Genomic DNA, 57,257 nt, shown 5'->3' with positions numbered 1-57,257 from the left:
GCGGCGCAGCGGCCGGCACGTCGCCCTCTTCAGCCTTGGCGGCCTTGATCGACAGACGCATGCGGCCCTTCTCGTCGGTGCTCAGCAGCTTCACGCGCACAGCCTGGCCTTCCTTCACGTAGTCGGAAACCTGGTTCACGCGCTCGTTGGCGATTTCCGAGATGTGCAGCAGACCGTCCTTGCCCGGCAGGATGTTCACGATCGCGCCGAAATCCAGCAGCTTGAGCACGGTGCCGTTGTAGATCTTGCCCACTTCAGCTTCGGCCGTGATGCCTTCGATGCGACGCTTGGCTTCTGCCATGCCTTCCGACGAGGTCGACGCGATGGTGATCGTGCCGTCTTCGCCGATATCGATCGTGCAGCCGGTTTCCTTGGTCAGTGCCTGGATGGTCGAACCGCCCTTGCCGATCACGTCGCGGATCTTCTCCGGATTGATCTTGACCGTGATCATGCGCGGAGCGTGCTCCGACAGTTCGGCGCGGGCGCCGCCCATCGCAGCCTGCATCTTGCCCAGGATGTGCAGACGGCCTTCCTTGGCTTGCGCCAGAGCGACCTGCATGATTTCCTTGGTGATGCCCTGCACCTTGATGTCCATCTGCAGCGCGGTGATACCAGCGTCGGTACCCGCCACCTTGAAGTCCATGTCACCCAGGTGATCTTCGTCACCCAGAATGTCGGTCAGCACGGCGAACTTGTTGTCTTCCAGGATCAGACCCATGGCCACGCCAGCCACGTGCGCCTTGAGGGGCACGCCAGCGTCCATCAGTGCCAACGAGCCGCCGCACACCGAAGCCATCGACGACGAACCGTTCGACTCGGTGATTTCCGACACCAGGCGGATCGTGTAACCGAATTCGTCAGCAGCCGGCAGCACCGGAATCAGTGCGCGCTTAGCCAGGCGGCCGTGGCCGATTTCGCGACGCTTCGGGCTGCCCACACGGCCGGTTTCGCCCGTGGCGAACGGCGGCATGTTGTAGTGGAGCATGAAGCGATCACGGTACTCGCCTTGCAGCGCGTCGATGATCTGCTCGTCGCTCTTGGTGCCCAGGGCGGCCACCACCAGCGCTTGCGTTTCACCACGCGTGAACAGTGCCGACCCGTGCGCACGCGGCAGCACCGACGAGCGGATCTCGATCGGGCGCACCGTGCGGGTGTCGCGGCCGTCGATACGCGGTTCGCCATTCAAGATCTGGCCGCGCACGATCTTCGATTCGAGCTCGAACAGAATGTTGTCGACTTCCACGCCGTCGGCTTCCACGCCGGCTGCAGCCAGCTTCTCGGCGACCGACTTGTAGACTTCCTTCAGCTTCTGGCTGCGCGCCGACTTCTGGCGCAGCTGGTAAGCGGCTTGCAGATCGGCCAGGCCCAGCTCGGACACCTTGGCGGTCAGCACTTCGTTCTTCGGAGCTGCTTGCCAGTCCCACTCCGGCTTGCCACCTTCGCGCACCAGATCGTGGATCGCGTTAATGGCGATCTGCGACTGCTCATGGCCGTAAACCACAGCACCCAGCATGATCTCTTCCGACAGCTGGTTGGCTTCGGACTCGACCATCAGCACGGCACGCTCGGTACCGGCCATGACCAGGTCCAGCTCCGAATGCGCCAGTTGTGCGCGATTCGGGTTCAGCAGGTACTGGCCATCCTTGTAACCCACGCGGGCTGCGCCCACCGGGCCGTTGAACGGCAGGCCCGACACGGCCAGTGCAGCCGAAGCGGCCACCAGCGCCGGGATATCAGCCGGCACTTCCGGGTTGATCGACAGCACGTGGATGACGACCTGGACTTCGTTGTAGAAGCCTTCCGGGAACAGCGGGCGCAGCGGACGATCGATCAGGCGCGACGTCAGCGTTTCGTTTTCCGACGGACGACCCTCACGCTTGAAGAAGCCACCCGGGATCTTGCCGGCGGCGTAGGTCTTCTCGAGGTAATCGACCGTCAGCGGGAAGAAGTCTTGACCCGGCTTCGGGTTCTTGGCGCCCACCACGGTGGCGAGCACAACGGTGTCTTCCATGTCGAGCAGCACGGCGCCGCTCGCTTGACGGGCGATCTCACCCGTTTCCATGCGGACCTTGTGGCCGCCCCATTGGAATTCTTTGACGACCTTATTGAACATGGTCATAGCATCTCCTGTTCGGTATTCGCGGCGCGCTTCATTACGCTTCGCCGCGACAAACACGTTCCGGAAGACGGTGCGGTTGCAGAGGTGTGTTTATGCCATTCCAGCGCAACGCTTGCAGGCAACGCCGCGTTGGAATGACACAAGATTCTGCTTCCTGCCGCCCCCGGTCCTAACAATCAGCGATATCACCGACTGCCATCATTGCCGGTTGCCCGGCGCAGCCGCAAATGCGGCCGCCAAAAACAAAATGCCTGCATCAGCATGCTGACGCAGGCACTTGTTCATCACGCGCAGTGCGTGAGACCCACCATTACTTACGCAGACCCAGCTTGGCAACCAGCGCGGTGTAACGGTCAGCATCCTTGCTCTTGAGGTAGTCCAGCAGACGGCGGCGGCGGCTCACCATCTTGAGCAGGCCACGACGGCTGTGGTGATCCTTCATGTGCGCCTTGAAGTGCGGCTGCAGTTCGTTGATGCGGGCGGTCAGCAGTGCAACTTGCACTTCCGGGCTACCCGTGTCGTTGGCGCTGCGGCCGTTATCCTTGACGATGTCTTGCTTCTTGATGTCAGCGACGGACATTTTGATTCCTTTGACTTGCGGACACTGCAGCGAAGGCCGCCGCGGGTGCCGTGTTGAACAATAATCTTGCCAGCCATTCCGAACCCGGTTTGGGCAGCAAGACCGCGATTATAGCCGAGAACCCCGCCCTGACGACAGTTCTGTGTCACGCGCGCTCAATAGCGCACCATCTTGCATGTCGTCGGCAGCGCTGTTTGCGCTGCAGGAATCACTTTCAGCGTGCGAAAACCATAGCCGGAACCCTCGATGTCGAACGGCACGCCGGGCGTACCGGCGCGCTCCATCTGCGTGACGATCAGCGGTTGAATGGCTTGATGGTCCTCCGCGCGCAGTGTGATGCGGTGGAATCCGTTATCGAGCGAAGCGCCTTGCAGCGCACGCGCCACGGCACCTGCCTCTGTGGTGCCGGCACGCTCGATGGCGGCGGCCAGCATGTCGATCATCATCTGGTCACGCAGCAGCGGGTAGTCGTCGGCCGGCAACGGATAGCGCGCGCGGAAAGCCTTGTAGAACGCGTCGGACTTGGCGCCGCCCAGATTTGGATGCCACTCTGCCACTGCGACCACGCGGCCGACGCCCGCCTCACCCATCGCGCCCGGTGCACCCAGCGAGTTGCCGTAGAACGTGAAGAAACGCGCCTTGAGCCCCACATCGCGCGCCGCCTTGACCAACAGCGTCAGGTCATTCCCCCAGTTTCCGGTGATAACCGTGTCCGCGCCCGATGCGGCAATGCGCGCCACGTACGGCGCGAAGTCCTTCACTTTGCCGATGGGGTGCAGCACCTCGCCGACGATGGCCACGTCCGGGCGCTTCTCGCCCAATTGCTGGTGTGCGAGTTGCGCCACCTGGCGGCCGAAGGTGTAGTCCTGGCCGATCAAATAAACCTTCTTGACGGCCTTGTCCGCACGGATGACTTCGGTGAGCGCATGCATGCGCATGTCCGCCGACGCGTCGAAGCGGAAATGCCAGAAGCTGCACGCCTCGTTGGTCAACGCCGGGTCAACGGCGGCGTAATTGAGGAACAGTACGCGCGCGTCCGGATGACGCTCGTTGTAGCGTGAAATCGACGTTGACAATGCCGCGGCAGCCGCCGAACTGTTGCCCTGCAGGACGAAGCGCATACCGGCATCGGTGGCGGCCTGCAGTTGCAACAATGATTCATCGACGGTGTTCTTACTATCCAAGCGCACGAGCGCGAGGGGATGGCGGCCATCAGGCAGTTTCACGCCTCCGCGCGCGTTCACACCTTCGATGGCGATGCGCAGATTGCGGTCCACCGCTTCCCCCGCATTGGCGAACGGCCCCGAAAGACCTTCGATCAACGCCAGCCGGATCGGCGCAGCTTCAGGCTGGGCACTTGCCGCGCCACACAACCCCACGGCCGCCAGTGCGGCCACGAACCAACGAAACACCATGGCAAATCTCCGTGAAGCGCGGATGGTAAAGCGGCTGCGCACGCCAACACAAGGCACGCGCAGCCGCACTTGACGCATGGGATCGTTTCAACGGCAACATCCACGCGAGGCGCATCACCTGGCGTGGATGTTCGGGTCGGCCATGTCGTGGATCGCACGAACATCGCTCTCAAAGCCAATCAGCATGGCGCACGCTCCTGGCGTGCCCGGTGCTGCTGCACCCGCTTCGCGTCCCGGTGGGTAACCGGCAGCGCGCTCTGTGGTGATCGTGTGGGGGTCTGGGCTGACTCCTGCGTGTGTTGGTGAAACCCGCGATCAGATCTGCGGGTTGAGTTTTTCGCTGCTCTTGTCCTGCAGCTTGTTCAGCGCCGCCAGGTAGGCCTTGGCGGATGCCGCCACGATGTCCGGATCGGTGCCGACGCCATTGACGATGCGGCCCGACTTGGACAGACGCACGGTCACCTCGCCCTGCGCCTGCGTGCCGGTGGTGATCGCATTGACCGAATACAGAAGCTGCTCGGCTCCGCTGCCGACCTTGCTTTCGATGGCGTTGAGCGTGGCGTCGACCGGGCCATTGCCCTCCGCCTCGCCCGTCACTTCCTTGCCATCGGCAACGAAGACGATACGTGCGTGCGGGCGCTCACCGGTTTCCGAGCGCTGCGCCAGCGACACGAAGCGGAAGTGCTCGCCTTCGCTCTGCTGCGCTTCGTTCGAGACGATGGCGACGATGTCCTCATCGAAAATCTCGGCCTTCTGGTCGGCCAGTTCCTTGAAGCGCGTAAAGGCAGCGTTCAATTCGGCTTCCGAGTCCAGCTCAATGCCCAATTCCTGCAGGCGCTGCTTGAATGCGTTGCGGCCCGAAAGCTTGCCGAGAACGATCTTGTTGGCCGTCCAGCCCACGTCTTCGGCACGCATGATTTCGTAGGTGTCACGCGCCTTGAGCACGCCATCCTGGTGGATGCCCGACGCGTGTGCGAAGGCGTTGGCGCCCACCACAGCCTTGTTCGGCTGCACGACGAAACCGGTGATCTGCGAGACCAGCTTGGAGGCCGGCACGATCTGCGAGGTATCAACACCGACGTCGAGGTTGAAGTAGTCGCGGCGCGTCTTGACGGCCATCACCACCTCTTCAAGGCTGGTGTTGCCGGCGCGCTCGCCCAGGCCGTTGATCGTGCATTCGATCTGGCGCGCGCCACCCAACTGGACAGCGGTCAGCGAGTTGGCAACGGCCATGCCCAGATCGTCATGGCAATGCACGGACCAGATCGCCTTGTCGGAATTCGGAATGCGCTCGCGCACCGAGCGGATCAGCGCGGCATAGCCTTCCGGCACCGCGTAGCCCACCGTATCGGGCAGGTTGATGGTGGTCGCGCCTTCGGCGATCACGCCTTCCAGCACGCGGCAGAGGAAATCCATGTCCGAGCGGCTGCCGTCTTCCGGCGAGAACTCGATGTCGTCCGTGAACTGGCGGGCGAAGCGCACAGCCAGGCGGGCTTGTTCGTACACCTGATCCGGCGACATGCGCAGCTTCTTCTCCATGTGCAGCGCCGACGTGGCGATGAACGTGTGGATACGGAACTGGCCGGCCGGCTTGAGCGCCTCGGCAGCGCGGGAGATGTCGCGGTCGTTCGCTCGCGCCAGCGAGCAAATGCGCGAATCCTTGACCGACTGCGCAATCGCACGGATTGCCTCGAAGTCACCATTGGAGCTGGCCGCAAAGCCGGCTTCGATCACGTCCACCTTGAGCCGCTCGAGCTGCTTGGCGATGCGGATCTTCTCTTCCTTGGTCATCGATGCCCCGGGGGACTGCTCGCCGTCGCGCAAGGTGGTATCGAAAATGATGAGTTTGTCGCTCATGGCGGCTCCTAGAGGGGGTGACGTTTTTGACGTCGGTCTTAGTGGGTGTCTCGAATGTTTTTTGCGGCGCAGAATGCAAAACGCCCCGGCGTGCATGGTTGCAGGCCGGGGCGCTGTGAATTCTGGTTCGCGAAAACTTGGCGGTTTCTGCTTGCCTTGTCTTGCGATTTCCTATGCGCGTGTCCCGACCTGACGACCTAGTAGGTCATCAATCGAGACTAGCGTAATCAGAATGGAAATCGGGCGCGAAAGCATGCGGACGACTATAGACGAATTCAAAAATTGACGCAAGCGCACAAGGGTGCAGCGCATTGATCACTCATGCGCATCGTCGGAAGTGGGCTTCGGCACCCGCGGGCTGCCCTGCTGACCATGCAGCGTACGCCAGCCCCAGAGCAGATAGCCCGACACCGCATAGCCGACGAACAGGCCAAACAGCGCCACCGGCGGATCGCTCGACACGACCACGAACAACACGAGCACCAACACCATCACGCCGAACGGCACGCGGTGACGCACATCGAGCGCCTTGCCGCTATAGAACGGCGCGTTCGACACCATCGACAGACCCGCATACAACGTCAGCCCGAAAGCGACCCACGGCATCCACAGCTCTTTCACCGGCAGCTTGTTGTCGATTGCCAGCCAGACGAAACCGGCAATCAACGCTGCAGCAGCCGGGCTCGGCATGCCCTGGAAGAAACGCTTATCGACCGAGCCGATGTTGGTGTTGAAGCGTGCCAGACGCAGTGCAGCCCCCGCGCAGTAGACGAACGCCGCGAGCCAGCCCCACTTGCCCAGGTCACGCAGAATCCACTCGTACATGACCAGCGCAGGCGCGACACCGAACGACACCATGTCCGACAGCGAGTCGAATTGCTCGCCGAACGCACTTTGCGTATTGGTGATACGAGCTACGCGGCCGTCCATGCCATCAAGCACCATCGCCGCAAAGATGGCGATCGCCGCCGTCTCGAAGTTCAGGTTCATCGCCTGCACGATGGCGAAAAACCCCGCGAACAGCGCCGCCGTCGTGAAGGCGTTGGGCAGCAAGTAAATGCCGCGGCGGCGCGGGCGGATGACTTCGAGATCATCGTCCTCCGAGCGCGGTTGGTTGTGACGCAGCGGACGCAAATGCGTGACGTTGCTGGCGGTAAAACGCTTCTTGCGTCGGTTGAACGCGGGCATGGCGGCCTCCGGATCAGTCCAGCTCGGCGAGCACCGTCAGCGTGGCGGACACCTTCTCGCCGATCGTCACGCGTGGGCGTGCCGTCAGCGGCAGGTACACGTCGACGCGCGAGCCGAAGCGGATGAAACCGTAACGCTGGCCGCGGGTAAGCGCCTCGCCTGCCTTGGTGTAGCAAAGGATACGTCGCGCGATCAACCCGGCCACCTGCACCGAGGTGACGATCTGGCCATCAGCGCGACGCAGCACGATGGCATTGCGCTCGTTCTCGAGCGACGCCTTGTCCAGGTCGGCATTGACGAACTTGCCCGGGAAGTATTGCACTTGCTGCACCGTGCCATCGACCGGCGCGCGATTCGAGTGCACGTTGAACACGTTCATGAACACGCTGATCTTCAGCGCATCACGATCGGCGTACGGGTCACGCACTTGTTCGACGGCTACGATGCGGCCGTCTGCCGGCGAGAGGATCGCGTTGGCTTGCGTCGGCACGGCACGCGCCGGATCGCGGAAAAACTGCAGCACAAACAGCGTCAGCACCCAGAACGGCCACGCCCAGCCGAAGCCGGCGGCCATCTGCACGATAAGCGAGACGATGAAAATCCCGCCCAGATACGGCCAGCCCTCGCGGGCGATGATGGGATGCGGATACGTGTTGTTCAAATCAGACCTCGACAGCGTCTTGAAGGAAATGCGGCATTCTAGCCGACACGGGGCCGCGCCAGCACTTGAAACGGTGCCGAATTCCGTCGATTCAGTATAAAAAAAGCCAGCCCGGAGGCTGGCTTCTTCTCGCACAAGGCTTGATCGATCAGTTCTTCGACTGGTCGACCAGCTTGTTCTTGGCGATCCACGGCATCATCGCGCGCAGCTTGGCGCCAACTTGCTCGATCTGGTGCTCTTCGGTCAGGCGGCGGCGCGAGATCAGCGTCGGTTGGCCTGCCTTGTACTCCAGCAGGAAGCTCTTGGCGTACTCGCCGGTCTGGATGTCCTTCAGGCACTGCTTCATGGCCTTCTTGGTCTCGTCCGTCACGACGCGCGGGCCGGTGACGTATTCGCCGTATTCGGCGTTGTTCGAGATCGAGTAGTTCATGTTGGCGATGCCGCCTTCATAGATCAGGTCGACGATCAGCTTCAGCTCGTGCAGGCACTCGAAGTACGCCATTTCCGGAGCGTAGCCAGCTTCCACCAGCGTCTCGAAGCCAGCCTTGATCAGCTCGACCGTACCGCCGCACAGCACGGCTTGTTCGCCGAACAGGTCGGTTTCGGTTTCTTCGCGGAAGTTGGTTTCGATGATGCCGGCGCGGCCGCCGCCGTTGGCGGTGGCATACGACAGGGCGATGTCACGCGCTGCGCCCGACTTGTCCTGGTGCACGGCGATCAGGTGCGGCACGCCGCCACCTTGGCTGTACGTGCCACGCACGGTGTGGCCCGGGGCCTTCGGGGCGATCATGATGACGTCCAGATCAGCACGCGGGATCACGGCACCGTAGTGCACGTTGAAGCCGTGGGCGAATGCCAGTGCGGCGCCTTGCTTGATGTTGTTATGCACTTCGTTCTTGTACACGTCGGCGATCTGCTCGTCCGGCAGCAGGATCATGACAACGTCGGCTTCCTTCACAGCCTCGGCCACTTCCTTCACTTGCAGGCCGGCGTTGACCGCCTTGTTCCACGACGCGCCGCCCTTGCGCAGACCGACCGTGACCTTCACGCCCGAGTCATTCAGGTTCAGGGCGTGGGCATGGCCTTGCGAGCCGTAGCCGATGATGGTGACGTTCTTGCCCTTGATCAGGGAGAGGTCGGCGTCCTTGTCGTAAAACACTTTCATGGTGATGTCCTAATTTTCAAATACTTCAATATCGATGGGGGCCGGCAGCATGCACGCGCCGGTTCAAACCTTCAGAATGCGCTCGCCGCGGCCGATACCCGAGCCGCCCGTACGGACGGTCTCAAGAATGGCAGCGCGATCGATGGCATCGAGAAACGCGTCAAGCTTGCTGCCGTTGCCGGTCAGCTCGATCGTGTAAGTCTTCTCGGTGACGTCGATGACGCGGCCGCGGAAGATATCCGCCGTACGCTTCATCTCCTCACGTTCCTTGCCGACGGCACGCACCTTCACGAGCATCAGCTCGCGCTCGATGTGCGCACCTTCGGTCAGGTCGACGACCTTGACGACTTCCACCAGGCGGTTCAAGTGCTTGGTGATCTGCTCGATGATGTCGTCCGAACCGGTCGTGACGATCGTCATGCGCGACAGCGAGGCATCTTCGGTCGGGGCGACCGTCAGCGTCTCGATGTTGTAGCCGCGCGCCGAGAACAGGCCCACCACGCGCGACAGCGCGCCCGGTTCGTTTTCCAGCAGGACAGAAATGATATGGCGCATTACAGGTCCTCCGCGCCGAGCAGCATCTCAGAGATGCCCTTGCCTGCCTGGACCATCGGCCAGACGTTTTCGGTCGGGTCGGTCTGGAAGTCGAGGAACACGGTACGATCCTTGAGTCGGAAGGCTTCGCGCAGCGCGGGCTCCACGTCGGACGTCTTTTCGACGCGCATGCCCACGTGGCCATACGCTTCTGCCAGCTTCACGAAGTCGGGCAATGCCTGCATGTAGGAGTGCGAGTAACGGTTGTCGTACTCGATTTCCTGCCACTGGCGGACCATGCCCAGGTAACCGTTGTTGAGCGAGCAGATCTTCACCGGGGTGTCGTACTGCAGGCAGGTCAACAGTTCCTGGATGCACATCTGGATCGAGCCCTCACCGGTGATGGTGACGACTTCCTTATCCGGGAACGCCTTCTTGATGCCCATCGCGTACGGCAGGCCCACGCCCATCGTGCCCAGGCCACCGGAGTTAATCCAGCGACGCGGCTCGTTGAACTTGTAGAACTGTGCAGCCCACATCTGGTGCTGACCGACGTCGGAGCAGACGAAGGCATCGCCGTTCGTCAGTTCCCAGATCTTTTCGACCACGTATTGCGGCTTGATGATCTCGGAAGTGCGGTCGTACTTCAGGCAATCGACGCTGCGCCACTGCTCGATCTGTTCCCACCACTTGGCCAGCGCCGTCTTGTTCGGCTTGGCTTCGCCCGATTGGATCTGGCTGATCATCTCCTGCAGCACGTCCTTGACGTTGCCGACGATGGGGATGTCAACCTTCACCCGCTTGGAGATGGAGGACGGATCGATGTCGATGTGGATGATCTTGCGCGGCTGCGACGAGAAGTGCGCCGGGCTGCCGATCACGCGGTCATCAAAACGCGCGCCGATGGCAATCAGCACGTCGCAGTTCTGCATCGCCATGTTGGCTTCGTACGTACCGTGCATGCCCAGCATGCCCACGAACTGCTTGCTGGTGCCCGGGAATGCGCCCAGGCCCATCAGCGTGTTCGTAACCGGGTAACCCGTCAGCGCAGCCAGCTGGCGCAGCTCTTCGCTGGCCTCGGCAAGCACCACGCCGCCACCCGAATAGATGTACGGACGCTCAGCCTGCAGCAGCAGGCTCACCGCCTTGCGGATCTGGCCCGAGTGCCCTTTGTTGACGGGGTTGTACGAGCGCATCTCGATGGTCTTCGGATACTCGTACTTGCACATCTCGCGCGAGACATCCTTGGGGATGTCCACCACCACCGGGCCCGGACGGCCGGTCGCGGCGATGTAGAACGCCTTCTTGATGGTCGAAGCGAGGTTGCGCACGTCCTTCACAAGGAAGTTGTGCTTGACGATCGGACGGGTGATACCGACGGTGTCGCATTCCTGGAAGGCGTCCTGGCCGATGGCGTGCGTCGGCACGTTGCCGGTGATGATCACCATCGGGATCGAATCCAGATAGGCGGTGGCGATGCCGGTCACGGCATTGGTCACGCCCGGGCCGGACGTCACGAGGGCGACACCGACCTTGCCCGTGGCGCGCGCATAGCCGTCAGCCGCATGGACTGCCGCCTGTTCATGGCGCACCAGGATGTGCTCGATCTTGTTTTGCTTGTAGAACGCGTCGTAGATATAGAGCACCGCGCCGCCGGGGTAACCCCAGACGAACTCGACGCCCTCTGCCGCGAGCGCATTGACGAGGATGTCAGACCCCATCATGTCGGCAGATGAACCGCTATTGGCGTGGGAAAATTCCGCGCTTGGCATATTCATGTCAGTCCTTTGCAATTTTCGGCAAAAAATTGTTTGGATGCTCTCTACCGGGCTTGTGGCGCGGATTTGAGCGGTGCGCGTCTGCATGGATGGTCCGCCTGATGGGCGGCCAGATGAGACAAACCACAGATATTGTGAACCGTCGATGATACTGCAATGCCGCATGCCGGTCCAGCGACGGCACGATTCGCCCCGGAACGCACCCGCCAGACAGTTAGACTGTCCGCCGACCCGCATTTTTGCTAGCATCGCAACATTTTTGACGGTTCACGCCGTCGTTGCCGTGCGGCGTCATATTCACATTGCGTCACACCGTGACATTCTGAAATTTCGCCAGACCGCCCCCTTAGGATTCGCTCCGCCGTTGTATGGCCTCTGAACAGGAACTGTCGGCCTTCCTCATAAGCGTCGAAAAACGCGCCTTCAAGCAGGCAGTATTCGCAGTCCGCGATGACGACGCCGCGCTCGACATCGTGCAGGACGCGATGATCAAGCTGGCCGAGAAATACGGCGATAAGCCCGGGGCCGAACTGCCGTTGTTGTTCCAGCGCATTCTTCAAAACACGATCCACGACTGGTTTCGCCGCACCAAGGTACGCAATACGTGGGTCAGCCTGTTCTCCAGCTTCCGCACGGATGCCGAGGGCGACGACACCGACCCCCTGGAGCTGATCGAAAGTGAAGCCGGCTCCACCGCCGCCGAAAGCAGCGCCGACAAGGTGGAGCGCGCCCAAATGCTGGAAATTCTGGAACGCGAGATCGAGAAGCTCCCGACACGTCAACGGGAGGCCTTCCTGATGCGTTACTGGGAGGACATGGATGTTGCTGAAACAGCCCAGGCAATGGGCTGTTCCGAGGGGAGCGTGAAGACGCACTGCTCGCGGGCAACGCACGCCCTGGCCCAAGCGCTGAGGGCGCGAGGGATCCGACTATGAACAAGGTAGAACTCCGAGAACGCCGTTTTGCGCATGCCGTCCGTACCGCTCTGAATGAGTCGGCCGGGCAGTTGCCGCCCGATGTGCGCGACCGCCTCGCTGCGGCGCGCCGGACAGCGCTCGCACATAAGAAAGCGGAAGCACCGCGCACGGTGCACTCGCCCGCCTTGGCCATGCCGGGGGGCGGCTCCGTTTCCTTCGACGCGGAGGAAGGCTCGTCCTCGCCGCTCCACCGTGTTGGCGCCTTCCTGCGCCGCTTTGGGCTGCTGTGGCCGACCATCGCACTGGTGGCGGGGTTGGCCGGCATCTATCAGTGGCAACAGCAGCAACGCGTGGACGAACTCGCCGAGGTCGACGCCGCCATGCTGCTCGACGATCTGCCGCTGGCCGCCTACGCCGATCAAGGCTTCCATCAGTATCTCGACAAACGCGATCAGTGAAAGGCTGATCGATGAGCAATTTGCACCGCACCCACGGCCAACCACCGCGAGGCGATCGGCTCCTGCGCTTGCGCGTCGGCTTCCTTGCGCTCGTTGGCGCGACGGGGCTGCTCACGGCTGAGCTGGCGATGGGGCAAATGCCTGCAGCATCGGCACCCGCGTCCGCGCCGAGCGTGACGACCAACGCGCTGGCATTGCCGACGCCGCCCGCGACGAATCCGCAACCGTCCATCCACCCGAACTGGTCCGAGTTGACCATCGTGCAGCAGCGCATCCTCGCGCCGCTGGCACCGGAATGGAACGGCATGCCGGAACTCTCGCGCAAGAAGTGGCTGCAAATCACGCAGGCGTACCCGAAGTACACGCCCGCGCAGCAGCAGCGACTACAGACACGCATGGCTGACTGGGTCAAGTTGACGCCAGAACAGCGTCACCGCGCCCGCGAAAACTTCCAGACCAGCAAGTCCGTTCCGCTGCAGAAGAAGAGCGAGGCTTGGCAACGCTATCAGGAACTCCCGGAAGAGCAAAAGAAGGCGCTCGCCGCTGCGGCAAAGGCGCAGAAACGCCCGTCTGCAGTGACTGCCTTGCCGGGCAACGCAGTCCTCGCCAAGGATGCCGCCAAGGCGCTGCATCACGGCGCACGCACCAAGCCGGGCACGACCAAATCAGCGCCGAATCCGCTTGCGCCTGCCAAGGCGACGGGTACGGCTTCGGCCTCCGCGCCGGCTGCAACACCAGCACAGGCACCGGCGGTTTCCGCGCCACAGACGCCGGTCACGCCGATTGCGCCTGCGCATCCGACGACTTCACCGACCAACACTGACGGGGACTCCGGCAACCCACCGCCGTCCACCGTGCTGGGCGGCTGAGCCCGGCACACCGTTTGGCATAATCCGAGCACGCGTCGCGCACCTTCCGCCGACGCATGATCGACAGCGCGACGCTTGCGCTCACCCGGTTCGATGCCCAATACCGCTCTCCCCGCTTCGCCCGTTGGGGCGCATGACTCACTTGTCGCTCCCACGCTGCGCCGCCGCTTGGCTGCGATGCTCTATGAGGGGCTGCTGCTGTTTGGCGTGATGTTCGGCGCAACGGCGATCTTTCTACTGCTGCGCGCGATCTTGCCGCCGTTGGCGCGTACGGGCGATGTCGGCCTGCAAGTGTGGGGCTTCTTCGCGCTGGGTCTGTACTTCGTGGGGTTTTGGCGCAAGCGTGGTCAGACGCTCGCCATGCAGACGTGGCGGATGCGCGTAGTGAATGCGGATGGCTCGCGCATCTCGCTCGGGCGTGCCGTGGTGCGCTATGCGCTGGCGTGGATCTGGGTGGCAGCCGCTGTCGCCATCATTCACGTGAGCGGGGTTTCGCGCTGGGCGGGCGCTGGCGTTGCGCTGGGTTGCGTGCTGGCGTGGGGCGCATTGGCCTGGCTGGACCCGCAACGCCAGTTCTTGCACGACCGCCTGGCCGGTACGCGGCTGGTGCGCGACTGACGCCATCCTCATCGGCGACGGCCCAACCATGACCCGCGCCGATCTTTCCGCTTCATCCGTGCCCTTCGCTTCGCTGACGGCCGCCAACGCGCGACGCGTGGCGGTGGCGCTGCAATGTGCGGCAACGCTTGCCGTGGGGTGGGCGGCGCATCGCTGGGGCGGCTTGGGATGGGCGGGTGCGGCCACCGTTGCTGCGGTGGCACTGGTGCTCGGCTATCTCATCTCCGTGGGCTGGGCCTTCGTCGTAACGCGAACTACGCTCGGTACGGCTATCCCAGATGACCCTGCATGGGACCGCATGCCCGTACCGCACGAATTCCGGATCAGCGCAGCGGGCTTCATTGCCTGCTGGTTGCGCGAATGTGTGTCGGTGGCGTGGATGTTCAACGTGCTGCAGCCGTTTCGGGCGCAAGCCGCGTTCGATGTGCCAGCCGACGGCGGCAAGCGCGTGCCGGTACTGATGATCCATGGCTATGGATGCAATCGCGCGGTGTGGTTGCCGCTGCAGAAACACCTGGCTGCCGCCGGCCACCCGATCGACGCCATCGACCTGATGCCGCTGCTGGGCGACATCGACGACTATGCGCGCGACATCGCGGGTGCAGTTGCACGTATGACGCGCGCGCACGGCCGCGCGCCAGTCCTGCTCTGCCACAGCATGGGTGGGCTCGCAGCGCGTGCGCTGCTGCAGCATGCGCCGGACGGCTGCCAAGTCGCGCATGTCATCACATTGGGAACGCCGCATCGCGGTACGGCGATGGCGTGCTCGGGGCGCGGTCACAACGTGCGCCAGATGGCATGGGCAAGTCCATGGCTACGCCAGCTTGCGGCCTCTGAAACGCCCGCGGTACGCGCACGCATCACGTCGATTTTTTCGTGGCACGACTCCATCGTCGGGCCTGCAGGCGCGTCTTGGCTGGAGGGCGCGCAGCATATCGACTTTGCCGCGATCGGCCATGTGTCGTTGCTATGCGACGCCCGCGTGCGCGGCGCCGTGCTAGCCGAACTCGCACGCATCGACGGTAGCCAGCCGGCCGCATCCGCTTAAAACGCGCGCCCGGCTTCGCTCTCGGCCGCAGGCCTTCTCCTCTTGCGGCAACCACGTCATGTGACGGTCATGTTTCTGACATGGCTTGTTCACGCAGTAGTGGCGAAATCCGTCCAACGCAGCCACCGTTGCCGACATGGTCTTGCCCAAACTGCCATCGCGCCCCGCTTTCCTCCGCCGCCTCGCGCAACGCTTTCGCGCCGCTCCCCTCACCGGTTCCGACTGGAACGCCTCACCGCCTCTGATGCAAATGGCTGCCGGATTTGCCGCGGCCGGCGCGCTGGGCTCGGCCGTACCGGCTGGTCGCGGCGATGTGCGTGAACATGAGGCCGCGGCCGTCGCACCGAGTACCACACTCACGCCCGACTTGAACGCGGACAAGGACAGCCAGGACACCGACCCGCCCGCCGAGAAAATCCACCGCTACCGCACGATCTGGCTGTCGGACATCCACCTGGGCACGCCCGGTTGCCAGGCGGAGTACCTGCTGGACTTCCTCAAGCACCACGAATCCGACACGCTGTACCTCGTTGGCGACATCGTCGACGGCTGGCAACTGCGCAAGGGCTGGTACTGGCCGCAGGCCCACAACGATGTGGTGCAGAAGGTGCTGCGCCGCGCGCGCAAGGGCACGCGTGTGGTGTTCATCCCCGGCAACCATGATGAGATGGCGCGCCAGTTCCACGGTCTGAATTTCGGCGACATCGAAGTCGCGGAAGACGCAGTGCACGTGACTGCTACCGGCAAGCGCCTGTGGGTCGTGCACGGCGATCTGTTTGATGGCGTGATGCAGCACGCGCGCTGGCTCGCCTACGTGGGCGACACGCTCTACACCTTCATCCTGGCGATGAACCGGCATTTCAACCGCATCCGCGTGCGGCTGGGGTTTCCGTACTGGTCGCTGTCGCAGTACCTCAAGCACCAGGTCAAGAACGCGGTCAACTTCATCAACTCGTTTGAGCGCGTAATGACCGACGAAGCGCGCCGACGCGGCTGCGACGGCGTGGTCTGCGGGCATATCCACAAGGCCGAGATCCGCGAGATCGACGGCCAGCTTTACTGCAACGACGGCGACTGGGTGGAGAGTCTCTCCGCGCTGGTCGAAACGATGGAAGGCGAGTTGCAGATCGTCTACTGGACGCATCTGCTCGATGCGCCGCGCACTTCCCGCCGCGCACGCCGTGCCGCTGCGGCCGCTGCCTGATGGAAACCCAAGCCCACATGACCAACACCAACATCGACCTCACGCAGCCCCAGCCCGCCGCCGCTCAATCGACATCCGCCACACCGCAAGGAGAGCCCGTGAAAGTCATGATCGTCACCGATGCCTGGGAACCGCAGGTCAACGGCGTCGTCCGCACCCTGACCCAGACGCGCCGTGAGCTGGAGGCCATGGGCCACATCGTCGACATGATCACGCCGCTCGAATTCAAGACGGTGCCGTGCCCGACGTATCCGGAAATCCGCCTGTCGATCCTGCCGGCCAAGCGCGTGCGCGAGCGCATCGAAAAGTTTGCCCCGCAGGCGCTGCACATCGCGACCGAAGGCCCGCTGGGCCTGGCAGCACGCGCCTATGCGCTGCGCCACAAGCTGCCCTATACGACGGCGTACCACACGCGCTTTCCCGAGTACGTGCAGGCGCGCTTTGGCATTCCGCTGGCGTGGACGTATCGCTTTCTGCGCTGGTTCCATAGCCCCGCCCAGGCCGTGATGGCCCCGACGCCCGTGGTGCTGAAAGACCTCGCCGACTACGGCATCACCAACGGCGTGCTGTGGACGCGCGGCGTCGATCTCGACATCTTCACCGCCCAGCGCAGCAACGTGCTGAACACAGCGCACCCAATCTTTCTGTACGTCGGCCGCGTGGCCGTGGAGAAGAATGTCGAGGCCTTTCTGGAACTCGATCTGCCAGGTTCCAAATGGGTCGTCGGTGAAGGCCCGGCGCTGGCCGGCCTGAAGGCGAAATACCCGAACGCCAACTACCTGGGCGTGCTCAAGCAGCCGGAACTGGCCAAGGTGTACGCCTCGGCGGATGTGTTCGTCTTCCCCAGCCGCACCGATACGTTTGGCCTCGTACTGCTCGAAGCGCTCGCTAGCGGCTTGCCGGTGGCGGCGTATCCGGTGACGGGCCCGATCGACGTGCTGGGCGATTCGCCAGCCGGTGCGCTGCGCGAAGACCTGCGCGAAGCCTGCCTGGAAGCGCTGCGTATCGACCGCACCACGGCCCGGGCGCACGCCGAGAAGTTCTCGTGGCGCGCAGCTTCGGAACAATTTCTGGCCCACCTGCGCCCGATGCCGGCCGTACAATCCAGCGATTCCAAGACTGTTCAACCGTCCACCGCCGCAGGTGGTTGACCCTGCATGAAGCCTGCTACTCCGCCGGATCATCCGCCGGCACCCCCAGCCGCGACCACGTATTCGCCCGCCGACAACCCGCACAAAGGCAATCGCGGCGTCACGCGGGCGTGGTTTGCGCTCAAGAATTCCATCAGCGGCATCCGTTTCGCCATCGACGAGGAAAGCGCATTCCGACAGGAGCTGACACTGTGCGCGATCCTGCTGCCCTGCGCGTTCATCATCCCCGCGACCACCGTGGAGCGGATCATGATGATCGGCACGCTGGTGCTGGTGCTGATCGTTGAACTGCTCAATTCGAGCGTGGAAGCGGCGGTCGATCGCATCTCGCTGGAGCAGCATGGGTTGTCCAAGCGCGCCAAGGATTTCGGCAGCGCGGCCGTCATGCTGGCCCTGCTGCTGTGCGGGGGGACGTGGGTGGCAATCGCCTGGCCGTGGGTCGCATCGCTCTTGCGGTAAAGAAAGCCAACACGAAAACCGGCGCCAACGTTTGGCGGGGTCTGGGGCATCACATTGGGGCTCGTTGCGTAAGCACGATCTTTTATAATCCGGGCACACAACGCCACGGAGACAGGGCCCACAGCCTTGGCAGTTCAATGGAAACCAAGCAGCATTCCACCGGCCCACGCCGCACGCGCGATCGCATCCTTGAGGTGTCGCTGCGCCTGTTCAACGAGCTGGGCGAGCCCAACGTCACCACCACGACGATCGCCGAAGAGCTGGAAATCAGCCCGGGCAACCTGTACTACCACTTCCGCAACAAGGACGACATCATCAACTCGATCTTCGTGCAGTTCGAGCAGGAGATGAGCCGTCGCCTGAAGCTGCCGGATGATCACAAGGCCACGCTGGACGAGACCTGGGGCTATCTGCAGTACATGTCGGAGTTCATCTGGAACTACCGCTTCCTGTACCGCGACATCAACGATCTGCTCGCGCGCAACCGCATGCTGGAGCTGAACTTCAAGCGCATCGTCGAGCAGAAGCGCCACTTTGCGATGGACATCTGCCACCAGTTCATTGAAGACGGCGAGATGGAAGCCACGCCCGAACAGGTGGACGTGATCTGCACCAACATGGTGGTGGTCGGCACCTACTGGCTGTCGTTCCAGTTTGTGCAGCACCCGCGCCAGTACAACGACCCGAACGCGATCCGCGACCACCTGCACGGCGCCAGCTATCACATCCTGTCCATTCTGGCGCCGTATCTGCGCGGCAAGCCGCGGCGGGCCTTTGATCTGCTAGCGGTCAGCCGCAGCAGCGATTTGCCGCCGGAAACCAACCCTGTCAAATGAAATCCATCTGCGTCTATTGCGGTTCCAGCCCCGGCGTACGGCCGGAATACAAGGCCAACGCCATCGCCCTGGGCGAAGAGATGGTCAAGCGCGGCCTCTCGCTTGTCTACGGTGGCGGCAACGTCGGCCTGATGGGCATCGTGGCCGATGCGGTGCTGCACGGCGGCAACCCGGTCGTCGGCATCATCCCCAAGTCGCTGGTGCGCAAGGAGGTCGGCCATAAGGAGCTGACCGAGCTGCACATCGTCGACAGCATGCACCAGCGCAAGCAGATGATGGCCGACCGCGCGGATGCCTTCATCGCCATGCCCGGCGGCGTGGGCACGTATGAAGAGCTGTTCGAAACCTTCACGTGGCTGCAGCTCGGCTACCACAACAAGCCCATCGGCCTGCTGAACGTGGCGGGCTTCTACGACAAGCTGCTGGCCTTCATCGACCATGCGGTGCAAGAGGGCTTCCTCAAGCGCCATCACGCCGACTTGCTGCACGTGAGCCAGGACCCGGCCGAGTTGATCGACATGCTGGCAAACGCGCCGCGCGAAACGGTCGACAAGTGGTCGGAACGCCGCGAGCGCACCTAGCGCTATGCAAGACACGTTGCTCAAGATGGCGCTGTATGTGTCGCTGGTGCTGATCGTGCCGGGGCCGACCAATACGCTGCTGCTGTCATCCGGCCTCAAGGTTGGCGTGCGCCGGACCAGCCCACTCATTACTGCGGAAGCGCTCGGCTACGTGGTCGGCATTTCGCTCTGGGGGTTCTTTCTCAGTGCGGTATCGGCCAAGCAGCCTTGGCTACCGATGGCCGTCAAGCTGGTGAGCTCGGTCTACATCCTCTTTCTGGCGGCCAAGATCTGGCGACAAAGCGGCGCGCTGCAGCACGTCACCGCCAGCCCCGTCAGCCTGCGCGACATGTTCCTCACCACGGTGATGAACCCGAAAGCGCTGTTGTTTGCGAGCACGCTGTTCCCGCTGGAAGCGTTCCGGTCCGCCAGCTATTTTGCGTGGACGATCGGCGTATTCCTGACCGTGCTCGTGCCGATTGCGATTGGCTGGTCCTACCTGGGCGTGCTGCTGACGGCACGGCGGACGTGGGCACCCCACACGCCCGTGCTGCTGCGTGGCGCCTCGCTGGTGCTGCTGATGTTTTCCGGCACGCTCATGTATTCGGTGCTCGGCCACTAAGAGCCGCTAACAAAACTGTCCTGGCTAGGCGTGCCGACGCAGACAGTACTGAAGTACGGCAAGGAGGCGCAACGACGCCAGGGCGGTTTTGTTAGCGGCTCTAAGCCGCCCGCTAGAACGACGAGCCAGGCTGCGCAAGAAACGCCACCTCTTCCGGCGTGGACGCACGCCCAAGCGCCGCATTGCGATGCGGAAAACGCCCAAAGCGCGCGATGATCTCGCGGTGCTTCTCCGCCCAGACGAGCGAGTCGGCATCGCCGTCCTGATCACGCAGGCGCGTGTAGAGCCGAATCGACTCGTCCTGCATGGCCAACGCCTCGCTGTGCTCGAACGGCAGATAGCAGAACGCACGATGATGGCGCGTCGGCAGCTTGGCGTCCCAGCCGGCTGCCACGACGATCTGCGCGGTGTGCAACGCTGCCGCATCGCTGGCAAAGGCGCGCGCGGTGTCGCGGAACATATTGCGCGAGAACTGATCGAGCACCACGATGCGCGCGATCGCCTCCTGCGGCGTGTCCATCCATGTATCTGCACTGCCCGCGGCAAGCGCTTCCCACAGCGGCAGGAAGCGTGCGCGAATCTCTGCATCAAACGCGTCGGACTTGGTGAACCACTCCGGCCGCGCGTCGACCAGCGGCGCATTGCCAAACCAGAACGCGAGTACGTCGTCTGCGGTGGGCAAACCGATCATCGGAGTCTCCTCGATTGTTCTTGTGTCCTGCGTGAGCGCGGCACTTCAGCGCTGCACATTGCGCATCCAGTCTGCGGTCTGCCAGAAGGCTTGCATCAGGCGCATCTGCAGCGCTTCGTCCAGGCCGAGGTCTTGCATGGCGAGTGCCATGCACCGCATCCATTGATCGCGTTCCTGCGTGCCGATCTCGAACGGCAGATGGCGCGCGCGCAAACGCGGGTGACCGAACCGCTCGATGAAATGGTTCGGACCACCCAGCCAGCCGCACAAGAACCAGAACAGTTTGTCGCGCGAGCCATCAAGGCTTGGCGGGTGCAGCGCACGCAGCACGGCAAACTCGGGCTCGAGGTCCATCAGGTCGTAGAAACGATCGACGAGTTCGCGCACGCGTGCCTCACCGCCAATCAGGTCGAAGGCCAGGGTTTCGTGGCCGGTAGTTTCATCAGTCATACAGCGTCAATCACATCAAGAGATTCAGACATCCCGGAGCGTTGCCATGGCCGGACGACGCAGCACGTCGCGCAGGCCCAGCCAGCCGCCAACAAAGGCGCACAGCATGCCGCCCACGATGCCCACCGGCAAGATCGCCGGGTTGAAACGATACGGAAAATCGAACACATACGCCGACAGTACCCAGCCGATGGCGATGGCGCCCACACCGGCCATCAGCCCAGCCAGGCCACCAACGATCAGCACCTCGGCGTATTGCGTCTGGCGCACCACGCCTGAGCCCGCGCCGAGTGCGCGCAGCACGCCGGCATCGCGCAGGCGCTCGTCACGCGAGCCGGACAGGGCTGCATACAGCACGAGCACGCCCGCCGCCAAGGTGAACACGAACAGGAACTCCACCGCTGCCGTCACTTGGTCGAGCACGCCCTGCACTTGCTGCAGGATGAGCTCGGTGTCCACCACCGTCAGGTTCGGAAACTCGCGCACCAGCTTGGCGGGCAGATCAGCCTGGCCAGCGGGAATGCGAAAGGCCGTGACGTAGGTTTGCGGCATATCGCGCAGCGCCACAGGCGGCAGGATCACGAAGAAGTTCACCCGCATCGAACTCCAATCGAGCTTGCGCAGCGACGTGATAGGCGCGTCCACGGTCTGCCCGCCGACATCGAAGCGCAGCACATCGCCCAGGTGCAGGTTCAGCGTCTTGGCGATGCCCTCCTCCACCGATGCCTCGGGATTCTGTCCGCTAAACCATTGGCCCGCGACGATGCGGTTTTCCGGCGGCTGCGCAGTTGCGTAAGAGAGGTTGAATTCGCGCTCGACCAGGTTTCGCGCGCGCGATTCGGCATAGGTCTGGCGATCGATGGTCTGTCCGTTCACCTGCGTCAGGCGCCCACGCACCATCGGGTAGAGCTTGGGCTCGGCCACGCCCGCCTGGGCCAGCGCTTGGGATACCGCTTCCATCTGGTCGGGCTGGATATTGATGATGAAACGATTAGGCGCGTTAGCCGGCGTGGCGTTGTGCCACGAGCGGATCAGATCATTGCGCGTCATGGCCAGCAACAGCAGCGCCATCAGGCCAACGGCCAGCGCCACGGTTTGCAGCACGCTCACGCTGCGCCGACGCTCCAGCACCGCCAGCGCAAAACGCCAGCCCACGCCAAGCGCCCGACCGCGTCCCAGCGACACCGCCAGCGCACGCAAACCGGCCGCCGCCAGCAATGCAAACACGACGATGGCGCCGGCAAACCCGGCCGCCGTCAGCGCACCGAGCTTCACATCCCGCGCAGACACCACGAGCAGCGCAAAGAACGCTGCCGCCCCAAGCGCATAGCCAACCCACGACGCGACAGCGCGCTCGGCCACATCGCGGCGCAGCACGCGCAACGGCGCCACACGCACCAACGTCAGCAGCGGCGGCACGGCAAACCCCACCAGCAGCACCAGCCCCGCCGTCACGCCCACCACCGCCGGCCAGATGGACGGCATCGGCAACGTTACCGTCACCAGATCGCCCAGCGACGCCAGCAGCAGCCAGTGCGCGCCATACCCCAACGCCACACCCACCGCCGAACCCAGCACGCCGATGAGCAGGAACTCCAATGCAAACGTCCCGAGAATCTGACCTTGCTTCAGCCCCAGGCATTTGATGACGGCTACCGCATCGGTATGCCTCGCCGTATAGCGGCGCGCAGCCATGGTGATGGCGACTGCCGCAATCATGGCGGCGAGCAGCGCGACGAGCGAGAGAAAGCGTTCGGCACGGTCCAGCGTTTCACGCATCTGCGGCTGGCCGTTCTGCAAGGATTCGATGCGCACGCCGCGCAGCTGACGCGTCTTCAGTTCGCTCTCAGCCCAGGCGTGGAAGGCATTGGCCGCCGCATCCGGCCCCGCCACCAGCAGGCGATACGTGACGCGGCTGCCATAGGTGACGAGGCCCGTGGAGGCCAGATCGGCCATCGGCAGCATCACGCGCGGCGCGAAGTTCATAAAGCCTGCGCCACGGTCCAGCTCTTGCGTGATGACGTGGGCGATCTTGAACGTGCGGGTGCCCAGGCGAATGGCGTCGCCCACACGCACTCCGAGCGCTTCGAGCAGCGGCGCGTCGACCCACACCGTGCCGGGTGCGGGAATCGCGTGGATGGCAGCGCCAGTCGCGTCACGCCCGTCGCTCACCTTGACGGCACCACGCAGCGGGTAGCCCGGGGCAACGGCCTTGACCGCCGCCAGTTGCGACGCCGGCTCACCGGACGATCCGCTGGTCAACGTGGTCGCCATGCTGGGAAACGCCGCCGTGTGCGTGACCTGCAAGCCGCTGGCGCGCGCATGCGCTTCAATGTCCGCAGGCAGCGGCTGATCCGACACGACGAGCACATCGGCGCCGATCAACTGACGCGCATCGCGCTCCAGGCCGGCATGCATGCGATCGGCGAGGAAGCTGACGGACGCCAGCGCGGCCACGGCCAGCACCAGCGCGATGAGCAACAGGTTCAGCTCACCCGCGCGCCAGTCGCGGCGCAGCATGCGCAGGGCTTGGGTCCAGACGGAAAAACGTGACATGGGCAGAACATGGACGGGGCGCAGAGCGCCTCGACGTCAATTAGGCAGACCCGTCATGTTCGCATGACTCGCATGACTTCAGCGCGCGAGCGCGGGGGCCTCGTCTGCATGCCAGGGCAGCGCCTGGTCTGCGGTGAGCAATGCAACCTGTTCGGGGGCGCGGTAGCCCGCCAGATGGTTCAGGCCCGTGCGGAAACCGGCCTCGCCAATGCGCTCCATCAGCTCGCGCACCCAGGGGGCCAGCGCGTCATTGCGGCGCACTGCCAGGTAGTACGTTTCGCGCGTCAGCGGCACGAAATGCAGGCCGTGGGCCTCGGCGCCCGGGCGCAAGCCAAAGCCGATATCCGCCCGGCCCTCCTGCACGGCCACGGCAATCTTGTCGCTGGAGAATTCCTGCTCGTCGTATCCGTTAATCTGATCGGGATACAGCCCGGCGGCAACCAGCAACTGATCAAACAGCAGCCGTGTGCCCGAACTGCGCTGCCGGTTGATAAAGCGCGCTTGCGTACGCGCCAAGTCGGCCAGCGATTGCACGCGCCCCACCCATTCCGGCGACATCATCAAACCCTGCTCGCGATCGGCCAGTGCGATCAGGCGCACGGCGGTCGGCCGCAACCACTTGCGCAACGTCTGGTGCGCAATCGAGCCTGCGCCCTGCTGCGGCGCCACATAGAAGCCCGCTACCTCGCATTGTTTTTCCTGCAGGCAGATCAAGCCTTCGACCGCGCTGCAGAACACGGTATCGAGTTGCGCACCGTGGCTTTCATGGGCAAACGACTGCGCCAACACCTCCACCGCCGGGTCATGGCTGCCCGAAAAACGGATGCGCGTTTGCGACTGAGAGGCGTCGTCCAGCTCCGACAGAAACTGGTTCATGGCCTGACGCACGGCCGGGTCAAGCTGCTCGCGCAGGCGCATTTCGGCGCGCAGCATGCGCTCGCCAAACAGCGTGAGTGACGCGCCACGGCCGCGCTCCATATCGAGCAGCGAGCGCCCCAGCATCTCTTCCCACGCGCGCATCACCCCCCAGGCGTGCCGGTACGACAGGCCCACCTGCTTGGCTGCCCGATGCAGTGACCCCGTCTCCCGCACAGCCCGCAGCAACTGGAAGACCTTGCCATTAGCGCGCGGGTTGTCGTCCGGCCCGACGACCGGAAATACCTCGAACTGGAATGTCATTATGTTTATGGTTTCCTATTTACTTCGGTCCGGCGCCCGGAGAACAATGCCCATCGTCTCTCCGGGGCGGGCGTATCGTGGCCGCCGACTGCCCCGCGGCTGCCGCCATCATGCAGCATCCGACATAAAGCGTCCACGGCCCTCACATTGCCCACACAACATGTCCGGATTGTTCAAGGCACTTCGGTGGTTTGCCACCTCGTTCGTGGCACTCGCATTTGGCACGAGTGCATATGCTGGCGATCTCCGCATGGCCACGACCACCAGCACCGAAAATTCCGGTCTGCTGAAGGTGCTGCTGCCCAAATTTGAAGCCGCGACCGGCATCCATGTGCAGGTGATTGCCGTTGGCACCGGCAAAGCGGTGAAGCTGGGGGAATCGGGGGATGTGGATGTGGTGCTCGTGCACGCGCGGCAACTGGAGGACGCCTTCGTAGCGTCCGGCGGCGGCATCGACCGGCGCGACGTCATGTACAACGACTTCATCCTGGTCGGCCCCACGGACGACCCGGCGCGCCTGCGCGGACAGAAAGACGTCATCCAAGGCATGCAGCGCATTGCCAGCACGGGCGCCAAGTTCATTTCGCGCGGCGACAACTCCGGCACCGACGTCATGGAAAAGGCGTACTGGAAAGCCGCCAACATCGACCCGAAAGGCAAGCCCTGGTATGTGAGCGCCGGCCTGGGCATGGGCGAAGTGCTGAACATGGCCGCGCAGATGAACGCCTACACGCTGTCCGACCGCGCGACCTACGGCGCCTACCGCGCCAAGACCGGGCTCGATATCGTGCTGGCCGGCGACACGCGCATGTTCAACCCGTACGGCATCATCGCCGTCAATCCGAAGAAATATCCGACCACCAACTACCCAGATGCGACCAAGCTGATCGAGTGGATCACCTCACCCGCCGGACAGCAGGCGATTGCCGATTTCAAGGTGAACGGGGAACAGGTGTTCTTCCCGGATTACGGCAAGACCGTCGCAAGCGGAAAGTAAGCTTCCGCACACGCGCGTGACGGAACGGCAGCTCAGGCTGCCGTTTCCAATTGCGGATGTTGCGGCAGCTCGGCGGCCACTTCGCCGATCATGCGGCGCAGCCACATCACATCGGGTGCCGCATGGCTGCGCTCGTGCCAGAGCTGGTAGAAGCGCATTTTCGGGAACGTCACGGGCGCGGGCAGGATGCGGATCGGTAGATACTGCGCGCAATGCGCGGCGAACTGGCGGCCCGTGGTGAACACCAGATCCGTGCGCATCAGCACATACGGCACCAACCCGAAGTACGGCAACGACACCTGGATTTGCCGCTTGAGCCCCTGTTCAGCAAGTGCCTGATCGATCATGCTGCGCTGCATGACGGCATACGGCGCGGGCGCCAGATGCGGCATCTCCACGTAGTGCTTGAGCGAGATGCCCTTGCGCGCCAGCGGGTGCTGGGCGCCGAGCATGCAGACCACCTCATCGTCGAACAGCGGGGAGATGTGCAGATGCTCCGGCGGCGAGAGCCAGTTGCCGATCACCAAGTCCATGCCGCCCTGCTCCAGCGCGGCGAGATAGTCGACCCCCGCATTGAGCGGATGCACCACCAGCTTGGCCTGCGGCGCGTGCTTGCGCAGCCGTTCCACAATATTCGGCAGGAAGAACGCATCCAGATAATCCGGCGCGCCCAGGTGGAAGGTGCGCGTGGTATTGGCCGGATCGAATTCCTGCGACGGCCGGGCGATGCGCTCCATCGCCTCCAGGCTTTGCTGCGCCAGTGACAGCAGTTCGTGACCGCGCTCCGTCGGCACCATGCCGTTCTTGCCGCGCACGAGGATGGCGTCGCCGGTGATCTCGCGCAGGCGCTTGAGCGTATTGCTGATGGCCGGCTGCGACTGGCCGAGCTTGACCGCCGTGCGCGTCACGCTTTGCTCGGTGAGCAGCGTGTAGAGAGCGCGCAGGAGGTAGGTATCGAGGTGATCTTTGCCGTGCATCTTTGGGCGGAGTCAGACTGCCGTGGGGTCATGTCAGTGTATGTCACCTGTACGCCGCGCCGCCAGACCGCTACCGGCGGGTATACCCCGGATTTTGGCTTTCCGATGCGGGTTATCACCTGGGCCAAATATTGCATTCCTAGCCCGGTGCTATGGTTCCAATACGGACACAACGACACACAAACAGGCATGGAAACCCCCATGGAGACTCAGCCCATCCGCTTCTTCCATCGCGGCCAGGTGCGCACCGTTACGGACGCGCCGATCACCCGGACGGTGCTGCAATACCTGCGTGAAGACGCGCACTGTACAGGCACCAAGGAAGGGTGCGCCGAGGGCGATTGCGGTGCATGCACCGTCGTGCTCGGCGAACTGCAGGCGGACGGCAGCGTCGGCCTGAAGGCGGTGAACGCTTGCATCCAATTTCTGCCCACACTCGACGGGAAGGCGCTGTTCACCGTGGAAGACGTGCGTAGCAAGGACGGCACACTGCACCCGGTGCAGCAAGCGATGGTCGAGTGCCACGGCTCGCAATGCGGCTTCTGCACGCCGGGTTTCGTGATGTCGCTCTACGCGCTGTACGAGAACACCGGCAGCCAGGCGCCCATCCCTTCGCGTCAGACCATCTGCGATTCGCTCACCGGCAACCTGTGCCGCTGCACTGGCTACCGCCCCATCATCGACGCGGGCGAACGTATGTTCGAGCTGCCCTCGCCGGCTGGCATTGATCGCACGCAACTGGCGCAAACGCTGCGCAACTTGCAGCGCAAGGACACCTTCAGCTACGCGCCTGTCGGCACCGAGAATGCACCGCGCTTCTACGCACCGCGCACCGCCTCGGCTTTCGCCGCCATCAAGGCTGCGCATCCGAACATCCGCATTCTGGCCGGCAGCACCGACGTCGGCCTTTGGGTCACCAAGCAGTTCCGCGAGCTGGGCGACATCCTGTACATCGGCCAAGTGGCGGACCTGTACGCACTGGAAAAGCGCGACGGCTGGATCGAGATCGGCGCGGCGGTTTCGCTGGAACAAGCCTATGAATTCCTGGCCGAGGATTACCCCGAGCAGACCGAGTTGTGGAAGCGCTTCGCCTCGCTGCCGATCCGCAACGCCGGCACGCTGGGCGGCAACATCGCCAACGGTTCGCCGATTGGTGACTCGGCCCCGGCACTCATCGCCATCGGCACGCGTGTTGTTCTGCAGCGTGGTGAAGTGCGCCGCGAGTTGCCGCTCGAAGACCTCTACATCGCCTACCAGAAGAACGCGATGGAGGACGGCGAGTTCGTGGCCGGCCTGCGCATTCCGGTGCGCGAAGGTCGCGACGCCATGCGCTTCCGCACGTACAAGCTGTCCAAGCGCTTTGACGAAGACATCTCCGCCGTGTGTGCGGCGCTCGCCATCGAACTGGACGGTGACATTGTGCGCAGCGCGCGCATCGCTTACGGCGGCATGGCAGCCACGTCCAAGCGCGCCACCGAAACGGAAGCCGCCATCATCGGCCAGCCGTGGAACGAAGCGACCGTGCGCGCTGCCATGGCAGCCATGTCACGCGACTACACCCCGCTGACCGACATGCGCGCCACCGACAACTACCGCCGCATTTCGGCAGCCAACACGGTGTACCGCTTCTGGCTGGAAACCCGCACTGACGCGCCGCTCACCCTCGAACAGATCAATGTGCGTGCGGTCGAGCTGAATACCCTCACCGCGGCCTGAGAACATGAATAAGCAAACCGAAGCCTTCCTGCTCGCAGAAGCCGATATTGCAGCGGCCATTCCTGACCAGCGCGGTGCTGTGGTGGGCATCTCGCGCCCGCACGAATCCGCACACCTGCACGTTGCCGGCACCGCCACGTACACCGACGACATTCCCGAGCTGGCCGGCACGCTGCACGCGGCACTCGGCATGAGCACGCAAGCGCATGCGCGCATCGTCAACATGGACCTGGACGGCGTGAAGGCCGCGCCGGGCGTGGTGGCCGTGTTCACGTCGGCCGACATTCCTGGCACCAACGATTGCGGCCCGATCATCCACGACGATCCGATCCTGGCAACCGACACGGTGCACTTTGTCGGCCAACCGATGTTCATCGTGGTGGCCACGTCGCACGATGCAGCACGCCGCGCGGCACGCTTGGGTGACGTCGAATACGAAGTGCTGCCGCCGCTGCTAACGCCCGAAGAAGCGCGCGCCGCCGGCAAGTCCGTGCTGCCGCCGATGCACCTCAAGCGCGGCGAACCGGCAGAGCGCATTGCCGCTGCGCCACATTCGGAAGCCGGCCAGATGTCGCTGGGCGGCCAGGAACAGTTCTATCTGGAAAGCCAGATCTCGTACGCGGTGCCAAAGGAAGACAACGGCATGCACGTGTGGTGCTCCACGCAGCATCCGACTGAGATGCAGCACATGGTTTCGCACATGCTGGGCTGGCACGCCAACCAGGTGCTGGTGGAATGCCGTCGCATGGGTGGTGGCTTCGGCGGCAAGGAATCGCAGTCGGGCCTGTTTGCCTGCTGCGCCGCGCTGGCCGCATGGAAGCTCGCCTGCCCGGTCAAGCTGCGTCCGGATCGCGACGACGACATGATGATCACCGGCAAGCGCCACGACTTCCGCTTCGCCTACGAAGCCGGTTACGACAACGACGGCCGCATCCAGGGCGTGAAGGTCAACATGACCTCGCGCGCCGGTTTCTCGGCTGACCTGTCCGGCCCGGTGATGACACGCGCCATCTGCCACTTCGACAACGCCTACTGGCTGCCGGAAGTGGAAATCGACGGTTTCTGCGCCCGCACCAACACACAGTCGAACACCGCGTTCCGCGGCTTCGGCGGCCCGCAGGGCGCGTTTGCCATCGAATACATCATGGACAACATCGCGCGATCGGTCGGCAAGGATGCGCTCGACGTGCGCCGCGCCAATCTGTACGGCAAGGACAAGAACAACATCACGCCGTACGGCCAGACCGTGGAAGACAACGTCATCCACGAGCTGCTCGACGAGTTGGAAGAGACGTCCGACTACCGTGCCCGCCGGGAGGCCATCCGCGCATTCAACGCGACGAGCCCGGTGCTCAAGCGCGGCCTGGCGCTCACACCCGTGAAGTTCGGCATCTCGTTCAACGTCAAGCACTTCAACCAGGCCGGTGCGCTTGTGCACGTGTACAACGACGGCTCGATCCTCGTGAACCACGGTGGCACCGAAATGGGCCAGGGCCTGAACACGAAGGTCGCGCAGGTGGTGGCGCACGAACTGGGTGTGGCGTTCACGCGCATCCGCGTCACGGCCACGGACACCAGCAAGGTGGCCAACACATCCGCCACAGCGGCATCGACCGGCAGTGACCTGAACGGCAAGGCCGCGCAAGACGCCGCGCGCCAGATCCGCGCACGCCTGATCGCATTTGCTGCCGAGCACTACGAGGTGCCCATCGAAACGGTATCGATCATAGGCGACCAGTTGGAAATCGGCGCACGCCGTGTGCCGTTCGATGAACTGATCCGCCTGGCCTACATCGCGCGCGTGCAGTTGTGGTCGGACGGCTTCTACGCCACGCCCAAGCTGCACTGGGACCAAGCCAAGTTGAAGGGCCGTCCGTTCTACTACTACGCCTATGGCGCAGCGGTGTCGGAAGTGGTGGTCGATACGCTCACCGGCGAATGGCGCCTGCTGCGCGCCGACGTGCTGCACGATGCCGGCCGCTCGATCAACCCGGCCATCGACATCGGCCAGGTAGAAGGCGCGTTCATCCAGGGCATGGGCTGGCTGACCACGGAAGAACTGTGGTGGAACAAGAACGGCAAGCTGATGACGCACGCGCCGTCCACCTACAAGATTCCGACGGTCAACGACTGCCCGCCGGACTTCCGCGTGCGCCTGTTCAACAACGCCAACGTGGAAGACAGCATCCACCGTTCCAAGGCGCTGGGCGAGCCGCCGCTGCTGCTGCCGTTCTCGGTGTTCTTTGCCATCCGCGATGCGGTGGCCGCTGTGGGCGATGGCCGCACCAACCCGCCGCTGAATGCACCCGCCACCAGCGAGGAAATCCTCAAGGCGGTGGATGCCATCCGCAGCGCCCCGCTGTCTGCCTGAACCGGAGACTGTTATGACCGCCATGGACCACACGCAACTGCGCCCGTTCCGCTTCGCCGATGTGCTTGCCACCGTGCAAGCCGGGCAGCCGTGCGTGCTGGTCACCGTGACGGACGTGCAGGGCTCGGCCCCGCGCGAGCCCGGCACGCTCATGCTGGTGTGTGGTGATGGCTTCTTCGGCACCATCGGCGGCGGCCATCTGGAATGGCGCGCAATGGAAATCGCCCAGGCGATGATGGATGCGCCCGAAGCCAGCGGCGAAGCACGCCGCCAGTTCGTGCGCATTCCGCTTGGGCCGGCGCTCGGCCAATGCTGCGGCGGCGTGGTGCGCCTATCGCTCGAACGCCTCGACGCACGTGATGTGGACTGGATCGCCCTGGCCGACGACGCCATGCGCCAACGCCGCAGCCTGCGCCGCTTCGTCCCCGCAGATGCGGCCTTGAATGTTGAAGCAACGATTGGCGATGCCGCCGCTGCAGGCGTGCAGTTCGACACCAACGGCTTCACGCAAACCGTGCTGCCGCCAGACATGTCGATCGTGCTGTGTGGCGCGGGCCACGTCGGCCACGCCATCGTGCGTGCGCTGGCCCACCTGCCCTGCCGCGTGACATGGGTGGACGAGCGCGATGCGATGTTCCCGTTCCCGACGGAAGTGCCTCCGAACGTCGTCATCGAATCCACCGATACGCCGGAAGCCGTGATCGACCACGCGCCCGCCGGCAGCTACTTCCTGGTCATGACACACAACCATGCGTTGGACCTCGCGCTGTGCGAACGCATCATGCGCCGCACGGACTTTGCCTACTTTGGCCTGATCGGCTCCAAGACGAAGCGCGCACGCTTCGAGCACCGCATGGTCGAGCACGGTGTCGATCCGGCACGCTTGCCGGAAATGGTCTGCCCGATTGGCATTGCCGGCATCGTCGACAAGGCGCCGGATATCATTGCGGTCTCCGTCGTCGCGCAACTGCTGCAGGTACGCGAGCTGCAACAACATGCGCTCACCAGTGCAAGCAGCGGCGCGGCGGTTCCTTACCGAGTCCCTACATCCGCCTGATCATGCCGATCTCTCCCGCGCTTGCAGAACGCATCGCCACCAGCCCGAAAGCTGAGCTGCACATCCACATCGAAGGCTCACTCGAACCCGAACTGATGTTCGCGCTGGCTGAACGCAACGGCGTCAAGCTGCCGTATGCCTCCGTTGAAGAAGTGCGCGCGGCCTACGCGTTCGACGATCTGCAATCGTTCCTCGATCTGTACTACGCCGGCGCCAGCGTCCTGCTCACCGAGCAGGATTTCTACGACATGACCGCCGCGTATGTGGCACGTGCCGTCGCCGACAACGTCCGCCATGCCGAGATCTTCTTCGACCCGCAGACGCACACCGCGCGCAACGTGCCGATGCACGTGGTCATCCACGGCATCGTCCGAGCATTGGATGATGCCGAGCGCGATCATGGGTTCTCCAGCGCGCTGATCCTCTGCTTCCTGCGCCATCTGAGCGAGGAAGATGCGTTCGACACGCTCGAAGCCGCCCTGCCGTATATCCAGGACCCGGGCAACCGCATCATCGGCGTCGGGCTGGATTCGTCGGAGCGTGGCAACCCGCCCGAGAAATTCGCACGTGTGTTCGCGCGCTGCAAAGAGCTGGGGCTGCGACTCGTCGCCCACGCCGGTGAAGAAGGCCCAGCGCAATACGTGATCGACGCCCTCGACATCCTCAAGGTGGAACGCATCGACCACGGCGTGCAGGCCATCGATGACGCCGCACTCGTCAAGCGCCTAGCCGCCGAACGCATCGCGCTGACGGTCTGCCCGCTGTCGAACGAAAAGCTGAAGGTCTACCCCGACTTGCGCGATCACTCGCTCAAGCAACTGTTGAATGCCGGTTGCGCCGTCACCCTGAACTCGGATGACCCGGCCTACTTTGGCGGCTACATGAACACCAACTGGCTCGCCACGTTCAACGCCCTCGACCTGACCGCCGCCGATGCCCACACGCTCGCTCGCAACAGCTTCGAGGCGTCGTTCCTGCCCCAGCAGGACAAAGCCCTGTGGCTGAACGCGGTGGATGTCCACTGGAACGCCACACACTAAGCCCCCACGAGACAACGAATGACCACAATGCCCCCGACTTCCAACACCGTTCACGCCTACCGCGGCCGCGTGCTGCATTTCCTGCACGATCCGCAGTATCGCGAGCGCGATGCCTATGAGTATTGGGAAGACGGCCTGCTCGTGGTCATGGGCGGCAAGGTCGTTCAAGCCGGCGACTACGCCGCGCTGCGCGAAAACCTGCCCACCGGCACCCAACTCCACGATTACAGCGGCAAGCTGATCGTGCCCGGCTTCATCGACACGCACATCCACTACCCGCAGACCGACATGATCGCGTCGCCGTCGCCGGGCCTGCTGCACTGGCTGGAGACGTACACCTTCCCGGAAGAGCGCCGCTTTGAGAGCGAGCAGTACGCCGCCGGCGTCGCCTCGTTCTTCCTCGACGAACTGCTGCGCAACGGCACGACCAGCGCGATGGTATGGAGCACCGTACATCGCGGCTCCGCCGAAACACTGTTCACACAAGCCCAGCAGCGCGGCATGCGCCTGATCACCGGCAAGGTGATGATGGATCGCAACTGCCCGGAATCTCTGCGCGACACGGCCGAATCCGGCGCACGTGACACGGCCGACCTGATCTCGCGCTGGCACGGCAAGGACCGCCTGGGCTACGCCATTACGCCGCGCTTCGCGCCCACCTCAAGCGAAGCGCAATTGGAAGCCTGCGCAGAACTGGCCAAGCAGTACAAGGACGTCTTCATCCAGACGCACGTCGCCGAAAACCCCGACGAAGTGAAATGGGTGGCTGACCTGTTTCCGAATGCACGCAGCTATCTGGATGTGTATGACCGCTACGGCCTGCTGCGCAAAGGCGCTTTCTACGGCCATGCCATCTGGCTGGACGACGGCGACCGCCAGCGCCTGGCCGAATCCGGCGCAGCCGTGGCGCACTGCCCCACGTCCAACCTGTTCCTGGGCAGCGGCCTGTACAACTTCCACAAGAACGACGCGCACCGCCTGGCGCTGACGCTCGCCACCGACGTTGGCGGCGGCAGCTCGTTCTCGATGCTGCGCACGATGGGCACGGCGCACAAGGTCGCGCGCATGGGCAGCTATCACCTGACCGCGCTGCGCATGTTCTACCTGGCCACGCGCGGCGCCGCAGAAGCACTGGGTTGGGAAGACAAGATTGGCAGCTTCGTACCGGGCGCCGAAGCGGACTTCATCGTGCTCGACCCCGCAGCCACGCCGCTGCTCGCACGCCGCAATGCGCGCTCGGAAACGCTGGAAGAGTTGCTGTTTTCGCTGGCGCTGCTCGGCGAAGACCGTGCGGTATCCGCCACTTACATCCAGGGCCAGGAAGCGAAAATTCAGGCCAAACTGGGTGTTGGCGCCGTCGCCTGATCCCCTTATAATCGCGGCTTCCATTGGGGAGTAGCCGCTCGAAGTTGACACTTCGAGGGCCACGTCAACAGACTTGACCGCCGTCGCAATGACAGGTGGTTATGGCGTGGTCAGCAGCCACTCAGGGTGCCCTAGCACCCGGTGACGCGCCTGGCGAGACCGATGACACACCTCTGCGGATAGGGCCGGCAGCGGTGCGTCATTGGTTCGTACACGGCCCGGACACCACAACAAACATGGAAGCCTTCCTCGTCTCCACCGGCATCGTCGCCCTCGCGGAAATCGGCGACAAAACGCAACTGCTATCGATCCTGCTGGCCGCGCGTTTTCGCAAGCCGGTGCCGATCATTCTCGGCATCTTCATCTCCACCCTCGTCAATCACGCACTGGCCGGCGCTGTCGGCGGCTGGATCACGCACGTGCTCGGCGAAAACGCACTGCGCTGGATTCTCGGCATCGCCTTCATCGCCATGGCTGGCTGGATGCTGATTCCCGACAAGCTCGACGATGAAGAAGCGCCGAAGGACACGCGCGGCCTGGGCATCCTCGGCACCACCATCGTTGCGTTCTTCTTTGCCGAGATGGGCGACAAGACGCAGATCGCCACGGTGGCACTGGCGGCGCGCTTCCACGACGTCGCATGGGTTGTCGCTGGCACGACCGTCGGCATGCTGCTGGCCAACGTGCCCGCCGTGCTGATGGGCAACAAGTTTGCGTCGCGTATGCCGATCACGCTGGTGCATCGGATTGCGGCGCTGATCTTCCTGGTGCTGGGTGTGCTGGCGTTGTTGGGTGTGGGTAAGTAAGCCGCACAGATCAGGGACAAAAAAAAACGGGGCCGCAGCCCCGTTCAACCCTCACCGGTCATGTCACCCGCTAGGGAACGCGTGACATGCTCCGATAAACCTTTCTGTTGTTGCTTCAGCGTGCGCCTCAGTTCGTCTTCGCGCCGCCTTCAAACCACTTGGCGATGATCGTGCGCTCGTCGTCGGTGATGTTGGTGACGTTGCCCAGTGGCATCAGCTTCTGCTGCACGACCTGCTGGTAGACGAGCTGTGCATGTGCCGACAGTTGGTCCGGCGAATCGAGCAACACACCCTTGGCCGGCGAAGGCATCAGAGTAGGATGTGCCGAGTGACATTGGTAGCACCGTGCGGTAACGACTGCCTGTACTTTGGCGAAGTCCGAGCCACCAGCCGCAGCTGTAGCAGCGGGTGCCGAAGCACTTCCTGCAGCAACGGCCGGGACCGCAGCGGCGCTTTCCGCCACCGGAGCAGCCGGACGCGGCGCAAGCCACACCGCCACACCCAGCAGCACGGCCACGCCCGCCGCCGGATAACCCCAGTTGATCACGCCCTTGTGCTTCAGGATGAAGAACTGACGGATCAACACACCCGCCAGCATGATCAGCACCAGCACAACCCAGTTGTACTTGTTCGCGTACGTCATGCTGTAGTGGTTCGACAGCATTGCGAACAGCACCGGCAGCGTGAAGTACGTGTTGTGCACGCTGCGCTGCTTGCCGCGCTTGCCGTGGATCGGGTCAGGCTTCTCGCCCGCCTTGAGCGAGGCCACCACCTTGCGTTGCCCCGGGATGATCCAGAAGAACACGTTGGCGCTCATGATGGTCGCGATCATCGCGCCGATCAGCAGGAATGCCGCGCGGCCCGAGAACAAATGGCACGCCGCGAACGCAGCCAGCACCACATAGATCGCCACCAGAATGCCCACCACGCGATCGTTCTTGCCGAACACGCGGCAGATGGTGTCGTACACCAGCCAGCCGACCACTAAGAAGCCCAGCGCCAGGATCACCGCCGTCGTCGCCGTCATGTCGAACACGCTGCGATCGATCATGTAGACGTTGGCGTTGAACAGGTACACCACCGTCAGCAGCGCGAAGCCCGACATCCAGGTGGAGTACGACTCCCAGTAGAACCAGTGCAGATGATCCGGCAGTTGCTTCGGCGCCAGCAGGTACTTCTGCGGGTTGTAGAACCCGCCGCCATGCACGGCCCACAGTTCACCGTCGACGCCCTTGTCCTGCAGGTCCGGTGCGGTCGGCTTGGTCAGGCTGTTGTCGAGCCAGACGAAGTAGAACGACGAGCCGATCCACGCAATCGCGACGATCACGTGCAGCCAACGCAAGAGCAAGTTGGCCCAGTCGAGGATATAGCCTTCCATGATTCGCTCCCCTCTGCCCTTAGCTGCCGCGATAGGTCGAATACGACCACGGCGACACCAGCAGCGGCACGTGGTAGTGCGCGCTCGTATCGGCCACGCCAAAGCGCAGCGTTACCACGTCGAGGAACGCGGGCTCGGGGAGTTTGACGCCGGCTGCGCGGTAGTAGTCGCCCACCGCGAAGTCCAGCTCATAGACGCCGGTCTGGAGCGCGTCGCCTTCGAGCAGCGGCGCATCGCAACGGCCATCGTGATTGGTGCGAACCGATTTGATCGGTTGGCGCTGATTGTCGACAATCTTGAACAGAGCGATCGCCAGGTTCTGGCCCGGCGTGCCTGCAGCGGTGTCGAGCACATGGGTAGTCAAGCGTCCCATTTGTCTTCCTCTGTAATTTGAATTTTCAGAAGCGCCGCTGCCTCCACTTGCACCTCGCGCCGAGCCCTTGCCTGGCAAGGGTTGGCGTCGGGGCCCGCTCGGTACGTGCTGTGCACGCATCCCGGCGCGCGTCCAGCCGGTTTACGCCTGCCGCCTTCGCTTTGAAGGGGCGTGCCAAACCGGCAAAGCCGTCGCTCGCTCTGGGCTCGACTCCCTGTCCTCGTGGGGACTTGAAACAGGGATTTCCCTAGTTTGTCGATTTCCAGAACGCATTTTGTTGACAATATTGAAGGTGCCCCCGAATAATTGTCAACAGATTTTCGCAGTTGCTTATGCTGCGATGCGTTACTCAAAGGCGGGTCTGCCATGTCCAAGAATCTCAAGCTGGTCTCCACGGAAACGACATCAAAGTCGAGCATCAAGACATCGGGGGCAACGCGTATGTCAGTCGAAGAGCGGATGTATCACGAGATCTACGACGCGATCATGGAGCACCGCCTGCCCCCGCGCACCAAGCTGACGGAGCATGCGCTTTGCGAAATCTATGCCACCGCCCGCCATACGGTGCGCAAGGTCTTCTCCCAACTGGCCGCGGATGGCTTGGTGGACCTGGAGCCGAATCGCGGTGCGTTCATCGCCGCGCCCTCCATCGACGAAGCGCACGCCATGTTCGAGCTGCGCCAGATCCTGGAGCGCGCCGTGCTCGACAAGGTTGGCCATAGCGCCAACCCCAAGGCCGCCATTGCTCCGCTGGTAGAACTCGTCAAGGAAGAGCGCCAGGCCTTCGTCACGCATGACCGCCCGCGCTGGATTCGTCTTTCTGCGGAATTCCACGTCGCACTGGCTGAGCAGGCCGGCAACCCGCTGGTCGTCGAGATGATGCGGCGCCTGGTGTCGCGCACCACGCTGATGATCGCCAGCGTGGAGGCGCCCGGCCACAACGCGTGCTCATTCGACGAGCACCTGGACATCCTCAACGCACTGGAGCGCGGAGACGCTGCTGCCGCGCAGGCCCACATGGCCCAGCACTTGCAATGTTGTGCCGACCGCGTGCGCCCCGAAGCGCCCGCTGACTTCGACCTGCGTTCGGTGCTGGGCACGCGCGAGGACAACGTCTAAACCGGTTTTGCTGCGATTTTGCTGTATTGGGCGAGCCGGCACGACAGAGGCCAGCCGCCCCAGGCCGGATGCCGTCCGGCTCACCACCCAAGGAGACCTTATGACGAGTAGCACCATCGCCGCCCCCACGGCGGATCTGACCAACGAGCGCGTGGCGTACGGGCGCCTGCTCGCGCTGGGCTTGCAACATGTCTTGGTGATGTATGCAGGCACCGTGGCGGTGCCGCTCATCGTGGGCGGTGCACTGCATCTGCCCAAGGAGCAACTCGCCTTTCTCATCAACGCCGACCTGTTTGCGGCCGGTCTTGCCACGCTCATCCAAGCGTTCGGCGTCTGGAAATTCGGCATCCGCATGCCCGTCATGATGGGCGTCACCTTCGCCTCGGTCGGCCCGATGATCGCCATCGGCTCCGACCCGAGCATCGGTCTGCTGGGCATCTATGGCGCGGTGATTGCGGCAGGGTTGTTCGGCATCATCGTTGCGCCGCTCATGGGGCGCGTGCTGGGTCTCTTTCCTCCGGTGGTGACGGGCACCGTCATCACGCTGATCGGCATGTCGCTGATGGGTGTGGGCATCAACTGGGCTGCGGGCGGCCAGCCGACCATGAAGACGATGGTCGACGGTGTGCTCAAGACCGTGCCCAACCCGGCGTATGGCGACCTGAGCGGCTTGGCGATTGCGCTGGCGGTGCTGGTCATCATCCTGCTGCTGACCAAGTACGGCAAAGGCCTGATCGGCAACATCGCCGTGCTGCTGGGCATCTTGATCGGCACGTTCATCGCCATGGCGTTCGGCAAGGTCAGCTTTGCCGGCATTGCCGAGGCCAACATGGTCGCCGTCATCACGCCGCTCCACTTCGGCATGCCGACGTTCCACTTCGGCGCCATCGCGTCGATGTGCATCGTGATGATGATCACGCTGGTGGAATCGACCGGCATGTTTCTCGCGCTGGCCGAGATCACCGGCAAGAAGCTCTCCACCGACGACCTGACCCGCGGCCTGCGCGCCGATGGTCTGGGCACGGTGATCGGCGGCGTGTTCAACACGTTCCCGTACACGTCGTTCTCGCAGAACGTGGGGCTGGTGACGGTGACGGGCGTGCGCTCGCGCTATGTGGCGGCCATGGGCGGCGTGATCCTGATCCTGCTGGGCCTGTTCCCGAAGATGGCGCACATCGTGGCGTCCGTGCCCTCGTTCGTGCTGGGCGGTGCGGGCATCGTGATGTTCGGCATGGTGGCGGCTACGGGTGTGCGCATCCTGGGCTCGATCGACTTCAACAAGTACCGCCACAACCTGTTCATCGTGGCCATCTCGATTGGCTTCGGCATGATCCCGACGCTGGCACCGACGTTCTTCCAGTACCTGCCGAAGTGGCTGGAGCCGGTCACGCATAGTGGCATCGTGCTGGGCACGCTGGTAGCCGTCACGCTGAACCTCTACTACAACGGCATGCAGTCGGCAGAGCACGCCATGCGCGACGCCGCTGCCAACACGCACGGCACGGAGTGATCGGATGACCGAGCGCATGAACGACGCACTGCTGATCGCCCGCCATGCCGACGTGCTGGTCACCATGGACGCGCAACGCCGCGAGATTGCCGACGGGGCGCTGGTGGCGCGCGGTGGCGTGATCGAGTGGGTGGGCGCCACGGCCGATCTGCCGGCGCAGTATCGCGATGCCATCGGTCAGCCCAACGTGCGCGTGATGGAGCTGCGTGACCACGTGGTCACGCCCGGCTTCGTCAACACGCACCACCACATGTATCAAAGCCTGACGCGCGCCCTGCCCGCCGCGCAGGATGCCGAGCTGTTCGGCTGGCTCACGAACCTGTATCCGGTATGGGCCGGCCTTACGCCCGAGATGGTTCGCGTGTTGACGCTCACAGCCATGGCGGAACTGCTGCTTTCAGGCTGCACGACCTCCAGTGATCACCTGTATCTGTACCCCAACGGCAGCCGGCTCGATGACTCCATCGAAGCCGCGCAGCAGATCGGCATGCGCTTTCACGCCGCACGCGGCAGCATGAGCGTCGGCCGCAGTCAGGGTGGCCTGCCGCCGGACCGTGTGGTTGAAGGCGAAGAGGCCATCCTCAAGGAAACGCAGCGCCTAATCGAAACCTGGCACGACGCCGATCGCCATTCCATGCTGCGCATGGTGGTGGCGCCGTGCTCGCCCTTCTCCGTCTCGCGCGATCTGATGCGCGAATCGGCCAAGCTCGCACGCAGCTATGGCGTGTCGATGCACACCCACCTGGCTGAGAACGACAACGACATCGCCTACTCGCGCGAGAAGTTCGGCATGACGCCGGCTGAGTATGCGGAAGACCTCGGCTGGGTCGGCCACGACGTCTGGCACGCGCACTGCGTGAAGCTCGACGCGCACGGCATTGACGTCTTCGCACGGACCGGTACCGGCGTGGCGCACTGCCCATGCTCCAACATGCGTCTGGCTTCGGGCATTGCACCCATCCGCACAATGCGCGATGCAGGCGTGCCTGTCGGCCTTGGCGTGGATGGCAGCGCCTCGAACGACGGCGCCCACATGCTGGGCGAAACGCGTCAGGCGATGCTGCTTGCACGCGTGGGTTTCGGCCCCGCAGCGATGAGTGCGCGTGAGGCATTGGAAATCGCCACGCTCGGCGGCGCCCGCGTGCTCAATCGCGACGACATCGGCGCGCTGGCCCCCGGCATGTCGGCTGACTTTGTCAGCTTCGACCGCCATCAAGTCAGCTTTGCCGGCGCGGACCACGACCCGGTTGCCGCGCTGGTGTTCTGCGCCCCGTCCAACGTGGCGCACAGCGTGATCAACGGGCGTGTGGTCGTCGAAGACGGCCGCCTGACCACGCTCGAACTTGACGCCCATCTCACGGTTCACCGGAAGCTCGCGCTGGAACTCGCGCAGGCTGCCCGGGCAGTCCCGGCCTGACGTGATGGTGCGCTGCCTCGTTCATGACGCCACTGTGATGTCGTGAATTCGGAAAGCCGCATTCCACCGTCTGACCGGTGTTGTATGAAGTCTCCTCGATCTCAGAAAAATCATGACCAACAATCACTACCCGCGCGATCTGATCGGTTACGGCAAGAACCCGCCCAACGCCAATTGGCCGGGCGGCGCGCGCGTGGCCCTGCAGTTCGTCCTGAATTACGAAGAAGGCGGCGAGAACTGCGTGCTGCACGGCGATGCCGGCTCCGAACAGTTCCTCTCCGAAATCATCGGTGCGGCTGCCTACCCTGCTCGCCACATGAGCATGGAAGGCATCTACGAATACGGCTCGCGCGCGGGCGTGTGGCGCATCCTGCGTGAGTTCGAGAAGCGCGGCCTGCCGATGACGATCTTCGGCGTGTCGATGGCCCTGCAACGGCACAAGGACGTGACGCAAGCCTTCGTCGACCTGGGCCACGAAATCGCGTGCCACGGCTGGCGCTGGATCCACTACCAGAACATCGACGAAGCCACCGAGCGCGAGCACATGCGCATCGGCGTCGAGATCATCCGCCAGATGACCGGCAATGCGCCGCTGGGCTGGTACACCGGCCGCGACAGCCCCAACACGCGCCGTCTGGTGGTCGAGCACGGCGGCTTCGCCTACGACGCCGACTACTACGGCGACGACCTGCCCTTCTGGACCGAAGTCGAAACCTCGGCCGGCGAGACCAAGCCCCATCTGGTGGTGCCATACACACTCGACACCAACGACATGCGCTTCGCCAGCCCGCAAGGCTTCAACACGGGCGACCACTTCTATCAGTACCTGAAAGACGCCTTCGACGTGCTGTATGAGGAAGGCGACCCCAACGGCCTGGCCGCACCGAAGATGCTGTCGATCGGCATGCACTGTCGTCTGCTGGGCCGCCCGGCGCGTTTCCGGGCGCTGCAGCGCTTCCTGGATTACGTGCAATCGCACGACAAGGTGTGGATCTGCCGGCGCATCGACATCGCCAATCACTGGATGCAGCACCACCCGTACGCAAAGCAACCCGTTTCGAGCACCGCAGCATGAGCCAGACCACTTACACCCTCTCGCAACTCAACGGCATGGACGCTGCGCAATTCGTGCAGACGCTGGGCGGCATCTACGAGCACTCGCCGTGGGTGGCAGAACAGGCTGCCACGCAGCGCCCGTTCGCCTCGGCTGATGCGCTGACCGCTGCGATGCGCAACGCCGTTGATACCGCCGACATTGATTCCCAACTCAAGCTCGTGCGCGCTCACCCGGAACTCGCCGGCAAGGCCGCCGTGCGTGGCGAACTGACGGCCGAGTCGACGCGCGAACAAAGCGGCGCGGGCCTGAATCAATGCGCGCCGGAAGAGTTCGCGCGCCTGCAGGCACTCAACGCCCAGTACAACGAGAAGTTCGGCTTCCCGTTCATCCTGGCGGTGCGCGGCTATGACCGTCACGGCATCATCGACAACTTCAGCAAGCGTGTTGAGAACGATCGCGACACTGAGCTGCGTACGTCGCTGGAACAGATTCATCGCATCGCCGGTTTCCGTCTGAACGATTTGATTTCAGGCTGACAGCACGACGCTGCCAATGTAGCGAGCACGGGGCGCTGCCCGGCCGGAATGCCTGACCGGCCGGTCCGCGATTGCACCAGAGAGTGCAGCGTGGTGTGCGGCACAAGACCTCACAGGAGACAACAACATGCAGTGGACCATCAAGCGCGGTGTCACGACGTTTGCCATGGCGTCCGCGTTCGCGGTGATGAGCGCAAGCGCCATTGGCCAATCGCCGGAATCAAAGCCCGCCGCACAGCCGCAAGCGGCCAGCGCCAAGCATGCGCACACCACGTATTCCATCCCGCAACTCAATGCGATGGATCACGCGCAGTTTGTGCTGGCGCTGGGCGGTGTCTACGAACACTCACCGTGGGTGGCCGAGCGCGTCGCCGCGCAACGCCCGTTTGCCTCGGCCAACGCACTGCGCGCCGCCATGCGCCAGACCGTGAGCAACGCCGGTGAAGCGCAACAGATCAAGCTCGTACGCTCGCATCCGGAACTGGCTGGCCGTGCTGCCGTGCGAGGTGAGATGACCGCAGCCTCGACGCGTGAGCAAGGCGGCGCAGGACTGACCCAACTGACGCCCGAAGAGTTTGCACGCCTGCAAGATCTGAACAAGCGCTACAGCGAGAAGTTCGGTTTCCCATTCGTGATGGCCGTACGTGGCTACGACCGGCAGGCCATCATCGATGCCCTCGCTACCCGACTGAACAACGACCGCGACACCGAGCTGCGTACGTCGCTGGAGCAGATCGACCGCATCGTCGGTTTTCGTCTCAACGATTTGATTTCAGGTTAATCAGTACAACAACGCTGTGGGTGCGGTGTCATGGGGCATGGGACACCGCCCGGCATGGAGCCTGACCGGCCGGCCTGCGACTGCATCAGCGAATGCGGCGCAACCCGCAGCGAATCCATCAACAACGGAGGAGATAGGAAATGCAGTGGAACATCTTGCGCGGCGCCGCCGCGTTTGCCGTGGCGACCAGCGCCATGTTCATCAGCGCAGCAGATGCGGGGGCAGTGGAATGGAGCGATACCTCAATCGGCTATCGCTATGGCACCCAATTCGCAGAGCCATTTGTGGGTGACGGCATTCACAAGAACATTTTCAACTTCACGCACGCCAGCGGATACAAGTACGGCACCAACTACCTGAACGTCGATTTCCTGCAGTCAGACAGCAAGGACGCCAACGCGCAGGAAGCCTATGTCGTGTATCGCCATACGCTGGATATTGGCAAGGTGCTCGACAAGAACCTCAGCGCCGGGCCCATCCGCGGTTATGGTTTGACCGCCGGTTTTGACTGGAACACCAAGAACGACCCCGGCTACGCGTCGAAGAAACGCATGCTAGTGGTCGGCCCGACGGTGATGATGGACGTGCCGGGTTTCCTGAACATCAGCCTGCTGATGCTGTGGGAGAGCAACGAGCCGGTTGGGGTCACAAGCCGCTACCATTACAAGGCGCACCCGATGCTGAATGCCGCATGGGGCATCCCCATTGGATCGACGGGTCTGTCGTTTGAAGGGTATGCCAACTACATCGCGGCCAAGGGCAACAACGAATTCGGCGGCGGCACTGCACCGGAATTGAATATCGACGCCATGCTGATGTACGACCTGGGCACGCCCTTGCATCTGGGCAAGAACACGCTGCGCGTGGGCATTGAATATCAATACTGGCGCAACAAGTTCGGCAACCCGGCATCGGTGCCGGGCTCTCTGGCAAAAACGCCGATGGTGCGCGCCGAATACCACTTCTGAACGCGCAGCCCCAGCCACAAATAAAAACGGCGCCTGAAGCGATTCAGGCGCCGTTTTTCTTGGGGCCGCTGATAGGCAGCGGCCCACTTAGCGTATCAACCGATCAACGCGCAGCCGACACGTCTGCCACCGCCAGCGCCGTCATGTTGACGATGCGGCGCGACGTAGCCGACGGGTTCAGGATGTGCACCGGCTTGGCCGCACCCAGCAGGATCGGGCCCACCGTCACGCCCTGGCCGCCCGTGATCTTGAGCAGGTTGAACGCGATATTGGCCGCATCCAGCGTCGGCATCACCAGCAGGTTGGCGCTGCCAGCAAAGGCGCTCTTGGGCAGGAAGTGATGGCGGATATCTTCCGACAGCGCCGCATCGCCCTGGATCTCGCCTTCCACCTGCAGCTCCGGCGCTTCAGCCTTCAGCAGGTCATACGCAGCGCGCATCTTGCGGGCCGATGCGCTCTTCGACGAGCCGAACATCGAGTGCGACAACATCGCCACCTTCGGCTCCTGGCCGAAGCGGCGCACTTCTTCTGCCGCCAGCTTGGTGATGTCGGCCAGTTCTTCCGCGCTCGGGTTCTCGTTGACGAACGTGTCGGTGATGAACAGCGTGTGCTTTTCCAGCATCAGGCCGTTCATGGCGGCGAACACCTTGGCGTTCGGCGCCAGGCCGATCACGTCGCGCACGTGCTCCAGGTGCGCGTCGAAACGGCCCACCGTGCCGCACAGCATCGCATCGGCATCGCCTAGGCGCACGAGCAGTGAGCCGATCAGCGTGTTCGAGCGGCGCAGTTGCGACTTGGCCATGTCCGGCGTCACGCCGTTGCGGCCCATCAGTTCGTGATACGCGCTGTGGTACTGGTGGAAGCGCGGATCGTCTTCCGGGTTCACCAGCTCGAAATGCACGCCCGGCTTCAGGCGCAGGCCGGCCTTCTGGATGCGCATTTCGATCACGTGCGGACGGCCGATCAGGATCGGCTTGGCCAGACCTTCGTCCACCACCGTCTGCACGGCACGCAGCACGCGCTCTTCTTCACCTTCGGCGTAGACAACGCGCTTCGGGTTGGCCTTCGCAGCCGAGAACACCGGACGCATGGTCAGGCCGGTGTGATACACGAAGTCGCTCAGTTGAGCGCGATAGGCGTCGAGATCCTTGATCGGGCGCGTGGCCACGCCGGACTCTTCTGCGGCCTTGGCAACAGCCGGAGCGATCTTCTCGATCAGGCGCGAATCGAACGGCTTCGGAATGATGTAGTCCGGGCCGAAGTTCAGGTCCTGGCCGGCATAAGCCTGCGCCACGGCGTCGTTGGTTTCGGCTTCGGCCAGCTCGGCAATCGCCTTCACGCAGGCCAGCTTCATCGCTTCCGTGATCTTGGTGGCGCCGCAATCGAGCGCGCCGCGGAAGATGTACGGGAAGCACAGCACGTTGTTGACCTGGTTCGGGTAGTCCGAACGGCCCGTGGCGATGATGCAGTCCGGGCGCGCGGCCTTGGCCACTTCCGGGCGGATTTCCGGTTCGGGGTTGGCCAGCGCCAGGATGATCGGCTTCGGCGCCATGGTCTTGACCATGTCGGCGGTCAGCACGCCGGCGGCCGAGCAACCGAGGAAAACGTCGGCATCGCGCACGATGTCAGCCAGCGTGCGGGCCGACGTGTCTTGCGCATAGCGTGCCTTGTTGGCCTCCATCTTGGCGTCGCGGCCAACGTAGATCACGCCCTTGGAGTCGACCACGTAGACGTTCTCGCGCTTCACACCCAGGCCCACCATCACGTCCAGGCACGCAATCGCCGCAGCACCAGCGCCCGACACCGCCACCTTCACCTTGGCGATGTCCTTGCCGACCACCTTCAGACCGTTGAGCAATGCAGCCGACGAGATGATCGCCGTGCCGTGCTGGTCGTCGTGGAAGACGGGGATGTTCAGGCGATCACGCAGCTTCTGCTCGATGTAGAAGCACTCCGGCGCCTTGATGTCTTCCAGGTTGATACCGCCCAGCGTCGGCTCCAGCGAGGCGATGATGTTGACCAGCTTGTCCGGATCGCGCTCGGCCAGTTCGATATCGAACACGTCGATGCCGGCAAACTTCTTGAACAGGCAGCCCTTACCTTCCATCACCGGCTTGCTGGCCAGCGGGCCGATATCGCCCAGGCCCAGCACGGCAGTGCCGTTGGTGATCACGCCGACGAGGTTGCCGCGCGAGGTGTACTCGGCTGCCAGCGCCGGATCCTGCTCGATCGCCAGACACGGATACGCCACGCCCGGCGAGTACGCCAGCGACAGGTCGCGCTGGTTGATCAGGGCCTTGGTCGGGCGCACCTCGATCTTGCCGCGCGTCGGGGCACGGTGATATTCGAATGCGGCACGGCGCAGTTCGGCCTCGGCGCCGTTGTCTTGAGTATCGGGCGAGGCGTCGTGGAGCTTGTCGTTCATTTTGATGAATCCTGATGGAGTGTTCCGCAGATGAAGCGCGCATGCGCTCAGGCAGAAGCACCCGAGTACGGAGTGGCGAAAAACAGGGAAAACCAGAGAAATACGGAAGCGAGGCCGCAAGCGTTGCGGGGCACCGTCAGAGGGGTGGCGACGGGGCGCAGGCAGCGCCGGCCACGGGTGGCGGTCGGCGCGAAGTGGAATGGATTGACAACGCTCAAGCGGAGTACGGCTGGCGGCCTACAAATTAGGTCACGCATTCTAACGTAGACCGCCGGCCAAACCCACTCGGGCGCACTACTTAGGCGCCGCTGGGGGTGCTGGTTTCACCTTTGGATCAACGGGCAGCTCCACGAGGATCGGCCGGGCGTTCGGCGCGGGGAAATTGGCGAAGGCACTGCGGATCAGATACGGCATCACGGCGGTGAGCGAGCCATCTCCGCCCTGCGTCTGCGCCGTCACCTGATAGACGCGCTTGCCGGTAGCAGCCTCGTCAATCTCTGCATGAAAGGCATAGAACGGCACCTGCACGTTGGTTTCCACATATTGCGGACCCCACGGGCCCCAAGGCCCCCACGGACCACGCCATGGCCCCCACGGCCCCGGTCCCCAGTACGGATCAGGGTAGACCGGCTGGCGCACCTGCACGAGGCCGGTGGCGGTTGAATAGCTCAGGCGAACGACATAGCGTGCGCTGGCACGCGGCACGCTGGTAAAGCCATGGGCAGCCAGCTGATCGGACGTCCAGGCCTCGTAGGTTTGCCGTTCCAGATCGTTTTGCTGCGCTGCACTATGCTCGAATGCATAGGTGCGCGGCGGCGTATCGTCCCAGCCAGGCTGCTTGAATGCCGTCACCTGGCTGGTCACGGTACTGGCGCACCCCGCCAGCAGGCTGGCTGCCATCAGCGCGCCAGCCATCGGCCAGATGCCCGAGGTCTTGATCCATTTCCACATAAAAACTCCCCTACGCTCAATCAGACAGGTACTTGCAGCGCAAGACACATTGCGCCCGGCGCTCTATTCAGAGTCATGCCGCGCGCCGAAGATTCCCGCCAGTACAATGGCCTTTTGCGACCGCAGACAACGCAGATAAGGATGTTACCGATGTTGCGCACCGATACCGCCGTCACGATTTACCGCAAGGACTACACCGCGCCCGCCTTCCGCATTGACGAAGTGGCGTTGGAAATCGACCTCGTGCCCGAGCGCACGCGCGTAGTCAATCGCCTGCGCATGACGCGCACGGCTGCCGGCAAACCGCTCGTGCTGGTGGGCGAAGGGCTGGAGCTAGCGGGCGCAACCGTTGATGGCCAAGCCCTGTCGGGCCTGCAAGCCGACGGCGATACGCTCACCATCGATGCCGTGCCCGCCGAGGTGGATGCCAGCTTCACGCTGGAACTCACCACGTTCTGCAACCCCGCCGCCAACTCCTCGCTGATGGGGCTGTACGTGTCCAACGGCAACTTCTTCACGCAGTGCGAGGCCGAGGGCTTCCGCAAGATCACCTACTTCCTTGACCGCCCGGATGTGATGACGGTCTACACCGTCACGCTGCGCGCATCGAAGGCCGATTACCCGGTGCTGCTGTCCAATGGCAACCTCGTCTCTGAGAGCGATCTGCCGGACGGCCGCCACGAAGCCGTGTGGCATGACCCGTTCAAGAAGCCGTCGTACCTGTTCGCGCTGGTGGCGGGCAAACTGGAATGCATTGAAGAGCGCATCCAGTCCGCCTCGGGCAAGGAGAAGCTGCTGCAGGTGTGGGTCGAATCGCAAGACATCGGCAAGACGCGTCATGCGATGGACTCGCTCATCCACTCGATCCATTGGGACGAGCGCCGCTTCGGGCTGGAGCTCGATCTGGACCGCTTCATGATCGTCGCCGTGGGCGACTTCAACATGGGCGCGATGGAGAACAAGGGCCTGAACATCTTCAACACGAAGTACGTGCTGGCCAATGCGGAGACCGCCACCGATGTGGACTTCGCCAACATCGAGTCGGTGGTCGGCCACGAGTACTTCCACAACTGGACCGGTAACCGCGTCACCTGCCGCGACTGGTTCCAGCTGAGCCTGAAGGAAGGCCTGACGGTGTTCCGCGACCAGGAGTTCTCCGCCGACATGGCAGCGCTTGCAGGCAATGAAGCCGCCGCCGCAAGCGCCCGCGCCGTCAAGCGCATTGAAGACGTGCGCCTGCTGCGCCAAGCGCAATTCCCAGAAGATGCCGGCCCGATGGCCCACCCGGTGCGCCCCGATAGCTACGAAGAGATCAACAACTTCTACACCGTCACGGTGTACGAGAAAGGCGCGGAAGTCGTGCGCATGTACCAGACCCTGCTCGGCCGCGACGGCTTCCGCAAAGGCATGGACCTGTACTTCCAGCGCCACGACGGCCAGGCCGTCACCTGCGACGATTTCCGCGCCGCCATGGCCGATGCCAACGGCCGCGACCTCACGCAATTCGGCCGCTGGTACAGCCAGGCCGGTACACCAGTCGTGGCAGTCGAAGGCCATCACGACGCGGCCACGCGCACCTACACGCTCACGCTGCGCCAGCGCTGCGAGCCGGTCGGTATCGAAGTGAACAGCGGCATCCAGAAGCAGCCGTTCCACATTCCGTTTGCAGTGAGCTTGATCGACGCCCAAGGCCGCGATCTGCCGCTGCGCTTGCGCGGTGAAACCGCATCGCCTTCGCCCGTCACCACGCGTGTGCTGGACTTTACTGAGGCCAAGCAGACCTTCATTTTCGAAGACATGGCCGAAGCGCCGCTGCCCTCACTGCTGCGCAATTTCTCGGCGCCGGTCGTCGTCGAATACGGCTACACCACCGAGCAGCTCACCTTCCAACTCGCGCACGATTCCGACCCGTTCAACCGCTGGGAAGCCGGCCAGCGTTTGGCCACCGATACGCTGCTGCGCATGGTGTCGGACATCCAGCACGGCCGCGCTCCTGTGGTGGATCCGGCGCTGGTGGAAGCGCTACGCGCCGTGGTGGCAGATAGCTCGCTCGACCCCGCTTTCCGCGAGCAAATGCTGATCCTGCCGGCCGAGAGCTATCTCGCCGAGCGCATGGATGTGGCCGACCCGGCCGCCATTCACACCGCGCGCCGCACGCTGCGCCGCACGCTGGCCGAAAAGCTCAATAGCGAGCTGCTGCGCGCCTATCAGGACAACCTGACCGAAGGCGCCTACTCGCCCGATGCCGTGTCCGCTGGCAAGCGTGCGCTCAAGAACATCGCGCTGGGCTATCTGGTGGAAACTGAAGCCCAGGAAATGCTCACCCCGGCATTGGCCCTGGCCGAGCAGCAATACGCGCGCGCTACCAACATGACCGACCGCATGGGCGCACTCTCGGCGATGGTCGCCAGCTATGCGCCGGGCCGTGAAGCCGCATTGGCCGACTTCTACACGCGCTTTGCCGACGACGCGCTCGTCATCGACAAGTGGTTCTCGCTGCAAGCCGTACAACCCGGCGGCGCTGGCAAACCGACGCTGGAAACCGTGCGCGCGCTGATGGCACATCCGGCCTTCACGTTGCGCAACCCGAACCGCGCGCGTTCGCTGATCTTCAGCTTCTGCTCGGGCAACCCTGCGCAGTTCCATGCCGCCGATGGCTCTGGCTACGCGTATTGGGCTGAGCAGGTGCTGGCGCTCGACGCCATCAACCCGCAGGTGTCCGCACGCCTGGCGCGCGCGCTGGACCGCTGGCGCAAGTACGTGCCCACGCTGCGCGACGCCATGCAGGACGCGCTCAAGCGCGTGGCGGCCCACCCGAGCCTCTCGCGCGATGTGCGCGAGATCGTCGGCAAGGCACTGGCGTGATGCAGTCTGTTACCCAGTGTGTCGTAAAATCGCGCCCGTCTCAGGAGAACCCATGAAGCGCATCAACCTCACCCGCTACCTGATCGAAGAGCAGCGCGAGCACAACACCATCCCTGGCGAGCTGCGTCTGCTGCTCGAAGTCGTGGCGCGCGCCTGCAAGGCGATCTCGCACAGCGTCAACAAGGGCGCACTGGCCGGCGTGCTCGGCTCAGCCGGCACCGGCAACGTGCAAGGCGAAACCCAGCAGAAGCTGGACGTGATCGCCAACGAAGTCCTGCTCGAAGCCAACGAATACGGCGGCAACCTGGCCGCCATGGCCTCGGAAGAAATGGAATCGTTCTACGAGATTCCGCACCGCTATCCGAAGGGCGAATACCTGCTGCTGTTCGATCCGCTCGACGGCTCGTCCAACATTGACGTGAACGTGTCGATCGGCACGATCTTCTCGGTGCTACACATGCCCAAGCCGGGCGAAACCGTGACCGAAGCCGATTTCATGCAGCCCGGCGCCAAGCAGGTCGCTGCCGGCTATGCCGTGTACGGCCCGCAGACCACGCTGGTGCTTACCGTCGGCAACGGCGTGCACATGTTCACGTTGGACCGCGAAGTCGGCAGCTTCATCCTGACCAGCCGCGACGTGAAGATCCCGGCCGATACGAAAGAATTCGCCATCAACATGTCGAACATGCGCCACTGGGCCCCGCCCGTGCGCCGCTACATCGACGAATGCCTGGCCGGCACCGAAGGCCCGCGCGGCAAAGATTTCAACATGCGCTGGATCGCCTCGATGGTGGCCGACGTGCATCGCATCCTCACGCGCGGCGGCATCTTCATGTACCCGTGGGACAAGCGCGAGCCGGGCAAGGCCGGCAAGCTGCGCCTGATGTACGAAGCCAACCCGATGGCCTTCCTGGTGGAACAGGCCGGCGGCGCGGCCACCAACGGCCATCAGCGCATTCTCGACATCCAGCCCGAGAAGCTGCACCAGCGCGTCTCCGTCGTCCTCGGCTCCAAAAACGAGGTGGATCGCGTCACGCAGTACCACTTGGAAGCCGAAAAAACGGCGTAACCACGCCGTGTAAGGTCAGTGTTTCAGCGGCTCTTGCAGAGCAACAAAAAGTTCTGTTAGAATCGCTGTTTCCGACGCCGCTGTAGCTCAGTCGGTAGAGCAGCGCATTCGTAATGCGAAGGTCACCAGTTCGATTCCGGTCAGCGGCACCAGAATTCAAAAAGCCCAGTCTTCATCGACTGGGCTTTTTGCTTTGGCCTTGCGAAACCGATCAGATTTTCGGGATCCGCAGCTTCTGCCCCGGATAGATCTTGTTCGGGTCCGAGAGCATCGGCTTGTTCGCCTCAAAAATCACCGGGTACTTGTTCGCATCCCCGTAGGCCTCCTTGGCGATGGCCGACAGCGTGTCTCCACGCTCCACGGTGTGCCAGTCCGATTCTTCCGACTCGGTATTCACCGACATCTGGTCATCCACCGATTTGATCCCTTCGACGTTGCCGCAGCACAGGATGATCTTCTCGCGCGTTGCCTGATCCGGCGCCACGCCAAACACCTTGGCAGCATCGCCCTCCACCTGCACGGACAACGCCGTGGCGCTCAGGCCTTGCTGGGCGATGTAGTCCTGAATCGCTTGGCCCTTTGCATCGTCAGCAGCCTTGGCAGCGTCGGCATCGGCGGATGCATCGGCCGGGGCGGCGGCAGCGCTGCCGCGGAACAGCTTTTCGCCAGCCTCTTTGATGAAGTCAAAAAAACCCATAACGACCTCCATAAGTACACAACGGGGAACGGGAAATCAGCAGGCGCAGAACAGCCGGGGTGCGCCCTCCGCCGCAGTGTAGCCCCTCACGTGCGGTGCCTCCATGACATGCGCCGGCAAATGCAAACTTTGTGGCCGCTAGCATGCTGCAGCGCAGCAAGATCGCTGACACAATGGTCTCATGCTGAAACACTTGCGATACGCCGGTGAGGCAAGCACCATCGCTCTCATCCGGGCTATTTGCCGCTGCCAATGAACCGCATCTGGATGAAATCCATTTCCCGGCTGGTCGACGCGCTCACCACGCCGGGCTTTGGCCGCCAGACGTGGCCGCCCAAGCCCGTCCGCCCCGCCAAACCCAGCACGCGCCGAGAGGCCGGGCGCCGCATCCACTCTACGCCCACCGAAGGCACCTTCGCGCGGGAGCAATTCATCTACGAACCGGAATCGCCCGCCGTTGTAGCGCGCCGGCCAGAGTATTGGCTTTACACGCCCCCGCTGCGCGGCAGCAAGCCACCGGCGCTGATGGTGATGCTGCATGGCTGCAAGCAATCGGCCGAAGTACTAGCCCACGGCACGCGCATGAATGCGCTGGCCGACCGCGAAGGCTTTCTGGTGCTGTATCCGGAGCAACCGCGCCGCGCGCATCCCCAATGCTGCTGGCATTGGTACGACCCGGAACACGCTGGCGCTCGCGAGGCCGACGGCATTGCACAGTTGATCGCGCAAACGCTAGCGCAGACCGGCGCTGACCCGTCGCGCGTCTATCTGGCAGGGCTGTCTGCCGGCGCCGGCTTGGCAGGCTTGATGGCGCTGCGGCATCCGAACCTCTTCGCCGCGCTGGCGTTGCACTCGGGGCCAGCTTTGGGGGTCGCGCGCACAGCCGCTTCCGCGCTGAACCTGATGCGCCGCGGCGCACGCGTGGACCCGCTCGAAGCGCTGTCCACCTTGGTGAACGTGCCTACCTACCCTGGCATGCCGACGATGATCCTGCACGGCCTGCGCGACGAAGCCGTCAACCCGGCCAATCAGGCGCAGTTGGCGGCGCAGTTTCGTGCACTGAATCATCTGAGCGATGCACCGGGTGTGTCGCGCGAAACCTCACGCGGCGAAGGCTTCGTACTGCGCAATGACATGCGCGATGGCGACTGCGTCGTCAGCCTATGCCAACTGACCGCGACCGGCCACGCCTGGAGTGGCGGGGACCCGCGCTACGCCTTCCATGCAGCAGGGCCAGACGCGACCTGGCTGTGGTGGCAATTCGCGCGGCGTCACGCGCGCGACACCGCGCTGGCTGCGTAGGCAGCAGACCTATAGATCGATCGAGCGCTGCAGGCTCTCGCGCCCGAGCAGCTCATCGATCAAACCGTAGCCGCGCGACAGGGCCGCATCCTCCGCTGCTTCACGCGTCGGCAACGGGCGCTCATCGTGCGAATGCGCAACGAGTGTCTCGACGGCAGTCGGGTCCGCGCCGGACTCACAGATCCGCACAACGAAGTCCCATTGCGTCGGCACCGATGCGCCCTTCTCCGCCCTACGTTCTGCACGCGGGATGGCCAACACGTAGACGTCGAAATCCTTGTACAGCTCGGTGCGCCAGTTTGATTCCATGGTCATGCCGCCTCCGATGAGCGTGTCGACATGGCCAGCACGCCCGCAAAAAACAGGCCGACGCATGGTCGGCCTATCGTTACAGCATCAGCATTCACCCTTCTTGGCGTGGCCCGGAGGGCAGTGGTAGCGTCCGCGATCATCATCGTCGCGATCACGGCGGCCATGCCAGCGGCGGTCGTCGCCACGATCCCAGCCACCCTCGCGCATCTCCCAGCCACGCGGGCCTTGCTCCCAACGCGGCTCGCGCCAGTGGTAGCCCTCCCGGCCGTGCTCACGATAACCGTGACGCCAGACATAACGACCATCGCGCCATTGCCAGAAACCCGGCACCCACACGTAGCCCGGCTCCAGCACCGGAACCGGCTCATATTGCGGCGGCGGTGGCGCGTACGCTGGGCCGATCTGCACACCAATCGACACCTGTGCCTGCGCAGGCAAGGCAATCATGCCCGCCACACCCGCAGCGGCAAGACTCGCGGCGAGAATCCATGCGTTCTTTTTCATGTGGGTCCTCCTTCAACTTTCCAGTGCAACTGAAATTGATTGGATCGTAGCATCGGCCACACCGCTTGCCTGTAGGGTGTTACGCGGCGTTACCTCCGTTACGGGAGGCCGACAATGTGTTCACGTTTGCGTGATGTTTTGGGGGCGCGCCTCCCCTAGCCACGCGCAAAATGCTTGCACCACCTCATCGCCAAGATTCCGCACTGGGCAGTACCAGTAGTAGCTGCGCGCGACCAGGGCCAGGTCCGGAAACGGCGCCACCAGGCGCCCCTCTTCCAAATCGTCGGTGATGAGCGCAGACGGCCCCATTGCCACACCGAGTCCATCGATAGCCGCCTGGATCGACAGGTAGAAATGCTCGAAGGTGAGCGCATGTGCTGGGCGCAGGTCAGGCACACCGGCCAGCACAAGCCAGCTCGGCCAGACCGACGGCAAGGTATCTGAATGCAGCAGCGTGTGATGGCGCAAATCCGCTGGCGTGGAGAGCGGCAAGCGCTCCAGCAGCGCCGGGCTGCATACCGGAAAACGACTTTCATCGAGAAAGCGCCCCGATTGAAAACCCGCGTGGATTTCCGGCCCGCCACGGATGATCACGTCAAAGTTATCCGGCAGACGTTCGATTTCCTCGGTGGACGTTGTCAGGCGAACCTCCACGCGCGGAAAGCGCCGCTGAAACGTCGACAGCCGAGGGATCAGCCAGCGCATCGTAAAGGTCGGGATGCTGTTGACGCGCAAGATTCGCACCGCATCGCGATCACGCAGCGATTGGCTAGCCGCGCTGATGCGGTCGAGCGCCACGCCGATCTCCGACAAATAGCGCTGCCCCGCATCCGTCAATTCCACACGCCGATTCAACCGACGGAACAGCGGCACGCCCAGCCAGGCCTCCAGCATCTGGATCTGCCGGCTGATGGCGCCGTGCGTCACGCTCAGCTCTTCGCCCGCGCGCGTGAAGCTGAGATGGCGCGCCGCCGATTCAAAGGCACGCACCGCGTTCAACGGGGGCAGCTTTCGCATTTCACGTGAGTTTTTCGCACATATCGGGTCAGTATATATCGATTGTTGACCACTACTTGCCGCGCTACGCTGGCGTCTTCCCGCTCCCGCCATCCGCCTCGGGTGAGGAAAATCGACTCGAACGTTGCCCGCCGCCCACTGTGACTCCCGCCGTCATCGCTCTGGTGCTCTGCGCCGCTCTGCTCCACGCTTCCTGGAATGCACTGCTGAAAAGCGGCTCGGATCGCCTGCGCGCCATTACGTTGATGACGCTGGCTTCGGGCGTCGCCGCAATACCGATGGCGACCGCGTTGCCGCTTCCCGCGCCGGCCGCATGGCCGTATGTGGCGCTGTCCGCGGTGCTGCACGTGGGCTACAACGTGTTCCTCGCGCGGGCGTATCGGTTTGGCGAGTTCGGGCAGGTGTACCCGATCGCACGCGGATCATCGCCCTTGCTCGTGACGATCGGCGCAGCCATGTTCGCCGGGGAAATGCCGGGCGCCGTTGCCCTCGCGGGCGTCGTGCTGGTGAGCGGCGGCATTCTCAGCTTGGCGCGCGGCCGGAAGGCCGACCTCGGGTCCACGCTGGCGGCGCTCACCACCGGCGTGTTCATCGCGTGCTACACGGTGTGCGATGGCATCGGCGCGCGGGCGGCCGGCAACGCCAACGCGTATTCCGCGTGGCTGTTCATGCTCGACGGGCTACCCATGGTGCTGCTCTATCGCGTGTGGAAGGGCCCGCTGAATATCGACGTGCGCGATGCCAATACGCTCAAGACGTTCGGCGGCGGCGTGGTCTCGCTCGTCGCATACGGCATCGTCATCTGGGCGGTGACGCTCGCGCCGATGGGGCCGGTGTCAGCCCTGCGCGAAACATCGGTCGTCTTTGCGGCGCTCCTCGGCCGGCTGTTTCTGAAGGAGTCGCTCACGGCGCGACGCTTGTCTGCGTGCTCCGTAATTGCCTTCGGCGCCTATTGTCTCGGGCACCCCGCGTGAGCACCTCGCTCAAGCATTTCGCGGCGGATATTTGACTTGCAGGATGTCGATCTGCTCGACGCCCGTGGGCGTGCGCAGCGGCACCGTATCGCCCTCGCGCGCCTTGATGAGCGCACGCGCAATCGGCGAGATCCAGCTCACGTGCCCGATATCCAGATCGACCTCGTCCATGCCGACGATGGTGATGGTGGTTTCATCGCCATCTTGATTGGCATAGGTGACGGTCGCGCCGAAGAAGATCTGATCGTTATCGCCCTGCAGGCTGGCATCGACCACTTCTGCTTTTTCGATACGGCGCGTGAGAAAGCGGATGCGACGGTCGATCTCGCGCAAGCGCTTCTTGCCGTAGAGATAGTCACCGTTCTCGGAGCGGTCACCATTCGATGCGGCCCACGACACGATGCTCACCACCTCGGGGCGCTCGGTGTCGATCAGGTGCATCAGCTCGGTGCGCAGGCGTTCATAGCCCGCGGGCGTGATGTAGTTCTTCGAGCCTGGCGGCAAGGGCGCTGCGCCCTCGGGCAGATCGTCTTCGTCATCGCCGGCATCTTCCCGGACGAAAGCTTTGTTCATGATGCAACCAACGGACAGACACGGTGGATCGGGGCTCCATTATAGAAAGTTGGCCCCATCGACGTCCCCGGCGAAGAAAAGTGGAGAAGGGGGTTCACAAAATCGGAAAACTCTGTATAATCTCATTTCTCGGTTGCGGCTGTAGCTCAGTTGGATAGAGTACTTGGCTACGAACCAAGGGGTCG

General features: G+C 63.6%; 52 protein-coding genes, 2 tRNA genes and 1 riboswitch (2 of these 55 cut by a window edge). Of the genes, 31 read left to right on the top strand and 23 right to left on the bottom strand.

The features are described from left to right. The 9 genes from pnp to ACS7SF_RS15650 all read right to left on the bottom strand — a co-directional run. On the bottom strand, positions 1–2,119 hold the 5' portion of the coding sequence (gene pnp, locus ACS7SF_RS15690; protein WP_439890624.1) for a polyribonucleotide nucleotidyltransferase. It extends 56 nt beyond the left edge of the window; 2,119 of the gene's 2,175 nt are visible here — the first part of the coding sequence; its start codon is at positions 2,117–2,119; its stop codon lies off the left edge, out of view. A gap of 310 nt (positions 2,120–2,429) precedes the next feature. Then, positions 2,430–2,699, bottom strand: coding sequence for a 30S ribosomal protein S15 (gene rpsO, locus ACS7SF_RS15685; protein ID WP_252683993.1), 270 nt, complete (start codon positions 2,697–2,699; stop codon positions 2,430–2,432). Positions 2,700–2,854: 155 nt separating this feature from the next. Next, positions 2,855–4,114 (bottom strand): branched-chain amino acid ABC transporter substrate-binding protein, encoded by a 1,260-nt coding sequence (locus ACS7SF_RS15680; protein ID WP_439890623.1) that lies wholly within the window; start codon positions 4,112–4,114, stop codon positions 2,855–2,857. 315 nt (positions 4,115–4,429) lie between these two features. Further along, entirely contained in the window at positions 4,430–5,971 is a 1,542-nt protein-coding gene (locus ACS7SF_RS15675) for a 2-isopropylmalate synthase (RefSeq protein ID WP_439890622.1), read from the bottom strand. Positions 5,972–6,286: 315 nt separating this feature from the next. Beyond that, positions 6,287–7,159 (bottom strand): CDP-diacylglycerol--serine O-phosphatidyltransferase, encoded by an 873-nt coding sequence (pssA, locus tag ACS7SF_RS15670; RefSeq protein ID WP_439890621.1) that lies wholly within the window; start codon positions 7,157–7,159, stop codon positions 6,287–6,289. 13 nt (positions 7,160–7,172) lie between these two features. Further along, positions 7,173–7,820, bottom strand: coding sequence for a phosphatidylserine decarboxylase (locus tag ACS7SF_RS15665; RefSeq protein WP_439890620.1), 648 nt, complete (start codon positions 7,818–7,820; stop codon positions 7,173–7,175). Positions 7,821–7,968: 148 nt separating this feature from the next. Beyond that, a complete protein-coding gene (ilvC, locus tag ACS7SF_RS15660) occupies positions 7,969–8,985 on the bottom strand; it encodes a ketol-acid reductoisomerase (RefSeq protein ID WP_439890619.1) in 1,017 nt (338 codons plus the stop codon). A 63-nt stretch (positions 8,986–9,048) separates the two neighbouring features. After that, entirely contained in the window at positions 9,049–9,540 is a 492-nt protein-coding gene (gene ilvN, locus ACS7SF_RS15655; RefSeq protein WP_426397899.1) for an acetolactate synthase small subunit, read from the bottom strand. Then, on the bottom strand, positions 9,540–11,297 hold the full coding sequence (locus ACS7SF_RS15650) for an acetolactate synthase 3 catalytic subunit (protein WP_439890618.1): 1,758 nt from the start codon (positions 11,295–11,297) through the stop codon (positions 9,540–9,542). Before ACS7SF_RS15650 ends, ilvN begins: the two co-directional genes overlap by 1 nt. A 368-nt stretch (positions 11,298–11,665) precedes the next feature. Between ACS7SF_RS15650 and ACS7SF_RS15645 the strand changes: the two genes are divergently transcribed. From ACS7SF_RS15645 to ACS7SF_RS15595, 11 genes are all read left to right on the top strand, one after another. Further along, positions 11,666–12,232: an RNA polymerase sigma factor gene (locus ACS7SF_RS15645; protein WP_426397896.1), complete on the top strand. Its 567-nt coding sequence runs from the start codon at positions 11,666–11,668 to the stop codon at positions 12,230–12,232. Continuing rightward, entirely contained in the window at positions 12,229–12,672 is a 444-nt protein-coding gene (locus tag ACS7SF_RS15640) for a DUF3619 family protein (protein ID WP_439890617.1), read from the top strand. The genes ACS7SF_RS15645 and ACS7SF_RS15640 overlap by 4 nt, the downstream gene beginning before the upstream one ends. 11 nt (positions 12,673–12,683) lie before the next feature. Next, entirely contained in the window at positions 12,684–13,541 is an 858-nt protein-coding gene (locus ACS7SF_RS15635; protein ID WP_439890616.1) for a DUF3106 domain-containing protein, read from the top strand. Positions 13,542–13,634: 93 nt separating this feature from the next. Beyond that, entirely contained in the window at positions 13,635–14,159 is a 525-nt protein-coding gene (locus ACS7SF_RS15630) for an RDD family protein (RefSeq protein ID WP_439890615.1), read from the top strand. 28 nt (positions 14,160–14,187) lie between these two features. Continuing rightward, positions 14,188–15,207, top strand: coding sequence for an esterase/lipase family protein (locus ACS7SF_RS15625; protein ID WP_439890614.1), 1,020 nt, complete (start codon positions 14,188–14,190; stop codon positions 15,205–15,207). 244 nt (positions 15,208–15,451) lie between these two features. Then, entirely contained in the window at positions 15,452–16,411 is a 960-nt protein-coding gene (locus ACS7SF_RS15620; protein WP_439890613.1) for a UDP-2,3-diacylglucosamine diphosphatase, read from the top strand. Between the two features lie 107 nt (positions 16,412–16,518). Further along, entirely contained in the window at positions 16,519–17,562 is a 1,044-nt protein-coding gene (locus ACS7SF_RS15615) for a glycosyltransferase family 4 protein (protein ID WP_439892777.1), read from the top strand. A gap of 6 nt (positions 17,563–17,568) precedes the next feature. Continuing rightward, positions 17,569–18,021: a diacylglycerol kinase gene (locus ACS7SF_RS15610; protein ID WP_439890612.1), complete on the top strand. Its 453-nt coding sequence runs from the start codon at positions 17,569–17,571 to the stop codon at positions 18,019–18,021. Between the two features lie 137 nt (positions 18,022–18,158). Next, on the top strand, positions 18,159–18,857 hold the full coding sequence (locus ACS7SF_RS15605) for a TetR/AcrR family transcriptional regulator (protein WP_426397885.1): 699 nt from the start codon (positions 18,159–18,161) through the stop codon (positions 18,855–18,857). Beyond that, positions 18,854–19,438: a TIGR00730 family Rossman fold protein gene (locus ACS7SF_RS15600; protein ID WP_426397884.1), complete on the top strand. Its 585-nt coding sequence runs from the start codon at positions 18,854–18,856 to the stop codon at positions 19,436–19,438. Before ACS7SF_RS15605 ends, ACS7SF_RS15600 begins: the two co-directional genes overlap by 4 nt. 4 nt (positions 19,439–19,442) lie before the next feature. Beyond that, a complete protein-coding gene (locus ACS7SF_RS15595; protein WP_439890611.1) occupies positions 19,443–20,039 on the top strand; it encodes a LysE family translocator in 597 nt (198 codons plus the stop codon). Positions 20,040–20,151: 112 nt separating this feature from the next. On the opposite strand, the gene ACS7SF_RS15590 is transcribed toward ACS7SF_RS15595, so the two are convergent. The 4 genes from ACS7SF_RS15590 to ACS7SF_RS15575 all read right to left on the bottom strand — a co-directional run bounded on the left by ACS7SF_RS15590 (position 20,152) and on the right by ACS7SF_RS15575 (position 24,915). Further along, on the bottom strand, positions 20,152–20,730 hold the full coding sequence (locus ACS7SF_RS15590; protein WP_439890610.1) for a DUF924 family protein: 579 nt from the start codon (positions 20,728–20,730) through the stop codon (positions 20,152–20,154). A gap of 45 nt (positions 20,731–20,775) precedes the next feature. Beyond that, positions 20,776–21,180 carry a group II truncated hemoglobin gene (locus tag ACS7SF_RS15585; RefSeq protein ID WP_439890609.1) on the bottom strand — a complete coding sequence of 135 codons (405 nt, stop codon included), beginning with the start codon at positions 21,178–21,180 and terminating at the stop codon, positions 20,776–20,778. A 24-nt stretch (positions 21,181–21,204) separates the two neighbouring features. After that, on the bottom strand, positions 21,205–23,736 hold the full coding sequence (locus ACS7SF_RS15580) for an ABC transporter permease (protein ID WP_439890608.1): 2,532 nt from the start codon (positions 23,734–23,736) through the stop codon (positions 21,205–21,207). A 78-nt stretch (positions 23,737–23,814) separates the two neighbouring features. Further along, positions 23,815–24,915 carry a substrate-binding domain-containing protein gene (locus ACS7SF_RS15575; protein WP_439890607.1) on the bottom strand — a complete coding sequence of 367 codons (1,101 nt, stop codon included), beginning with the start codon at positions 24,913–24,915 and terminating at the stop codon, positions 23,815–23,817. 160 nt (positions 24,916–25,075) lie between these two features. Between ACS7SF_RS15575 and ACS7SF_RS15570 the strand changes: the two genes are divergently transcribed. Further along, entirely contained in the window at positions 25,076–25,912 is an 837-nt protein-coding gene (locus tag ACS7SF_RS15570) for a substrate-binding domain-containing protein (RefSeq protein ID WP_439890606.1), read from the top strand. A gap of 32 nt (positions 25,913–25,944) precedes the next feature. Here ACS7SF_RS15570 and ACS7SF_RS15565 read toward each other — a convergent pair whose 3' ends face one another. After that, the gene (locus ACS7SF_RS15565) at positions 25,945–26,889 is read right to left on the bottom strand and encodes a LysR substrate-binding domain-containing protein (protein ID WP_439890605.1); all 945 of its coding nucleotides are present in this window, start codon (positions 26,887–26,889) and stop codon (positions 25,945–25,947) included. 201 nt (positions 26,890–27,090) lie between these two features. Between ACS7SF_RS15565 and xdhA the strand changes: the two genes are divergently transcribed. The 6 genes from xdhA (at position 27,091) to ACS7SF_RS15535 (ending at position 35,244) form a co-directional block, all read left to right on the top strand. Then, entirely contained in the window at positions 27,091–28,605 is a 1,515-nt protein-coding gene (xdhA, locus tag ACS7SF_RS15560; RefSeq protein ID WP_439890604.1) for a xanthine dehydrogenase small subunit, read from the top strand. A gap of 4 nt (positions 28,606–28,609) precedes the next feature. Then, positions 28,610–30,976: a xanthine dehydrogenase molybdopterin binding subunit gene (xdhB, locus tag ACS7SF_RS15555; protein ID WP_439890603.1), complete on the top strand. Its 2,367-nt coding sequence runs from the start codon at positions 28,610–28,612 to the stop codon at positions 30,974–30,976. Positions 30,977–30,998: 22 nt separating this feature from the next. After that, positions 30,999–32,033, top strand: coding sequence for a xanthine dehydrogenase accessory protein XdhC (gene xdhC, locus ACS7SF_RS15550; RefSeq protein ID WP_439892776.1), 1,035 nt, complete (start codon positions 30,999–31,001; stop codon positions 32,031–32,033). A gap of 2 nt (positions 32,034–32,035) precedes the next feature. Continuing rightward, positions 32,036–33,073, top strand: coding sequence for an adenosine deaminase (locus tag ACS7SF_RS15545; protein ID WP_439890602.1), 1,038 nt, complete (start codon positions 32,036–32,038; stop codon positions 33,071–33,073). 18 nt (positions 33,074–33,091) lie between these two features. Then, the gene (guaD, locus tag ACS7SF_RS15540) at positions 33,092–34,438 is read left to right on the top strand and encodes a guanine deaminase (protein ID WP_439890601.1); all 1,347 of its coding nucleotides are present in this window, start codon (positions 33,092–33,094) and stop codon (positions 34,436–34,438) included. A gap of 13 nt (positions 34,439–34,451) precedes the next feature. Beyond that, positions 34,452–34,570, top strand: a riboswitch (yybP-ykoY riboswitch). Positions 34,571–34,674: 104 nt separating this feature from the next. Continuing rightward, the gene (locus ACS7SF_RS15535) at positions 34,675–35,244 is read left to right on the top strand and encodes a TMEM165/GDT1 family protein (protein WP_439890600.1); all 570 of its coding nucleotides are present in this window, start codon (positions 34,675–34,677) and stop codon (positions 35,242–35,244) included. A 127-nt stretch (positions 35,245–35,371) separates the two neighbouring features. Here ACS7SF_RS15535 and ACS7SF_RS15530 read toward each other — a convergent pair whose 3' ends face one another. After that, entirely contained in the window at positions 35,372–36,622 is a 1,251-nt protein-coding gene (locus tag ACS7SF_RS15530) for a urate hydroxylase PuuD (protein ID WP_439890599.1), read from the bottom strand. A 19-nt stretch (positions 36,623–36,641) separates the two neighbouring features. After that, positions 36,642–36,995 (bottom strand): hydroxyisourate hydrolase, encoded by a 354-nt coding sequence (uraH, locus tag ACS7SF_RS15525; protein ID WP_439890598.1) that lies wholly within the window; start codon positions 36,993–36,995, stop codon positions 36,642–36,644. A gap of 366 nt (positions 36,996–37,361) precedes the next feature. Here uraH and ACS7SF_RS15520 point away from each other — a divergent pair, with 366 nt between their 5' ends. The 7 genes from ACS7SF_RS15520 to ACS7SF_RS15490 all read left to right on the top strand — a co-directional run bounded on the left by ACS7SF_RS15520 (position 37,362) and on the right by ACS7SF_RS15490 (position 44,383). Then, positions 37,362–38,114: a GntR family transcriptional regulator gene (locus ACS7SF_RS15520; RefSeq protein WP_439890597.1), complete on the top strand. Its 753-nt coding sequence runs from the start codon at positions 37,362–37,364 to the stop codon at positions 38,112–38,114. Positions 38,115–38,214: 100 nt separating this feature from the next. Continuing rightward, complete coding sequence (locus ACS7SF_RS15515) at positions 38,215–39,624, top strand: nucleobase:cation symporter-2 family protein (protein WP_439890596.1); 1,410 nt, start codon at positions 38,215–38,217, stop codon at positions 39,622–39,624. 16 nt (positions 39,625–39,640) lie between these two features. Continuing rightward, the gene (locus tag ACS7SF_RS15510; RefSeq protein WP_439890595.1) at positions 39,641–41,041 is read left to right on the top strand and encodes an 8-oxoguanine deaminase; all 1,401 of its coding nucleotides are present in this window, start codon (positions 39,641–39,643) and stop codon (positions 41,039–41,041) included. A gap of 112 nt (positions 41,042–41,153) precedes the next feature. Then, positions 41,154–42,116: an allantoinase PuuE gene (gene puuE, locus ACS7SF_RS15505; protein WP_439890594.1), complete on the top strand. Its 963-nt coding sequence runs from the start codon at positions 41,154–41,156 to the stop codon at positions 42,114–42,116. Further along, entirely contained in the window at positions 42,113–42,634 is a 522-nt protein-coding gene (gene uraD / locus ACS7SF_RS15500) for a 2-oxo-4-hydroxy-4-carboxy-5-ureidoimidazoline decarboxylase (protein ID WP_439890593.1), read from the top strand. The genes puuE and uraD (ACS7SF_RS15500) overlap by 4 nt, the downstream gene beginning before the upstream one ends. Before the next feature lie 298 nt (positions 42,635–42,932). Further along, entirely contained in the window at positions 42,933–43,415 is a 483-nt protein-coding gene (uraD, locus tag ACS7SF_RS15495) for a 2-oxo-4-hydroxy-4-carboxy-5-ureidoimidazoline decarboxylase (protein WP_439892775.1), read from the top strand. A gap of 194 nt (positions 43,416–43,609) precedes the next feature. Beyond that, on the top strand, positions 43,610–44,383 hold the full coding sequence (locus ACS7SF_RS15490; protein ID WP_439892774.1) for an outer envelope protein: 774 nt from the start codon (positions 43,610–43,612) through the stop codon (positions 44,381–44,383). A 103-nt stretch (positions 44,384–44,486) separates the two neighbouring features. Here ACS7SF_RS15490 and ACS7SF_RS15485 read toward each other — a convergent pair whose 3' ends face one another. After that, entirely contained in the window at positions 44,487–46,808 is a 2,322-nt protein-coding gene (locus ACS7SF_RS15485) for an NADP-dependent malic enzyme (RefSeq protein WP_439890592.1), read from the bottom strand. 294 nt (positions 46,809–47,102) lie between these two features. Further along, positions 47,103–47,759, bottom strand: a complete 657-nt coding sequence (locus ACS7SF_RS15480) for a DUF4136 domain-containing protein (protein ID WP_439890591.1) — start codon at positions 47,757–47,759, stop codon at positions 47,103–47,105. 150 nt (positions 47,760–47,909) lie between these two features. Between ACS7SF_RS15480 and pepN the strand changes: the two genes are divergently transcribed. The 3 genes from pepN (at position 47,910) to ACS7SF_RS15465 (ending at position 51,845) form a co-directional block, all read left to right on the top strand. After that, positions 47,910–50,624 carry an aminopeptidase N gene (pepN, locus tag ACS7SF_RS15475; RefSeq protein ID WP_439890590.1) on the top strand — a complete coding sequence of 905 codons (2,715 nt, stop codon included), beginning with the start codon at positions 47,910–47,912 and terminating at the stop codon, positions 50,622–50,624. 52 nt (positions 50,625–50,676) lie between these two features. After that, positions 50,677–51,693: a class 1 fructose-bisphosphatase gene (locus ACS7SF_RS15470; protein ID WP_439890589.1), complete on the top strand. Its 1,017-nt coding sequence runs from the start codon at positions 50,677–50,679 to the stop codon at positions 51,691–51,693. Positions 51,694–51,769: 76 nt separating this feature from the next. Beyond that, positions 51,770–51,845: transfer RNA gene (locus ACS7SF_RS15465), tRNA-Thr, on the top strand. A 59-nt stretch (positions 51,846–51,904) separates the two neighbouring features. Here ACS7SF_RS15465 and lysM read toward each other — a convergent pair. Continuing rightward, positions 51,905–52,390 (bottom strand): peptidoglycan-binding protein LysM, encoded by a 486-nt coding sequence (gene lysM, locus ACS7SF_RS15460; protein WP_439890588.1) that lies wholly within the window; start codon positions 52,388–52,390, stop codon positions 51,905–51,907. A 267-nt stretch (positions 52,391–52,657) separates the two neighbouring features. Here lysM and ACS7SF_RS15455 point away from each other — a divergent pair, with 267 nt between their 5' ends. Next, positions 52,658–53,692: an extracellular catalytic domain type 1 short-chain-length polyhydroxyalkanoate depolymerase gene (locus ACS7SF_RS15455; protein ID WP_439890587.1), complete on the top strand. Its 1,035-nt coding sequence runs from the start codon at positions 52,658–52,660 to the stop codon at positions 53,690–53,692. 9 nt (positions 53,693–53,701) lie between these two features. Here the strand turns inward: ACS7SF_RS15455 and ACS7SF_RS15450 are convergent, their stop codons facing one another. The 3 genes from ACS7SF_RS15450 to ACS7SF_RS15440 all read right to left on the bottom strand — a co-directional run bounded on the left by ACS7SF_RS15450 (position 53,702) and on the right by ACS7SF_RS15440 (position 55,525). Further along, complete coding sequence (locus ACS7SF_RS15450) at positions 53,702–54,007, bottom strand: hypothetical protein (protein WP_439890586.1); 306 nt, start codon at positions 54,005–54,007, stop codon at positions 53,702–53,704. 81 nt (positions 54,008–54,088) lie between these two features. Further along, a complete protein-coding gene (locus ACS7SF_RS15445; RefSeq protein ID WP_439890585.1) occupies positions 54,089–54,508 on the bottom strand; it encodes a YXWGXW repeat-containing protein in 420 nt (139 codons plus the stop codon). 120 nt (positions 54,509–54,628) lie between these two features. Continuing rightward, positions 54,629–55,525 carry a transcriptional regulator GcvA gene (locus ACS7SF_RS15440; protein WP_439890584.1) on the bottom strand — a complete coding sequence of 299 codons (897 nt, stop codon included), beginning with the start codon at positions 55,523–55,525 and terminating at the stop codon, positions 54,629–54,631. Between the two features lie 140 nt (positions 55,526–55,665). Between ACS7SF_RS15440 and ACS7SF_RS15435 the strand changes: the two genes are divergently transcribed. Further along, positions 55,666–56,499: an EamA family transporter gene (locus tag ACS7SF_RS15435; protein WP_439890583.1), complete on the top strand. Its 834-nt coding sequence runs from the start codon at positions 55,666–55,668 to the stop codon at positions 56,497–56,499. Between the two features lie 9 nt (positions 56,500–56,508). Here the strand turns inward: ACS7SF_RS15435 and greB are convergent, their stop codons facing one another. Further along, a complete protein-coding gene (gene greB, locus ACS7SF_RS15430; protein ID WP_439890582.1) occupies positions 56,509–57,072 on the bottom strand; it encodes a transcription elongation factor GreB in 564 nt (187 codons plus the stop codon). A gap of 135 nt (positions 57,073–57,207) precedes the next feature. Here greB and ACS7SF_RS15425 point away from each other — a divergent pair. After that, a tRNA-Arg gene (locus tag ACS7SF_RS15425) sits at positions 57,208–57,257 on the top strand; it runs 27 nt beyond the window's last position.

Source organism: Ralstonia sp. 25C (genome assembly GCF_051904805.1).
Taxonomy (GTDB): domain Bacteria; phylum Pseudomonadota; class Gammaproteobacteria; order Burkholderiales; family Burkholderiaceae; genus Ralstonia.
This window is presented reverse-complemented; position numbering and strand designations above follow the sequence as displayed.

Coding starts and splice junctions, on each gene's coding strand:
- ACS7SF_RS15575 (WP_439890607.1), bottom strand. CDS start 24,915: ATGACATTCCAGTTCGAGGTATTTCCGGTCGTCGGGCCGGACGACAAC.
- ACS7SF_RS15590 (WP_439890610.1), bottom strand. CDS start 20,730: ATGATCGGTTTGCCCACCGCAGACGACGTACTCGCGTTCTGGTTTGGC.
- ACS7SF_RS15490 (WP_439892774.1), top strand. CDS start 43,610: ATGTTCATCAGCGCAGCAGATGCGGGGGCAGTGGAATGGAGCGATACC.
- ACS7SF_RS15675 (WP_439890622.1), bottom strand. CDS start 5,971: ATGAGCGACAAACTCATCATTTTCGATACCACCTTGCGCGACGGCGAG.
- rpsO (WP_252683993.1), bottom strand. CDS start 2,699: ATGTCCGTCGCTGACATCAAGAAGCAAGACATCGTCAAGGATAACGGC.
- ACS7SF_RS15605 (WP_426397885.1), top strand. CDS start 18,159: ATGGAAACCAAGCAGCATTCCACCGGCCCACGCCGCACGCGCGATCGC.
- ACS7SF_RS15510 (WP_439890595.1), top strand. CDS start 39,641: ATGAACGACGCACTGCTGATCGCCCGCCATGCCGACGTGCTGGTCACC.
- puuE (WP_439890594.1), top strand. CDS start 41,154: ATGACCAACAATCACTACCCGCGCGATCTGATCGGTTACGGCAAGAAC.
- ACS7SF_RS15585 (WP_439890609.1), bottom strand. CDS start 21,180: ATGACTGATGAAACTACCGGCCACGAAACCCTGGCCTTCGACCTGATT.
- xdhA (WP_439890604.1), top strand. CDS start 27,091: ATGGAGACTCAGCCCATCCGCTTCTTCCATCGCGGCCAGGTGCGCACC.
- lysM (WP_439890588.1), bottom strand. CDS start 52,390: ATGGGTTTTTTTGACTTCATCAAAGAGGCTGGCGAAAAGCTGTTCCGC.
- ACS7SF_RS15645 (WP_426397896.1), top strand. CDS start 11,666: ATGGCCTCTGAACAGGAACTGTCGGCCTTCCTCATAAGCGTCGAAAAA.
- ACS7SF_RS15635 (WP_439890616.1), top strand. CDS start 12,684: ATGAGCAATTTGCACCGCACCCACGGCCAACCACCGCGAGGCGATCGG.
- xdhB (WP_439890603.1), top strand. CDS start 28,610: ATGAATAAGCAAACCGAAGCCTTCCTGCTCGCAGAAGCCGATATTGCA.
- ACS7SF_RS15650 (WP_439890618.1), bottom strand. CDS start 11,297: ATGAATATGCCAAGCGCGGAATTTTCCCACGCCAATAGCGGTTCATCT.
- ACS7SF_RS15600 (WP_426397884.1), top strand. CDS start 18,854: ATGAAATCCATCTGCGTCTATTGCGGTTCCAGCCCCGGCGTACGGCCG.
- ACS7SF_RS15445 (WP_439890585.1), bottom strand. CDS start 54,508: ATGAAAAAGAACGCATGGATTCTCGCCGCGAGTCTTGCCGCTGCGGGT.
- ACS7SF_RS15595 (WP_439890611.1), top strand. CDS start 19,443: ATGCAAGACACGTTGCTCAAGATGGCGCTGTATGTGTCGCTGGTGCTG.
- uraH (WP_439890598.1), bottom strand. CDS start 36,995: ATGGGACGCTTGACTACCCATGTGCTCGACACCGCTGCAGGCACGCCG.
- ACS7SF_RS15640 (WP_439890617.1), top strand. CDS start 12,229: ATGAACAAGGTAGAACTCCGAGAACGCCGTTTTGCGCATGCCGTCCGT.
- ACS7SF_RS15480 (WP_439890591.1), bottom strand. CDS start 47,759: ATGTGGAAATGGATCAAGACCTCGGGCATCTGGCCGATGGCTGGCGCG.
- ACS7SF_RS15630 (WP_439890615.1), top strand. CDS start 13,635: ATGCCCAATACCGCTCTCCCCGCTTCGCCCGTTGGGGCGCATGACTCA.
- ACS7SF_RS15615 (WP_439892777.1), top strand. CDS start 16,519: ATGATCGTCACCGATGCCTGGGAACCGCAGGTCAACGGCGTCGTCCGC.
- uraD (WP_439890593.1), top strand. CDS start 42,113: ATGAGCCAGACCACTTACACCCTCTCGCAACTCAACGGCATGGACGCT.
- ACS7SF_RS15440 (WP_439890584.1), bottom strand. CDS start 55,525: ATGCGAAAGCTGCCCCCGTTGAACGCGGTGCGTGCCTTTGAATCGGCG.
- pssA (WP_439890621.1), bottom strand. CDS start 7,159: ATGCCCGCGTTCAACCGACGCAAGAAGCGTTTTACCGCCAGCAACGTC.
- ACS7SF_RS15565 (WP_439890605.1), bottom strand. CDS start 26,889: ATGCACGGCAAAGATCACCTCGATACCTACCTCCTGCGCGCTCTCTAC.
- ACS7SF_RS15580 (WP_439890608.1), bottom strand. CDS start 23,736: ATGTCACGTTTTTCCGTCTGGACCCAAGCCCTGCGCATGCTGCGCCGC.
- ACS7SF_RS15470 (WP_439890589.1), top strand. CDS start 50,677: ATGAAGCGCATCAACCTCACCCGCTACCTGATCGAAGAGCAGCGCGAG.
- uraD (WP_439892775.1), top strand. CDS start 42,933: ATGGATCACGCGCAGTTTGTGCTGGCGCTGGGCGGTGTCTACGAACAC.
- ilvN (WP_426397899.1), bottom strand. CDS start 9,540: ATGCGCCATATCATTTCTGTCCTGCTGGAAAACGAACCGGGCGCGCTG.
- ACS7SF_RS15570 (WP_439890606.1), top strand. CDS start 25,076: ATGTCCGGATTGTTCAAGGCACTTCGGTGGTTTGCCACCTCGTTCGTG.
- guaD (WP_439890601.1), top strand. CDS start 33,092: ATGACCACAATGCCCCCGACTTCCAACACCGTTCACGCCTACCGCGGC.
- ACS7SF_RS15625 (WP_439890614.1), top strand. CDS start 14,188: ATGACCCGCGCCGATCTTTCCGCTTCATCCGTGCCCTTCGCTTCGCTG.
- ACS7SF_RS15535 (WP_439890600.1), top strand. CDS start 34,675: ATGGAAGCCTTCCTCGTCTCCACCGGCATCGTCGCCCTCGCGGAAATC.
- ACS7SF_RS15485 (WP_439890592.1), bottom strand. CDS start 46,808: ATGAACGACAAGCTCCACGACGCCTCGCCCGATACTCAAGACAACGGC.
- pepN (WP_439890590.1), top strand. CDS start 47,910: ATGTTGCGCACCGATACCGCCGTCACGATTTACCGCAAGGACTACACC.
- ACS7SF_RS15620 (WP_439890613.1), top strand. CDS start 15,452: ATGCAAATGGCTGCCGGATTTGCCGCGGCCGGCGCGCTGGGCTCGGCC.
- ACS7SF_RS15610 (WP_439890612.1), top strand. CDS start 17,569: ATGAAGCCTGCTACTCCGCCGGATCATCCGCCGGCACCCCCAGCCGCG.
- xdhC (WP_439892776.1), top strand. CDS start 30,999: ATGGACCACACGCAACTGCGCCCGTTCCGCTTCGCCGATGTGCTTGCC.
- ACS7SF_RS15545 (WP_439890602.1), top strand. CDS start 32,036: ATGCCGATCTCTCCCGCGCTTGCAGAACGCATCGCCACCAGCCCGAAA.
- ACS7SF_RS15455 (WP_439890587.1), top strand. CDS start 52,658: ATGAAATCCATTTCCCGGCTGGTCGACGCGCTCACCACGCCGGGCTTT.
- ACS7SF_RS15530 (WP_439890599.1), bottom strand. CDS start 36,622: ATGGAAGGCTATATCCTCGACTGGGCCAACTTGCTCTTGCGTTGGCTG.
- greB (WP_439890582.1), bottom strand. CDS start 57,072: ATGAACAAAGCTTTCGTCCGGGAAGATGCCGGCGATGACGAAGACGAT.
- ACS7SF_RS15520 (WP_439890597.1), top strand. CDS start 37,362: ATGTCCAAGAATCTCAAGCTGGTCTCCACGGAAACGACATCAAAGTCG.
- ACS7SF_RS15515 (WP_439890596.1), top strand. CDS start 38,215: ATGACGAGTAGCACCATCGCCGCCCCCACGGCGGATCTGACCAACGAG.
- ilvC (WP_439890619.1), bottom strand. CDS start 8,985: ATGAAAGTGTTTTACGACAAGGACGCCGACCTCTCCCTGATCAAGGGC.
- ACS7SF_RS15680 (WP_439890623.1), bottom strand. CDS start 4,114: ATGGTGTTTCGTTGGTTCGTGGCCGCACTGGCGGCCGTGGGGTTGTGT.
- ACS7SF_RS15450 (WP_439890586.1), bottom strand. CDS start 54,007: ATGACCATGGAATCAAACTGGCGCACCGAGCTGTACAAGGATTTCGAC.